This window comes from Gordonia alkanivorans NBRC 16433 (assembly GCF_000225505.1).
Taxonomy (GTDB): domain Bacteria; phylum Actinomycetota; class Actinomycetes; order Mycobacteriales; family Mycobacteriaceae; genus Gordonia; species Gordonia alkanivorans.
The window spans coordinates 56,802-111,839 of sequence record NZ_BACI01000067.1 but is presented as its reverse complement, the minus strand read 5'-3'; the positions used below and the strand labels follow the sequence as shown (position 1 = coordinate 111,839).

Genomic DNA, 55,038 nt, shown 5'->3' with positions numbered 1-55,038 from the left:
GACCGCCTCGCGAAGCCGCCCGGACTGCGAGGTGAGTGCCTGCGGCGCCCCGTCGACCTCGACGGTCAGCTGACGGCCCTGTGCCTCGAAGGCGTGGCGGAAATCCTCGACCAGCGTGGTGAGCATCTCCCCGACGTCGATGAAGTGCGGAGCCGGTTCGTCGGCGCGCGAGGCCTCCACCAGTTCGTCGAGTTCGGTGGCGAGTCGTTCGACCTGATCGAGCGCGGCCTCCGCCTCGGTGACCACTGCCGGGTCGTCGTGCAGCGTCAGCTCCTCGAGTCGCAGCTGGATGGCGGTCAGCCGGCTGCGCAGCTGATGCGATGCGTCGCCGGCGATCTCGCGTTCCCGCTCGAGTCGCAGTGCTTGCGCGGTGTTGGCGTCGGCGAGCGCCCGAGACACCCGGTCGAGTTCGGCGATGCCGTACATCTTCCATTCGGTGCGGAAGTCGGCGCGCCCGAGTGTCGCCGCCCGGTCGGCGAGATCGGTCAGGGGGTCGACGATCCGGCCGGCGGTCACCGCGGCCACCACCGATCCGCCGATCACCGAGGTGAGGACGACCAGCAGGACGATCCCCGTCGCGGTCAGCTGGTCGTCGCGGACCTTGTCGCGCGGGATGGACAGGGTCAGCGTGCCGGCAGCGCCCAGGCCGATGGATTCCGACAGCCGGGGACCCCCGATGTCAGCACCCACGACCATCCGCTGACTCGTGCCCTCCAGATCGGGATAGGTGATCGTCAGGCGGCCGTTCGGCGGCAGGAGCAATTCGAACGACTCCCGGTTGACGGAGTCGCGCGGGATACGACCGTCGGCGCCCTCCTCGCGGATGAGCTGATCGGCGATGATCTTGAGCCGGTTGTCCAGATCCTGGTGGGCGTTCTCGGCGACCCACCACCAGGCCACCACGCTCAAGGGAATGCCGAGCAGACAGCCGACCGCGATCAGGACGGCGATCATCGTGGTGAGCAGGCGTCGGCGCATGGAAGCCGGGTGGCGCATCGAAGGCGGTCGGATGGGCATCGGCTCAGGGGTCGAAACGGAAACCGACACCGCGCACCGTCACGATGTGCCGCGGGCGACTGTGACGGTCGTCGCCGATCTTCCGGCGCAGCCACGAGATGTGCATGTCGAGGGTCTTCGACGACCGCAGATCCGCCGACCCCCAGACCTCAGTGAGGATCTCCTCGCGCGTCACGACCTCACCGGCACGCTCCATCAGGAATCGCAGAAGGTCGAATTCGCGGTTCGCCAGGGTGAGGTCCTGTCCGTCGGCGAGAACGCGGCGTGCCCGGGCATCCAGCCGGATCTCACCGCCCTCGAGCACCTCGTCACCGTCGCCGGGCTGGCGGCGCCGCAGTAGGGCGCGTACGCGGGCGAGGAGTTCGGCAAGCCGGAAGGGTTTGCCCACGTAGTCGTCCGCGCCGGCGTCGAGGCCGACGACGAAGTCCACCTCGTCGGTGCGCGCGGTGAGCATGAGGACCGCGAGTGCGGGCCGCTGGGCGCGTACCCGCCGGCAGACCTCGAGTCCGTCGAGGACCGGTAGCCCGAGGTCGAGGATGAGGAGTTCGTAACGGCTGTCGAGCGCCTTCTCGAGCGCGTCGGCGCCGGTGCTCACGACCTCGCACCCGTATCCCTCACGGGTCAGCGCGCGCGCGAGCGGTTCGGCGATCGCGGCGTCGTCCTCGGCGAGCAGCACGTTGGTCAACGCTCCCGCGCCCCTCTGTTCTCGGGACGGTCGGCGGGTCCGTCCGGGTCGCCGTAGCCGTCGTCGGGGTGATCGTCGTCGGCGTACATCTCGAGCACCTCGTGGTAGAGCAGCGAGTGGACCTTCTCCACCTGTGGGATGTCGTCGAAGGACAGCGGTTCGTCGGAGGCCGACTCGATGACCAGCGTGCCGGTCCGCAGCATCCGGTCGATGACGCCGTGGCGGAATTCGACGGTGTTGATGCGCCGGATCGGGATGTCGATCCCGGAGCGCGTGAGGATTCCGTTGCGGAACATCACCCGGCGGTCGGTCAGCACGAAGTGCGTTGTCTTCCAGGACAGCAGCGGCCGGACGAAGTACCAGGCGAGGCCGAGCGCCCACGCCACGCCGACGACGATCAGCAGCACCGTCCGCGGGGTCGGGCCCAGCGACGATCCGGTGATCACGCCGGCCAGGACACCCGCGGCCGCGGTGATGATCGCGAACAGCAGGAACGGGCCGAGCAGACACTTCCAGTGTGGGTGCCGGTGGAGAACCACACGTTCACCGGGCGCCAGGTTCTCCCGCGGGTAAGCCATGCGGCTCAGCATAATCGGGACGGGCGTGCCCGGGGGCACGCTGAGTAGACTGCGAGGCACCAGTACCGATCGACTGCCGGGCACGTTGGGGCGGTCGGCGAGGAGAATGTGATGACCTACCAGGACCCGCGGGGCCCGCACCGCGATCCCGATCCCCGGACCGCCCGCTACGAGTCCGGCTACAACCCCGATTCGCGTGCCTACAGCCAGCAGGGCGCGCCCTACGAGGAACCGTATCGCGACCAGTACCCCGCCGAGCCGTACGGCGGCGGGTACGCCGAGCAGCCGCGGCCGGACCGGGCGCCGCGACGCGGACCCGACGTCAACCCGGTGACCTTCGCCGGCGGGGTGGTGATGACCGGTGTGGTCACCGGCCTGGCGGCCTGGCTGGTCGCGTGGATCATCTCGGCCTTCGTCGAGAAGGTGAACGAGTCCGGCAAGCTCGGGGTGTGGAATCCGGTGGCGGCCAGCGAGATCTGGTTCGGCGTCGTGGGATTCCTGTGCGCACTCGCCGCGGGCGCCCTCTGGTACGTGCTGCAGCTGATCACGCCGGCGCCCAACCAGTTCTACCGGTGGATCGTCGGCCTGCTGCTGGTCGCCGCGGTGCTGATCCCGATCCTCACCTATCAGCAGACCTCGGTCGGCATCGAGACCGCGATCCTGCACTTCGTCATCGGCCTGCCACCGCTGACGATCATCCCCGCGATGGGCATCAAGAGCCTGCAACGCTAGGTCCCGCCTGTCGCCGGCTGAGCCCCGTCGAAGTCAGACCGGCCGCAGGTGCGTGACGTCGCCGGCGGCCGCGATCACCTGCCGCCCGTCGGCGTCGACGACGATCCGCCCGGATGCGTCGACGCCGGTCGCGGTGCCGACGACCTCCTCGTCGCCGGGCAGCACCAGACGTACTCGGCGCCCGATGGTGTCGCTGTCCTCCCGATACCGCGCCGCGAGTCCGTCGACGTCGTGCGGCCAGAGGTCGAGGAGCTCCGACAACGCCCGCAGGTACGACGCCGCGAGCTCGGTGAGCGGTATGTCCTTGCCGGTCACCAGCTGCAACGACGTCGCGGTCGGGACCGGCAGTTGGTCCTGCGTCATCGTCGTGTTGAGGCCGGTGCCGATGACCGCCACTCCCCCGTCCCCGCCGCGGGTGTGGGGCGAACGCGTGTACTCCGACAGGATTCCGGCGGTCTTGCGCCCGTCGATCAGGACGTCGTTGGGCCACTTGAGGGTCGGCCGCACGTCCACCGCCTCGCCGATGCCCTGAACGGCGGCGAGCCCGGCCAGGAGCGACAGCCAGCCGAGGTGTTCGGTGTGCTCACCGACCTCGACCGCCGCCGACATCGCCAGCTGGGTCCCGCGCGGTGCGGTCCACGTCCGAGCGTGACGTCCGCGGCCCGCGGTCTGGTCGGTGGTCAGGCGCACCGTTCCGTCGATGGATTCGGTGGCCGCGCGTGTCACGAGATCGGCGTTGGTCGACCCCGTCGCGTCGACCACCTCGATCCGGTGCCAGCGCGTGTCGGCGAGTCGAGTCCGGAGCAGCTCGGCGTCGAGGGTCATGCCTGAAGAACCTACTGGGTGTTCGGCGTGGTGATGACCGCCGATGTGCGCCCCTCCGTGCCGCAGCCGGGTGAGACGAATCGCGCTGGACACGCGGGCCGATGGTCACGTGCAACCGTGCAGGCCGATCCCCACCGACCGATCGCTCGGGAACCTGAGGGATATCTCACGTTGATCCGGTTGACGTGGCTCACACCCGGGTAGTTAGCATCGACAGTCATGACCACAGCTTCACGCGACGATTCCGCCGCTCCCGACATCCACACGACAGCGGGGAAGCTCGCCGATCTGCGCAATCGCCTCGAAGAGGCGAAGCACCCCGTGGGCGAGGCCGCCGTCGAGAAGACCCATGCGAAGGGCAAGCTCACCGCCCGCGAGCGGATCACCCACCTGCTCGACGAGGGATCGTTCGTCGAACTCGACGCGCTCGCCAAGCACCGCAGCACCAACTTCGGTCTCGCCGAGCGTCGACCTGTCGGAGACGGTGTGGTCACCGGTTACGGCACGATCGACGGCCGCGAGGTCTGCATCTTCTCGCAGGACGCCACCGTCTTCGGCGGCAGCCTCGGTGAGGTCTACGGCGAGAAGATCGTCAAGGTCATGGATCTGGCCATCAAGACCGGCCGCCCGCTGATCGGCATCAACGACGGCGCCGGCGCCCGTATCCAGGAGGGCGTGGTCTCCCTCGGCCTGTACGGCGAGATCTTCCACCGCAACGTCCGCGCCTCGGGTGTCATCCCCCAGATCTCGCTGATCATGGGTGCCGCCGCCGGCGGCCATGTGTACTCGCCCGCACTGACCGACTTCGTGGTCATGGTCGACAAGACCAGCCAGATGTTCATCACCGGCCCGGACGTCATCAAGACCGTCACCGGTGAAGAGGTCACGCAGGAAGAACTCGGCGGCGCGACCACCCACATGGCAAAGTCGGGCACCGCGCACTACGTCGCCTCCGACGAGGAGGACGCGCTCGAGTACGTCAAGGAGCTCCTGAGCTACCTGCCGAGCAACAACCGCGCCGACGCACCTCGCCTGCCGGTCGCGCAGCCGGCCGCCGGGTCCATCGAGGACACCCTGAACGACGAGGACCTCGAGCTCGACACGCTCATCCCGGACTCGCCGAACCAGCCGTACGACATGCACGAGGTCATCCGTCGCATCCTCGACGACGACGAATTCCTCGAGATCCAGGCCGATTACGCGAAGAACATCATCGTCGGTTACGGCCGCGTCGACGGACGCAGCGTCGGCATCGTCGCCAACCAGCCGACCCAGTTCGCCGGCTGCCTCGACATCGACGCCTCGGAGAAGGCCGCCCGCTTCGTGCGCACCTGCGACGCCTTCAACATCCCGATCGTCACCCTGGTGGACGTGCCCGGCTTCCTGCCCGGTACCGACCAGGAGTACCGCGGCATCATCCGACGCGGCGCCAAGCTGCTCTACGCCTACGGCGAGGCAACGGTCGGCAAGATCACCGTCATCACCCGCAAGGCCTACGGCGGCGCATACGACGTCATGGGCTCCAAGCACATGGGCGCCGACGTGAACCTCGCGTGGCCGACCGCGCAGATCGCCGTCATGGGCGCCTCCGGCGCCGTCGGCTTCGTCTACCGCAACCAGCTCAAGGAAGCCGCCGCGAAGGGCGAGGACGTCGACGCACTGCGCCTCGAGCTGCAGCAGGAGTACGAGGACACCCTCGTCAACCCGTACGTCGCCGCGGCCCGCGGATACGTCGACGCGGTCATCCCGCCGAGCCACACCCGCGGCCAGATCGCGACCGCGCTCAAGCTGCTCGAGCGCAAGATGGTCAACCTGCCGCCGAAGAAGCACGGGAACATCCCCCTGTGAGTGAGAGCGCCGTGAACGAGAGCACCGAGAAGCCGTTCCTGACCGTCGTCAACGGCAATCCGACCGACGAGGACCTCGCCGTGCTGGTGAGCGTCCTGGCCGGCGCGGGTGCCGGCGGTGGCGAGCCGGAACCGGAGATCCGCAACGACTGGGGTCGCCCCGTCGATCGTCTGCGTCCGCAGTGGGGCGCACCGTCGAGCTTCACCAACCTGCGCTACTGACACGTGCCTGATTCCCTGATCGGGTCGAGTACACACGAGACCGGGCCGGCCACCGCCGGCCCGGTCTTCGTGCTCGGGTCGGCGTCCCCGGCCCGCCTCCGGGTGCTGCGCGCCGCGGGCGTCGAACCGGTGGTCCGTGTCTCGGACGTCGACGAGGACGCGGTGCTTGCCCAGTTGCCGCCCGGCACCCCCGCCGACGCCGTGGTCGCCGCCTTGGCGCAGGCGAAGGCCGAGGCCGTCGCCTCCCTACCGGAGATCGCCGGTGCGGCGGGGAACGGCGAGACGGTCGTGGTGATCGGCTGCGACTCGATGCTGCTCCTCGGCGACCGCCTCCTCGGCAAACCGCACACCCCCGAACGTGCGCTGGTCCAGTGGGCCGAGATGCGCGGACGCAGCGCCGACCTACTCACCGGCCATCACCTCATCCGGCTGAACCCCACCACCGGGTCCGCCACCGCGACCGGGACCTCCTCCACCACAATCCATTTCACCGACGCCCACGACGACGTGATCGCGCGCTACGTGGACAGCGGCGAACCGTTGCAGGTCGCGGGTGCGTTCACCCTCGACGGCCTCGGCGGCTGGCTCGTCGAGCGCATCGACGGCGACCCGTCGTCGGTGATCGGGATCGGCCTACCGCTGGTGCAACGCCTGCTGACCGAGGTCGGGCTGTCGGTCACCGACTTCTGGCTGCACTGAGCTGATCGACCTCGAAGAACCCCGGCCGGTACCGCCCGGCGTGCTCGCGAAATTCGTCCCCATGAGCACCCTCGGAGGGCACATTGCCCCCGTAAGCCCCTGAGGAGGACGAGATTTACGCCCCGCCGTGTGCAATCCCCCGAGGCCCGCTGCACGGCGGCCCAGGTTGACGTCGCGCGCGACCTCAACCTGTGGGAACGACGTCGGCCGAGGTCGAACAGCCGGGCCGATGTCGCATGCGATCTCATTCCGCCCGAGCCTCGAAGGGTCAGCTCACCTCGAAGAACTCCGGCCAGTACCGCTGGAGGCAGTCCACCGGCTGCCCCTGCCGATTGAACTGCGGGCCGGTGAGTCCGATGGTCAGCGCCCGCGCCCGTTCGACCGCCGATCCGTGGCCCATCGCGCCGCCGGTGTCACCGATGATCGGAAGAAGCGTCGCGACCTGCAGGATCTCCTTGGGTCCCAACCCGTCACGCTGGTAGGCGGTGGCAGCCCAGTTCGCGGCCAGGCAGTCGGCGAACAGCTCGCTGTTCTTGCCCTGCGGCAGGCGTCGTTCCGGGATGTCGAAGGCCTCGGCCATCCGGAAGACGACGTTGTGCCCGTACTCGTGGGCGACGACGATGGCCGCGGTGAAGTCGCCGACGATCGGCGACGGCACCCCGAAGACGTTCCCGTCCCAGATGGCGGCGAAGGTGTCGACCGGCAGCACGATGCTGCCCTCGGTCTCCTGCCCCTGCCCGTTGGGTTCCTCGTCCACACCGCAGAAGAAGGCGTTGGCCTCGTCGGACGGGATCCGGTTCGACGCCCCGTCCTCGTCGATGCACTCGGTGGCGAACGAGGTGCCCGACTCGATCAGCACGCGTCCCGGTGCGGGGTCACCCCAGCCGAGTTCGCCGAACCATCCGCCCCAGGTCGCATCGAGGTCGTCGAGCAGCGTGGTGAGGTACTTCGGTACCGCGGTGTCGACGTTGGACGAGTTCACCCCGCTGGTCATGAGTTCCGCCGACGGCGTCGCCAGCTCAGGGCAGTCGTCCGGACTGCAGCGAGTGGGGTCGGCGTTGCTCGGCGTCGACGACGGGATCCTCGACCGCGACGGCGAACTCGGGGTCGGCGACCCGGATGAGGAGGTCGATGCCGACGACGAGGGCGCCGGGCTCGACGAGTCGTCAGAGGAGATGAGCGAACACCCGCTCGTCGCGGCGAGCACCGCCACCGCCAGCGGGACGCCCCACCGCACCAGTCGCGAGACACTCCGGCACTCCACGCGAGCCCCACGTCGATCGATCATTGGGCGAACTTAGCAGGCAACCACCCCACTGACCTGCGGTTTGTCATCCAACCGAAGCACGCCGACACCGGGCGCGACAAACCGCAGCCGATCTGCCACCGGGCAGTCCCACACGGCCATGCCCTACCCTTTGTATCCGGGACCGGTCACGGTCCGCGCGATGAATGTCGAGACGCCCGAACGCACCAAGCTGGAGAACAGACCGTGAGTGTTGAAACCGACCCGAATCCGGCCTTCGCCGAGTACGCCCACCCCGAGCGGTTGGTGACCACTCAGTGGCTGTCGGCTCATCTCGGCTCCAAGGGCCTCAAGATCATCGAATCCGATGAGGACGTGTTGCTCTACGACATCGGCCACATCCCCACCGCGCAGAAGATCGACTGGCACCTGCACCTCAACGACCCGGTCACCCGCGACTACATCAACGGCGAGCAGTTCGCAGAATTGATGCGCAGCAAGGGAATCGAGCGCGACGACACCATCGTCATCTACGGCGACAAGTCCAACTGGTGGGCGGCTTACGCTCTCTGGGTGTTCACGCTGTTCGGTCACGAGGACGTGCGTCTGCTCGACGGCGGCCGCGACGCGTGGATGGCCGAGGACCGCGACACCTCCTTCGACGTCCCCGAGTACCCGCGGTCGGACTACCCCGTCGTCGAGCGTGACGACACCAAGATCCGCGCCTTCGCCCCGCAGGTTCTCGGGGTGCTCGGCACCGAGCCGCTCGTCGACGTCCGCTCGCCGCAGGAGTACACCGGCGAACGCACCCACATGCCCGACTACCCCGAAGAGGGCGCGCTGCGTGGCGGTCACATCCCCACCGCGGTGTCGATCCCGTGGGCCAAGGCGGCGGCTCCGGACGGCCGGTTCCGTTCCCGCGCCGAGCTCGACGAGATCTACGGCGACCTCGACAAGGACACCCCGACCATCGCCTACTGCCGCATCGGCGAGCGGTCCAGCCACACCTGGTTCGTCCTCACGCATCTGTTGGGGTACACCAAGGTTCGCAACTACGACGGATCGTGGACCGAGTGGGGCAACGCGGTTCGCGTACCCATCGCGGTCGGCGACACCCCGGGTGCCGCACCCGGCTCCAAGTGAGCCCTGATCGACGATGAGTTTGCCCCCAGCCCTGGCAGAGATCGTCGACGACTTTGCCGCGCTTGGTGATTCGGACAAGATCACCTTGCTCCTGGAGTTCGCCGACGAACTCCCCGACCTCCCTGAGCATCTACAGCAGGAGGCGATGGAACCGGTACCCGAGTGCCAGTCGCCGGTGTTCCTGTCCGTCGACGCCGACGATCCGGGATCGGTGCGCCTGTACTTCACCGCACCGCGCGAGGCACCGACCACACGCGGCTTCGCGGCGATCCTGCACCAAGGACTCGACACCGCCTCGGCACAGGAGATCCTCGACGTCCCGTCGGACTTCTACTACGACCTCGGTCTGGGCAGCGTGGTCAGCATGCTCCGCCTCCGGGGTATGGCGGGCATGCTCGGCCGGATCAAGGCGCAGGTTCGCAATCAGACTTCCGATTCCGGGTCCGACACACCCGGGGCATGAAGTTCATCCAGATCCGCGATGAGCCCATCGCCCCGGGAGGGCTCGTCGAGTGGACTCCCTATGTCCCCGGCGGATTGGGCGCGTGGAACCACGACTCCCGCCTGACCTCGCACAACCACGAGCAGCACCTGCGTGCTGCCTTCGAGTACCGCGTGCAGACGCAGCGGGAGGGCGGGCGGGAGGCGTGGCTGGGACTGTCGATCGAGTTCGACGAGCCGTTGTCGATCCCGGCGATCCGCTCGGTGCTGACCCAGTGGATAGACCGCCATGAGGTGCTGCGCAGCCACGTGGTCATCAAGGGCACCGGTCTGCAGCGGCTCACCACCGACCCGGGCACCGTGAAACTCAAGATGGGCCGGATCGGCTGGTTCCGTGAGTCGGGGCCGCTCGTCGAGCAGCTCGGCGGCTCCTTCGACCGCGCCACCGCGCCGCTGCACTGGCCCGCCTACCTGTTCGCGACGGTGGGACGGGCCGATTCGTTCACCCTGCTGTTCGCCGCGGACCATTCGCTCGTCGACGGTTATTCGCTGATCATGGCCCAGCAGGAGCTCGTCTCGCTGTACCGCGCCGCGAGGGAGCACCGGAGTGCCAACCTGCCCGAGGTCGGCAGCTACGTCGACTTCAGCGCCGAGGAACGCCGACTGTCCGACCAGACCGGCGGCGACCATCCGGCGGTCGCCCTGTGGTCGGAGTTCCTGCGCACGGGCGCCGGCGACATGCCCGCGCTGCTGCGGTCGCACGGCGGTGACGCCGAGGACGCCGATCGGCAGTACGTCGAAGAGACGACGATCCCGCAGGAATCGCTGTGGGGTGTCATCGCCGACGACGAGACGGCCAACCGCTTCACCGCGATCTGCTCGGAGGCCGGCGGCACCCTGACCGCGGGCATCCTCGCCGCGTTCGCGATGGTCCACCACGAGATGACCGGCGACGCGGACTTCCGTTGCGTGCTGCCCCGGCACACCCGCAACGACACCCAGTGGCTCACCGCCCTGGGGTGGTTCGTCGGCGTCGCGCCGTTCTGGGTGGACATGTCCGACTCCCCGACCTTCGACCAGGCGGTCAGCCGATCCACCGCCGTCCTGAAGCGGGGCCGTCAGGGCGCCGCGCTGCCGTTCCTGAGGGTGGCCGAGCTCATCGGCCATCGGGGGGAGCCGCGGTTCGTGATCTCGTTCATCGACACCCGGTACGCACCCGGCGCCGGAGCGGCCGATGCCGGCCGCGCGAAAGTGATCCGCAGTCACAGCTACTCACCGCACGAGGTCTACATCTGGATCAACCGGACGCCGTCCGGTTTGCGCTATTCGGCCAGGTTTCCGCGAGAATCCCCGCTCCGCGACTTCGGCGTCGACGAGTCGTCGACCGACATGCCCGCAACCGGAGCGCCGCTGCCTGGTGCGTCACCTTTCCCTCGTGATTCCCAGGCGACCGACATCGATCCGACAGTCGGTCCCGTCCACGCCTACCTGCGCAGTTTCGCCTTACTGGTGCGTCACCTCGGTGACGCGAGCACGTTCTCTCCGGCGTTGTGACCCACGGCTCCACCGAACGATTGCTCGGTGCGTTACTGTATTGGCCGGAAGGTCGCGATGCCGGACTCCCGGTGTCGTCCAACGCCCGAGCCGTCCGCATCCCGGTCGCCGAGCGTGTGCCCCCGTCTTGACCGTTGTCCGACAACCGTGTCGCGCGCTCACCCCGCGCTGCGAACACCTGAGTACGAGTAAGGCCCAGGAGAACAAGTGCCCAGTACCTCTTCCGCAATCAGCAAGGTCCTCATCGCCAATCGTGGCGAGATCGCTGTCCGCGTGATCCGCGCGGCCCGGGATGCGGGCCTCGCGAGCGTCGCCGTATACGCCGAGCCCGACGCGGACGCACTGTTCGTCAAGCTCGCCGACGAGGCCTTCGCGCTGGGCGGCCAGACCTCGGCCGAGTCATACCTGGTGTTCGACAAGATCCTCGACGCCGCCGCCAAGTCCGGCGCCGACGCGATCCACCCCGGCTACGGCTTCCTGTCGGAGAACGCCGACTTCGCCCAGGCCGTCATCGACGCCGGGCTGATCTGGATCGGACCGTCGCCCCAGTCGATCCGCGACCTCGGCGACAAGGTGACCGCCCGCCACATCGCCCTCAAGGCCGACGCCCCGATGGCCCCCGGCACCAAGGACCCGGTCAAGGACGCCGACGAGGTCGTCGCCTTCGCCAAGGAGCACGGTGTGCCGGTCGCCATCAAGGCCGCCTTCGGCGGCGGTGGCCGCGGCATGAAGGTCGCCTACACCATCGAGGAGATCCCCGAGCTGTTCGAGTCGGCGACCCGCGAGGCCGTCGCCGCGTTCGGTCGTGGTGAGTGCTTCGTGGAGCGCTACCTGGACAAGGCCCGCCACGTCGAGGCCCAGGTCATCGCCGACCAGCACGGCAACGTCATCGTCGCCGGCACCCGCGACTGCTCGCTGCAGCGTCGTTTCCAGAAGCTCGTCGAGGAGGCCCCGGCGCCGTTCCTGACCGCCGAGCAGCGCACCAAGATCCACGAGTCCGCCAAGGCCATCTGCCGCGAGGCCGGCTACTACGGCGCGGGCACCGTCGAGTTCCTGGTGGGCAACGACGGCCTGGTCTCGTTCCTCGAGGTCAACACCCGCCTGCAGGTGGAGCACCCGGTCACCGAGGAGACCGCCGGCATCGACCTCGTGCGTCAGCAGTTCCGCATCGCCAACGGCGAGAAGCTCGAGTTCACCGAGGACCCGGCCCCGCGCGGCCACGCCTTCGAGTTCCGCATCAACGGTGAGGACGCCGGCCGCAACTTCCTGCCGGCCCCCGGCCCCGTCACCGTCTACAAGGAGCCGACCGGCCCCGGCGTGCGCGTCGACTCCGGCGTCGTCGAGGGCGACGTCATCGGCGGCCAGTTCGACTCGATGCTGGCCAAGCTGATCGTCACCGGCGAGACCCGCGAGCAGGCGCTCGAGCGTTCGCGTCGCGCACTGGCCGAGTTCCAGGTCGAGGGCCTGGCCACGGTCATCCCGTTCCACCGCCACATCGTCTCCAATCCGGCGTTCATCGGCGACGGCGAGAAGTTCGATGTCTACACCAAGTGGATCGAAACCGATTGGGAGAACCCGATCGAGCCGTACACCGGTGGACAGCCGATCGAGGAAGACGATGCCGCACCGCGCCAGAAGGTCGTGGTCGAGGTCGGCGGACGCCGCGTGGAGGTCTCGCTGCCGGGCGATCTCGCCCTCGGTGGCGGCGGCTCGTCCAACGGTGTCGTCCGCAAGAAGCCGAAGGCCCGCTCGCGCAAGAAGGGCGGTGGCGCTGCCGCCTCCGGTGACGCCGTGGCCGCACCGATGCAGGGCACCGTCGTCAAGGTCGCCGTGGAAGAGGGCCAGGAGGTCGCAGCCGGCGATCTGATCGTGGTCCTCGAGGCCATGAAGATGGAGAACCCGGTCACCGCCCACAAGGACGGCGTGGTCACCGGCCTGTCCGTCGAGGCCGGCGCCGCGGTCACCCAGGGCACCGTGCTGCTCGAGCTGAAGTAACCCCCCGCCGCCTTCAGGAGCGAGGAACCACCCCCGCCGCCTGAGGTGCGAGGAGCGATAGCGACGAGCCACGAAGGCCCGGTGAGATGACCTCCCCGCCTTCGTGGCTCGCTCCTTGATCGAAGGAACGTCGTGCAACCAGTCGAGATCAACGCCGGGACTTGGTATCTGCGTTCGCTTCGTGCGGACGACCGGATCACCGACGTCCCGACGTTGTCTCTTCTCGGGGTCGACGACCCCGGCGAGTACGTGGCGAAAGCCAACGACGACTGGGAATCCGAGACCCGATTCGTATGGGCCATCTGCATCCCCACCACCGGTGAACTCATCGCGCTGATCGGCGTGACGCCGGACGGCTCCTCCGGTCAACTGTGGGGTCAGGCTCGCGAGGGTTACGACGAGGCGCTCGACGCGGCGACCGGGCCGGTGACTTGGTTTGCCGAGGGTGCGCTGGATCTCACCGTGGAGCAAGACATCTCCCGCACCATCGGCTGAGGCCCTCCCACCGCCACGAGCGCGGGGAACGGCGACTGCTCGCCGTTCCCCGCGCTCGTGAATTGCGCTGTGACGCTTACGCGGTCGCGTTTGCGAATGCGTCCAGGTTGCCGGTCGCCTCGATGTACTCGGTCACCCAGCGTTCGATAACCGCCGAGGTCTTCTCGACCTTCTTGAATTGCCCGACGACCTGGCCGACGGGGTTGAAGGCGACGTCGATGCTCTCGTCGGGATGCTTGTGCGTCGCGGCGACAGCCATACCGGAGACCATGTACTGCAACGGCATTCCCAGCGGATCGGGGTTCTCGGGGTTTTCCCATGCCTCGGTCCAGTCGTTGCGCAGCATGCGGCACGGCTTACCGGTGAACGAGCGGCTGCGAACGGTGTCGCGGCTCGATGCGTCGATGTAGGTCTGCTGCTGGACGGGGGTGTTCTCCGCCTCCTCGACCATCAGCCACTGCGAACCACTCCACGCACCCTGCGCGCCGAGCGCGAGTGCGGCCGCGATCTGCTCGCCGCTGCCGATACCGCCGGCGGCCAGAACAGGCACGGGGGCAACCTCTTTGACGACCTGGGGCCACAGCACGATCGAGCCGACCTCACCGCAGTGGCCGCCACCCTCGCCGCCCTGGGCAATGATGATGTCGACACCGGCGTCGGCATGCTTGCGCGCCTGCTTCGGCGATCCGCACAGCGCCGCGACCTTGCGTCCCGCGGCCTGGATCTTCTCGATCATGTCCTTCGGCGGCGTGCCGAGCGCGTTGGCGATCAGCGTGACCTTCGGATGCTGCAGCGCGATCTCGACCTGCGGCGTCGCGGTCGCCTCGGTCCAGCCGAGCAGCTGCAGCGAGTTGTCGTCGCCGTCGGCGAGCGGCACGCCGTGGTCGAGGAGCAGTTTGCGGCCGAACTCGAGGGTCTCGTTCGGCACCATCGACTGGAGCATCTTGGTGAGCTCCTCGGCCGACATGTTCGCGTCCATGCCCTCGTATTTGTTGGGGATCACGATGTCGACGCCGTACGGGTGATCGCCGATGTGCTCGTCGATCCAGTTCAGCTCGATCTCGAGCTGCTCCGGCGTGAAGCCCACCGCGCCGAGCACTCCGTAGCCGCCCGCCTTGCTGACCGCGACCACGACGTCACGACAGTGGGTGAACGCGAAGATCGGGAACTCGATACCGAGCTCATCGCAGATCGGGGTGTGCATACAGACTCCTCGCCAGGTCAGAATTAGAACGTGTTCTAATCTGGATACCAGGCCGCGCGTCGTCGGACAAGCGTTCCGCGGAACACTCGTCCCAGGCCGTCGGACCACTGACCGGCGAACCTCGACTCGACTCCCAGACTTCGATCGAGGTCTGGGAGTCGAGTTGAGGTTCGCCGGACGCGCCGTCGCCGACTCTCAGAGCTGGTGAAGATGCATCTGGGCCGTGACAAGAAGTCCCCCGCCTACAAGCGGGTCATCCTGTCGCACCACAAGAACCTGAACAAGGGAGACTTCATCATCGACGACCGGACCATGCGGGGCGTCGATGCCTTCGAGGGCGAACACATCCACTTCAAGCAGGCCGGCTTCGAGAACTGGGAGAAGGTCGTCGCGTACATGCGCATGAAGGTCTGAGCACGGCCGGCGAGGCCGCCGCCGAGCCCTGTTGACCTACTTCGCTTCCCGACGCGCGTACGGCGTCCGCGCGGTCTCGGTGTCGCCGTAGATGATCGCCCGCTCCCGGCGTGAGTCGGTCAGCAGCGTTGCACCCCAGGTCATCACGGTACCCAGCCGGTTGCGGATTCCGGCCAGGAAGGCGATGTGGATGACGCCCCAGGCGACCCAGCCCGGGAACCCCGACATCTGGAACCGACCGGACTGCACGATGGCCCGACGCCGCGCGATGTAGGCGGCGGTGCCGAGGTCGCGGTACTTGAACGGCGACCGTTCCTGCTGTCCTCCTGCACTTTCGGCGATCACGCGGCCGACGTGGTGTCCACCCTGCATGGCGACCTCGGCGACGCCGGCAAGGTCCTTGTACGCCATCATGTCGCCGGCGACGAACACCTCGGGATGTCCGGGGACCGACAGATCCGCCTCCACCGAGATTCGGCCCGCCCGATCCTGTTCGACGCCGAGCGCGGTCGCCAGGGTGGCGGCGAACGGGACCGCCTCGACGCCGGTGGTCCACAGCGTCGTTCGCGCCGGATACCGATCTTTGTGTTTGTCGGCCTTGCGGGTGGTCTCCACGTAGTCGTCGCCGACATCGGTCACGTGCACGCCGAGGTGCGTCTCCACGCCGAGGTCGTCGAGGGTTCGCTGGGCACTGGCCGACAGTCGGACGTTGAACGACGGCAACACCCGATCCCCACCGTGCAGCAGCAGGACCCGGGCGTGTGCCGGATCGATGGCGTCGTATTCGCGTTCCAGAGCACGAGTCGCGAGTTCACGAATCTGGCCCGCGAGCTCCACTCCCGTCGGTCCACCACCCGCGACCGCGAAGGTCAGCCAGGAGCGCTGCTCCTCGGGGTCGGTGACCGTCTCCGCCATCTCGAAGGCGGCCATGATCTTGCGGCGGATCGTCAGCGCGTCGTCGAGGGTCTTCATTCCCGGTGCATATTTCGCGAACTGGTCGTTGCCCCGGTACGCGGTCCGCATCCCGGTCCCCACCACGAGATAGTCGTAGGGCAGTCGGAATGACGACCGATCGAGACGGTCGACGACGACCTCGCGCGTCTCGACGTCGATGTCGGCGGCCTCCCCGAGGACGACGTCGAGATTGCGCTGGCGCCGGGTCAGGTGCCTGATCGGACTCGAGATCGCACCTTCGGACAGCAACCCGGTGGCGCATTGGTAGAGCAGCGGCTGGAAGACGTGGCTGGTGCTGCGATCGACCAGCGTCACGTCGACCGCGGCGTTCCGCAACCGCCGAACGCAATGCATGCCCGCGAATCCTGCTCCGATGACGACGACTCTGGGTCTCGAGGGGGCCATTCCGCCGATTGTTCCAGACGAATACGGAGCCATGGGATTGGTTTGGGCTTCACACCGCCGGGTATCCGCGCCATGTGGAAGCCAGGGTCTCTCTCTCGGTCAACGGTGTGGCACACGAGGTCGTGGTCGACACCCGCACCACCCTCCTCGACGGTCTGCGCGATCGCCTGGGCATCTTTTCGCCCAAGAAGGGTTGCGACCACGGCCAGTGCGGCTCGTGCACGGTCCTCGTCGACGGCCGGCGCGTCATCAGTTGCCTGTCGTTCGCCGTCAGCTACGAGGGCTCCGAGATCGTCACTGCGGAAGGACTCGCCGAACCCGGCGACCTCCATCCCCTCCAGCAGGCGTTCATCGACCAGGACGCCTTCCAATGCGGATACTGCACACCGGGCCAGGTGTGCTCGGCGGTCGGCATGCTCGACGAGGCGAAGAACGGGCACCCCAGTCACGCCACCGATGACCTCGACCCCGACGCGGCGGACGAGGCTCTCGGCGACGACGAGATCCGGGAACGGATGAGCGGCAATCTGTGTCGCTGCGCGGCCTACCCCAACATCGTCGCGGCGATCCGGCAGGCGGCGGAACGATGATCCCCTTCGCCTACGAACGCGCCGACGACGTGGCCGGAGCCGTCGACTTCCTCCGCGACCATCCCGGCGCGAAACTGCTCGCCGGCGGCACCAACCTCGTCGACCACATGAAACTCGGTGTCGCCAACCCGCCTGCGCTCGTGGACATCTCACGACTCCCCCTGGACCAGATCAGTGAGAACGCCGACGGTTCCCTGCGTCTCGGCGCGACCGCCCGCAACGCCGACACAGCTGCCCATCCCCTGGTCCGACGCCGCTACCCGATCCTCGCCCGCGCGCTGCTGGCGGGCGCATCACCGCAGTTGCGCAACCTGGCGACCAACGCCGGAAACCTGCTGCAGCGGACGCGATGCGTCTACTTCCAGGACGTCACGACGCCGTGCAACAAGCGCTCACCCGGTAGCGGCTGCTCGGCGATCGGCGGCTACACGCGCTATCACGCCATCCTCGGCACTCCCGACGCCGACGACCCGAACACCTGCGTGGCCACCCACCCGTCGGACATGGCCGTCGCGCTCACCGCCCTGGATGCGCGGATCGTCGTGCAGGGTCCGGACGGCGAACGCGAACTCGATGTCCGCGCGCTGTACCGCCACCCCGGTGAACATCCCGACCTGGACACGGTCCTCGACCCGCACGACGTCATCGTCGCGATCGACATCCCCGCGCCGCCGGCCGGGTCCGTCTCGACGTACCGCAAGGTCCGCGACCGGGCGTCGTATGCCTTCGCACTGGTCTCGGTCGGCGCGGAGGTCACCATGGACGGGGACACGACCGACGGGGCCACCATCGGCGAGGCGCGGATCGCCCTGGGCGGCGTCGCGCACAAACCCTGGCGCGCCGAACGCGCCGAAGCCGTCCTCCGCGGGCGGCAACCGTCGCGCGAGTTGTTCACCGAGGCAGCCGATGCCGAACTCGCCGACGCCCGGCCCCTGGACGGGAACGAGTTCAAGATCCCACTCGTCCGTCGCACCCTCAGCGCCGTCCTCGAGGAGCTGACCCGATGAGCGTCGTCGGATCGTCGCCCGCCCCCATCGGCCATGCGCGGATCGACGGCGTCGAAAAGGTCCGCGGTACAGCGCCGTACGCATACGAACACCTCACCGACGCAACCTACCTGTGGCCGATCACCGCGACCGTCGCCCGCGGCCGGGTGACCTCGATGGACACCGCCGCAGCGGAATCGACCGAAGGTGTCGTCGCGGTCCTCACCATCGACAATGCACCCCGGCTGGCCGACACCTCCGACGGCGATCTCACCATCCTGCAGACGCCGGAGGTCGCCTACCGCGGTCAACTCATCGGCGCTGTGGTCGCCGAATCTCCCGAAATCGCCCGGGAGGCAGCAGCTTCGGTGACCGTGTCCTACGACGAGGCACCCCATGACACCGAGTTCCGCGCCGACCATCCCAATCGGTACCGGCCGGAGAAGGTGAACGGCGGCTTCGAACCCACCTCCGAGAGCGGCGAACCCGACCGGATCCTCGACGACCCTCCGTCCGGTTCGGTGGTGGTCGACGAGTGGTACTCCACGCCGGAAGAGCACAACAACCCGATGGAACCACACACCGTGGTCGCGACGTGGGCGCCCGACGAGAAGCTCCTCACCCTGTACGACTCGACGCAGTCGACGCAGGGCGTGGTCTCCGCGTTGGCGCCCGTCCTTGGACTCGAACCCGCACAGATGCGGGTGATCGCGCCGCATGTCGGGGGCGGGTTCGGGTCCAAGGGTTCCCCTCATTCGCACGACGTGCTGGCCGCCATGGCCGCGATGCGGGTGCCCGGCCGGGCCGTGAAGTTCGCGGTGACGCGCCAGCACATGTTCGCCTACGTCGGCCATCGTGCGCCGACGCGTGCCCGGCTGCGCATCGCCGCGGACGGCGACGGCAACATCACCGCATTGATCCACGAGGCACACGCGCACTCCGCTCATGCGAAGGAGTTCGCCGAGCAGGCGGCCGTCTCGTCGCGGATGATGTACACCGCCCCCAACCGGCGCACCGACCACCACGTCGTCCCCCTCGACGTCCCCCCGCCGTTCTGGTTCCGCGCCCCCGGCGAAGCGCCCGGGATGTTCGCGGGTGAGGTCGCGATCGACGAACTCGCCCACGCCGTCGGACTCGACCCGATCGAACAGCGCGTCCGCAACGAACCCGCCGACGACCCGGAGAGCGGGAAACCGTGGTCGTCGCGGCAGCTCGTCCGATGTCTCCGCGAGGGCGCCGAACGGTTCGGCTGGGACCGTCGCCGCGCCGAGCCCGGCACGACCCGCGACGGACGACAGCTCATCGGCTACGGCGTCGCGGCGTCGACGTATCCGCACATGGTGAACCCGGGCAACGAGGCCTCCATCTCCTATCGGGACGGCCGGTACGCGGTGCGGATCGCGGCCACCGACATCGGCACGGGAGCGTGGACGGCACTGACGCTCATCGCCGCCGACGCGCTCGGGATCGAGCCGGAACAAGTCGACCTGCAGATCGGTGACAGCGCCCTGCCGAGCGGCTCTGTCGCGGGCGGGTCGTCGGGCACATCGTCGTGGGGATCGGCAATCGTCACCGCGGCACAACGATTTCGCACCCGGTTCGGCGACGCTCCGGCCGACGGCGCCGAGGTCAGCGCCAAGACCGACGAGAACCCCGATCTGAAGAAATTCCGGATCGCCTCGTTCGGTGCCCACTTCGTCGAGGTCCGCGTCGACGTCGACACCGGCGAGATCCGCATCCCCCGCATGCTCGGGGTGTTCTCGATCGGGCGCGCCATCAATCCGCGCACGGTGCGGTCCCAGCTCATCGGGGGGATGACGTTCGGCATCTCGATGGCACTGCTCGAGGAGAGCGTCCGCGATCCGCGCTTCGGGCACGTCGTCACCCAGGATCTCGCCGAATACCACGTGCCCGTGCACGCCGACATCGCCGACGTCGACGCCGTCTGGCTCGACGATCCCGACGAACACGCGACGCCGATGGGATCGCGCGGCGCCGGCGAGATCGGCATCGTCGGCAGTGCGGCGGCCGTCGTCAACGCGGTGTACAACGCAACCGGCGTGCGCGTCCGGGACCTGCCCGTGCACCTCGACGACCTGCTCGAGGGTTTACCGGACCAGTGAGTCAGCCGACTCCGGGATAGGTCGACCAGCCCGGTACCGCGGGCGACACCGGCCACGGCTCGTCGGCCTGGGCGGGAAGCCAGTGCGGCATCCCCACCTGTCGCGTTGCCGCGCAAGCCTTCTGGTCGGCGGTCGGGGTGGGATACAGGGCGGAGAAGTCGTACCGCGAGGTGTACCAGCCGCCGAAGACGTCGGTCTCCGGCGTCCGCTGACCACCCCGCGGAGCCGCCGGCGGCTGGTCCCCGGTGCGTCGGATGTCGATTTCGACGGGACGCGACGTGTCATACCCGACCGCCCACGTCCCATCGCTCTCCACCGAACGATATCCCTGACGGCACAGCACGATTCGCGTCCAGTCGACGTCGTCTACGCGTCGTAGCCCGGTGTAGAACGCGGTGCCGACCTGACGTCGGGCCTCGGAGACCTCGGACGGGTAGGCGGTCACCATCTGATCGATGTTCGACGGCGAGGCCTCGGCGAACCCCGGGTATCCCCATTCGACCGACGCCCCGGCGTTGGCGATCTCGAACGACTCGACGTAGGCGCGGACAAAGGTCCCCTCATCGGACTGCGGGTCCAGCACCGGTGTGGACGACCAGCGGAAAGTGGTGTCGAAGCCGGGCGGAAGGTGGGCATCCTGGGCGGCGGGCCGCTCGGACGCGGCCTGGTCCGGCGATCCCGCGCACGCGGCCAGTCCGAGGCCCGCGGCCAGCGCGGCGACCAGCGCGACGATTCGACGGCGGTGTCCTCGCGCCACGTGATCACCTTCTTCGCCGGTGATGGTCTTCGACGGGCCCGGTTTTGCGTCGGCTCTGGCTGTACCGACGCGGGCTCTTCTCTGCACCCTATGCACGGACGATCAGCAGAAGCCGGATCCCCGTGCACCGGAACGGCGACGAGAAGGTCTCGAAATGGGCACGCCGGAGGCGGCGGCTCATTCCCTGGTGTCGATGTCCCGGCCCGTGGCCAGGTCGCCACATTCGACGCAGGTCACCTCGTGATCTCGCAGATACCGCTGCGCACCGACATCCCCGTGGATGACCTCGACTGCCGGACCGAGATGATCGGCGCCGATGTACACCGGATGCCCCCGCCGGCCGTCGAAGACCGCACGGACCAGATCCCCGCGCCGCCCTCCGGACGCGTCGACGATGCGACGCACCACCTCGGGTCCGACATCGGGCGTGTCGACCACGGTGAGCACCACGCCACCCACCCCGGGCCGGCGAGAAGCCCAGCCGAGCGCCGCCGATACCGACGCGCCGAGGCCGTCAGCCCAGTCGTCGACAACGAGCGCGGTGACGCCGACGGGTGGCGCGACGATTGCGGCCCCCATCGCGACCGCGATGTCCGCGCACCCACCGGCGCGCAGCGCGTTCGTCGACGCCTTCAGCCAGACGCCGTCGTGGGCAAGGATCTTGGGCATCCCGTACCGGCTACCCGCACCGGCGGCGAGCACCACACCGAGAACCTCACCGATCTCGCTGTCCTCACCTGACGCAGTCACTGTTCCATCTTCCACAATTCCCGGGGCCGCTGGTGACCGCCGGTCCGGACGCCGACCTCCTAGGCTGTACGCGTGCGCCCAGACGAAGACCTCGACCCCGGCGACCGAGGACAGCTCGACCGCTTCAACGTGCTGCCCGCCGACGCATGTGTCGAGCGGCTCCTCGCCTGCTGCAGCTCGCCCACCTGGGCACGACGCGTCGCAGAGGAGCGGCCGTTCGCCGATCCACAAGAACTGCTGGATCGCGCCGACGAACTCCTGGTCGAGCTGACCGAGACCGATATCGACCAGGCTCTCGCCGGGCATCCCCGGATCGGCGACCGGCCCGACAACGCCTCGTCGGCCCGTGAACAGTCCGGGGTGTCCGGCGCGGACACGGCGGTCATCGACGAACTGAAGAAGTACAACGCGGCCTACGAGGACAAGTTCGGCCACGTCTACCTGGTGTTCGCCAACGGCCGCCCTGCCGACGAGCTGCTCGGAATCCTCAAGGAACGCATGGACAACGACCCCGCGACCGAACGCCGCGTGCTGCGCACCGAGCTGGCGAAGATCAACCGCAGCCGCCTGATCCGTATGCTGATGACACCAGACACCGACGAGGGAGCCTCCGTATGACCGGTCTGTCCACCCATGTCCTCGACGCCACGTCGGGCTCCCCTGCCGTCGGCGTCGAGGTGTCCCTACAGGACGCATCGGGCACCGAATTGGCTTCGGGCACCACCGATTCGGACGGACGCATCGGCAAGGTCAACACCGAGGCCCTCGTCCCCGGCATCTACCATCTGGTCTTCGACACCGGGAACTGGTTCGCCGACAACGGCATCAAGGCGTTCTACCCGGAGATCGACATCTGCTTCGAGGTCGATGACGCCGACCGCCACTATCACGTCCCGGTACTGCTGAGCCCGTTCGCGTATTCGACATACCGCGGTAGCTGAACACGGATGACCGCCCCCGACGTCGCCGCGCTCCTCGAGACCGCCGACCGCGTGATGGTCGGCATCACCGGCCCGCCGGGAGCAGGAAAGACAACGCTGGCCCGGACCCTCGTCCATGAGTTCTCCACCACGCTGTGCGCCGACGCGGTCGGGTACGTCCCGATGGACGGCTTCCACCTGTCGAACGCGGTACTCGAGCGACTCGGCCGCCGCGACCGCAAGGGCGCGCACGACACCTTCGACGCCGCGGGATTCGTTGCCACACTCGCACGCATCGCCCACGGCGGCGAAACCGTGTACGTCCCCGACTTCGACCACACCACCGGCGAACCGATCGCAGCGTCGCTCATCGTGCCCGCCACCGCGCGGCTCGTGGTCGTCGAGGGCAACTACCTCGGCCTCGACCAACCCGGGTGGCGCCACGTACGCCCCCTCCTCGACCGCCTGGTCTACGTCGACGCCGACGCGGAGGTCCGCCGCGAGCGGCTCCGGAAACGGCACATCGCCGCCGGTAAAACCGACGCCGAGGCGCGCGCCTGGATCGAGGCCGTCGACGAACCCAATGCGGAACTCATCGCCACGACCCGCGCGCGGGCGGACACGATCGTCGACTGACGCTCACGAATTCCGTTCCTGCGTAACCGTTTCCTTACCGCTCGCCTCTTCCTCTCGCGCTGGTGGGACATCACGAGCGAGAAGGAAATGGTGCCGCGTCAACAAATCCGCCGACTGTTCGCCATACGAAATATCTTGCAAATCATGATGATTCGCACCGTTGGTGCACACGAAAAGTGACAGCGATCGAACGTATGTTCCCGTAAAGTGGAGTCATGGCACCGCTGGACCAGATTCTCCACCAACTCATCGAGGTCACCCCACCCGCCGACGACCCGACCGGGGCAAAGACTTTCGCCCAACTCGAGACGATTCGACTGATCCGCAACGCGGCGGACCATCTACTCACCTCGCACACAGCCAATCTCGACGATCTCACAGTGGCGGAGCGACATGGTTCCACCACCGGGAGACTGTTGATCGAGATGGGTTTCCCGCCCGCCGTCGCCACACGCGCTGCCCGTATCGCCGAGAACATCGGCAACCTGGGCAAGGTCGAGGCCTACGCCGCCGACGGGCGCCTCTCAGGTGAAGTCGTCGACGCCATCGTGCGCGGACTCAGCACAATCCAGAAACGCTCACCCACAGCACTTTCCGACCACGATCGAACGATCTACGAAACCGAACCCTCACCCAGGCTCTGTCCGGTGCCACACCCGCCGAGATGCAGAAGCACGCTCGGACGATCGGCAATGCCATCGCCGACGACGATGACGGCATCCCCGCGTCCGACGACAAGTCTCTGGACACGTTGTCGCACCACACCACCGACGACAGCCGCGTCGAGATTCATGCCAACGTGACACAGGCCGTGGGCGAGAAGTTCATCGCCATGATCGACGAACGTGCTACACCACGCCCCGAACCCGACGGCGCCGACGACCGCCGCTCCGTCGATCAACGACGCGTCGACGCCCTCGAGTTCCTCCTCGACCAAGCAGCACAAGGCGCATCCCTGGACAGCATCGGTGCACCACGTACCCAGACCCTGTTGACCATCCCCGCCGACGGTGGTGATCCCGCCTTCCTACCTTGGACCGGGTCGGTTACCCAGGCCACCGCGCAGAAACTCTCCTGCGACGGCACGATCACCGAGATCATCATCGACGGCGAAACCGTGCCCCTGGAGATGGGTCGTGAACGACGCCTGTTCCCGGCACACATCCGCAAAGCCATCATCATCCGGGACAGATGTTGCATCAGTTGCGGTGCGCCGCACTCACATACCCAGGTTCATCACATCGTGCACTGGAGCGATGACGGTGAGACCGAGCTCGACAACGGCTGCCTGCTGTGCCAGCGCTGCCACACCCAGGTCCACCACAACGGGTGGGACATAATGATCGGCTTCGACCGCCACCCCTGGCTCATCCCGCCCGCCGACATCGACCCGCAACGGCGGCCACTACCTGCCTACAACCGACGCACCATGCGACTCGACGACGCCGCCTGACACACCATCAGCCGCGAAACCGCCTCGTTCTTTGACAACTCCACAGTGTGAAAGCGCTGCCGCTCACGAGTTCCGTTCCCGCTCACCCGAATCGGGTGAGCGGGAACGGAGCCGGTGAGCGAAACCCGGATGGGGTGCAGGTCAGCTGATCTCGATGAGCAGATCACCCGGCGACACCTGGGTGACCGGGCCGATCGCGACGCGCGTGACCTTGCCGCCGACGGGTGCGGTGATGGCGGCCTCCATCTTCATCGCCTCGATGGTGCCGATGGTCGCGCCGACGGCGACCTCGTCACCCACGTCGACCGACAGGGACACGACACCGGCGAACGGCGCCCCGACGTGCTTCGGGTTGGCACGGTCGGCCTTCTCTGCGCTGGCGACCGCGGAGTCGATGCTGTGGTCGCGGACCGCGATCGGACGGAGCTGACCGTTGAGCACGCACATCACGGTGCGCATGCCCTTCTCGTCGGGCTCGCTGATGGCCTCGAGACCGATCATCAGCTCAACCCCGGGCTCGAGGTTGACCCGATGCTCCTCGCCATAGCGCAGACCGTAGAAGAACTGGTTCGCCGACAACCGCGAGGTGTCACCGTAGGTCTCGTAGTGCTCCTCGAACTCCTTGGCGGGGCCGGGGAACAGCAGGTGATTGAGACGCACCTGGCGATCGCGGCCGGGCTTGTCCAGGAGCGCCTCGTCATCGGCGGTCAGCTGCTTGACCTCCGGTGCCGGCGCCCGACCCTCGAGCGCGAGGCTGCGCAGCGGCTCCGGCCAGCCACCGGGCGGGTCGCCGAGTTCGCCACGCAGGAACCCGATCACCGAATCGGGAATATCGTAGGAGCCCGGGTCGGCGGCGAAGTCCGACGCGGTGATCCCGCGACCCACCAGCGCCAGCGCCAGGTCACCGACGACCTTCGACGACGGTGTCACCTTGACCAGACGACCCAGCATCGAGTCGGCGGCGGCGTAGGCCTGCTCGACGGCCTCGAAGCGGTTGCCCAATCCCAGCGAGATGGCCTGCTGACGCAGGTTCGACAGCTGACCGCCGGGGATCTCGTGCGAGTACACCCGACCGGTCGGGGCCGGGAGCCCGGACTCGAACGGCGCGTACACCTTTCGCAGCGCCTCCCAGTACGGCTCGAGGTCGCAGACACGGGCCAGGTCGATTCCGCTGTCGCGGTCGGTGTTCGCGGTCGCCGCGACGATCGCCGACAGCGGCGGCTGACTGGTCGTACCGGCCAGCGCGGCACTCGCACCGTCCACCGCGTCCGCACCGGCCTGCCAGGCAGCCATGTAAGTGGCCAGCTGACCACCCGGGGTGTCATGGGTGTGCACATGGATCGGCAGGTCGAAATTCTTGCGCAGCGCCGAGACCAGCTTGGTCGCCGCCGGCGCACGCAACAGACCGGCCATGTCCTTGATGGCCAGCACATGCGCACCGGCAGAGACGATCTGCTCGGCCAGACGCAGATAGTAGTCGAGGGTGTACAGATCCTCCGACGGCGACGACAGGTCACCTGTGTAGCTCATCGCCACCTCGGCCACCGCGGTCCCCGTCTCACGCACCGCGTCGATCGCCGGGCGCATCGCGTCGATGTTGTTGAGCGCGTCGAAGATCCGGAAGATGTCGATACCGACGTCGGTGGCCTCCTCGACGAAGGCCGTGGTGACCTTGGTCGGGTACGGCGTGTACCCCACGGTGTTGGCGCCGCGCAGCAGCATCTGCAGACAGATGTTCGGCATCGCTTCACGCAACTGCGCCAACCGATCCCACGGATCTTCCTTCAAAAAGCGCAGCGCCACATCGTAGGTCGCGCCACCCCAGCACTCCACCGACAGCAGTTCCGGGGTCAGCGCCGCGACATACGGTGCGACGTTGACCAGACCGGTGGTACGCACGCGGGTCGCCAGCAGCGACTGGTGCGCGTCACGGAACGTGGTGTCGGTGATGCCCAGACGCGGGTTCTCCCGCAGATCACGGGCGAATCCCTCCGGCCCCAACTGCAGCAGACGCTGCCGCGAACCGTCTTTCGGCGACGCGAGCACCGCGCGCTCGACGGTGGGCAGCTTGTCCCGCGGATACACCGTGGTCGGCCGCTCCCCGTGCGGCTTGTTGACCGTCACATCGGCCAGATACGACAGGATCTTGGTACCGCGGTCAGCCGACGACCGCTGGGTCAGCAGACCCGGACGCTCGTCGATGAACGACGTGGTGACCCGACCGGCACGGAAGTCCGGATCATCGAGCACGGCCTGCAGGAACGGGATGTTGGTCGCCACACCGCGGATGCGGAACTCGGCGACCGCGCGCCGGGCACGACGCACCGCGGTCGGGAAATCCCGTCCGCGACAGGTCAGTTTGACCAGCATCGAGTCGAAGTGACCGCTCACCTCGGCACCGAGGTTGGCGCCGCCGTCGAGGCGGACACCCGCGCCGCCCGGGCTGCGGTAGGCGGTGATCCGACCCACGTCGGGGCGGAAGCCGTTCGACGGGTCCTCGGTGGTGATGCGGCACTGCAGCGCGGCACCGCGGATACGGATGGACTCCTGCGACAGACCGAGATCGTCGAGGGACTCCCCCGCCGCGATGCGCAGCTGCGAGCTCACCAGGTCGACGTCGGTGATCTCCTCGGTGACGGTGTGCTCGACCTGGATGCGCGGGTTCATCTCGATGAACACGTGGCGTCCCTGCTCGTCGAGGAGGAACTCGACGGTGCCCGCGCAGGTGTAACCGATGTGGCGGGCGAAGGCCACCGCGTCGGCACAGATCTTCTCCCGCAGCTCGTCCGAGAGGTTGGGGGCCGGCGCGAGCTCGATGACCTTCTGGTGACGACGCTGCAGGCTGCAGTCGCGCTCGTACAGGTGGATGACGTTGCCGTGGGTGTCGGCGAGGATCTGTACCTCGATGTGGCGCGGGTTGACCACGGCCTGCTCGAGGAACACCGTCGCGTCGCCGAACGCCGACTCCGCCTCACGCGATGCGGCGGCGATCGACTCGGCGAGGTCGGCACGGTCGTCGACGCGACGCATACCGCGTCCGCCACCGCCGGCGACGGCCTTCACGAACACCGGGAAGTGCATGTCCTCGGCGGCGGCGAGCAGTTCGTCGAGATCCGACGACGGCTCCGAACTCGCCAGCACGGGAATTCCCGCGGCCTTGGCCGCGGCCACCGCGGTGGCCTTGTTGCCGGTCATCTCCAGGATGTCCGCGCTTGGCCCGACGAAGGTGATCCCGACCTCGGCACAGGCGGCGGCGAGGCCCTGGTTCTCCGACAGGAAACCGTAGCCGGGGTAGATCGCGTCGGCGCCGCAACGCACCGCTGCGGACACCACTTCCTCGACCGACAGGTATGCGCGCACGGGGTGGCCCGGCAGACCGATCTGATACGACTCGTCGGCCTTCAGGCGATGCACCGAGTTGCGATCCTCGTACGGGTACACCGCGACCGTGCGCGCCCCCAACTCGTAGGCGGCGCGGAACGCACGGATCGCGATCTCACCTCGGTTGGCAACCAGAACCTTGTCGAACATCGGGTGTTCCCTTTTCTCCCGCAGCGGCATTTTCGTCGAATTGTCGCCGGCCCGTTCACTTGGCGGACCAATGAAGTACATCACGTGATCCTACTCACGCCGCAACCCACCCCGAGCACCCCCCACGACCTCCCCGAATCGAACCGAAACAGGCTGCCGGACAAGGTAACCGGAACAGATTGCGCGGGCGTTGTGAAACACTCTCACCGCAGGTGGGCAAAGTGAGAGATCACCAGCGCGAAATACGGTCGAATACCGACCGATCGCTCTGTCGAAATTCGCTCGCACCGGAATCCGGATTGCGAATTAATCGGTCCGATTTCCGCAATCCGAGCCGAGCTGCCCGTCCGGCGCGGCAGTGACCCACGCCGCAGGCTTTGGCCCGGCGGGCCCGCCACAACTAGCGTCGACCCCGGATTCGTCATGACAGACCGGGAGGTCAACACCGTGGGCTTCACACGCTTCGTCGCGCTCGGGGATTCGTTCACCGAGGGCGTCGGTGACACGGACCCGACCCGGCCCAACGGTCTGCGCGGCTGGGCCGATCGGGTCGCCGAACAGCTCGCCGCACAGAACGCGGACTTCGCCTACGCGAATCTCGCGATCCGCGGCCGCCTGCTCGACGCCGTGATCGCCGAGCAGCTCGACAAGGCGGTCGCGATGAACCCCGACCTCGTCACCCTCTACGCCGGCGGCAACGACATCATGCGCCCGTCGATCGACCTCGACGCGCTGCTCGACCGCTACGACGCCGCACTCGGCAAACTGGTCGCCACCGGCGCCACGGTCGTGGTCTTCACCGCCTACGACACCGGCTGGGCACCGGTGTTCCGCAAGCTGCGCGGCCGCATCGCCATCTACAACGAATTGCTCCGTGAGGTCGCCGAACGGCACGGCGTCGTCGTCTTCGATTACTGGCGACTCAAGGGTTACGACGATTTCCGCATGTGGGACACCGACCGCCTGCACATGTCTCCTCTGGGCCACACCCGCATGGCCGCCGAGGTCCTCGATCTGCTCGGTGTGGAGCACGACATCACCCCCGTCGAACTCGAGGCCGCCGCCGAGCTGACCCGTCGCGAACAGCGTCGACAGAACGCCGAGTGGGCGCGCACCTTCCTCGGGCCGTGGATCATGCGGAGGGTGCGCGGCATCTCCTCCGGTGACGGCGTGACGCCCCGCTGGCCCGAATTGGTGTCCGGCGCGGATCTGCTCGCCCGCTGAAACCGCTACGCCCCGAAGGTCCCGGGAAGGGACGCAAACGTTCTCTCCCGAGGACGCCGGGATACTCTGGCCGTTCGGAGGTGTGAACCACACATGAGTACGACGGGCCGGATGAACGAGTGACGAGCAGGACCGAGACGAACGGATCGCAGGGCGAGGAGAAGCCGCACCCCGACACCTCCGCGGTGGCGGCCGACGAGCACACCCATCCCCGTGCGGCGGTCGCGGTGCTCTGCCTGGCCGGCATCGTCGTCGCCCTGATGCAGACGATCATCGTCCCGCTCATCCCCCAGCTGCCGACCCTGCTGAAGGCCGACGCGTCCAACACCACCTGGGCCATCACCATCACCCTGCTGGTGGGGGCCGTCGCCACCCCGATCGGCGGCCGGATCGGCGACATGTACGGCAAACGGCTCGCCATCCTGGGCAGCCTCGGGTTCGTCGCGCTCGGCTCCATCGCCTGTGCGCTCGCCACCTCGCTCCCGGTCTTCATCCTCGGCCGCGGACTCCAGGGCCTCGGGTTCGGCATCGTGGCCCTGGGGATCAGCGTCATGCGCGACATCGTCCCGGCGCGCTACCTCGGCTCGGCCGTCGGCACGATGAGCGCCTCCCTCGGCATCGGCGGCGCCCTCGGTCTGCCGTTCGCCGCGGCGATCGCCCAGCACGTCAGCTGGCACGCCCTGTTCTGGTCCTGTGCGGCGGCGTCGACCCTCGCGGCGGTGGGCGTCGCTCTCACCGTCCCGTCGACGACGCCCTCGTCGGGCGGGCGCTTCGACTTCCTCGGCGCGATCGGGCTGACCGGCGTATTGATCTGCCTCCTGCTGCCGCTGTCGAAGGGCGCGGTGTGGGGCTGGGGCGATCCGCTGACCCTCGGTTGCTTCGCCGGTTTCGTCGTACTGCTCGGCGTCTGGGGATTCGTCGAACTCCGGCGAGCCAACCCGCTGATCGATCTCCGAATCCTCGGCGAGCGCCCTCTACTCCTCACCAACCTGGCCTCGATCGCCACCGGCTTCGCCTTCTACGCGATGCAGCTCATCCCGATCCAGTTGCTCATGGCGCCGACCAACAGCCCCAACGGTTTCGGCTACGACATGGTCCACGCGAGCCTGATCCTCGCGCCGAGCGGTCTGGTGATGTTCGTGTTCTCGCACATCAGCGGGCGGATCAACGCCATCTTCGGCGCGCGGATCTCCCTCGCGCTCGGCGGCGTCATCATCGGCGTCGGCTACATCGTCTTCATCGTGGGCCTGACCGGCCCCTGGTCGCTCACCTGGATCCACATGCTGGTCATCGCCTGCTGCATCGGCGCCGGCCTGGGCATCGCCTACTCCGCGATGCCCGCACTCATCATGCAGTCGGTGAGCGTCGAGCAGACCGGCGAGTCGAACGGTGTCAACGCCCTGATGCGGATCATCGGCACCTCCACCGCATCCGCGGTCGTCGGCATGCTCCTGACGTGGTCGATGATCGCCGTCGCCGGCCCCGGTGGTTCGACGATCGCGGTTCCGGCGAGCGACGGCTACCTGTGGGCCGCCGGTATCGCGCTGGCCACCTGCGTGGTCGCCACGGTGGTCGCACTGGCCATCCCGGCGCGGCGCGGACTCACCGAAACCCAGGTGTGACACCGGACCTCGCCGATCGCGGTCGCGGCTCTGCGACGCCGTGCACATCGAGATGCGCGGGTCGTCCGAGCCACGTAGCGTGACGCCGTGCCCTCAGCGACGCTCATCGAGAACGCCTCCGTCCTCACCGTCGACGCGCAGCGTCGGGAGCTGCCCCGCGCGTCGGTGCTCATCGAGGGTTCGACGATCGTCGCGGTGTCCACCGAGCCGATCGACGCCGGCGATGCCATCCGTGTCGACGGCCGCGGATGCGTCCTCACGCCGGGGCTGGTGAACACGCATCATCACCTCTACCAGTGGATCACGCGGGGGCTGGCGGCCGATCACACGCTGTTCCAGTGGCTCACCACGCTCTACCCGATCTGGGCCGGGATCGACGAAGAGGCCCTGCATGCCGCCGCCCTGGGCGGGCTGACCCAACTCGCGCTGTCGGGATGTACGACCACCACCGACCACCACTATGTGTTCCCGCCCGAGGGTGGCGATCTACTCGGGGCCGAGATCGCCGCCGCCGGCGAGATCGGGCTGCGTTTCCATCCCACCCGCGGATCGATGGACCTGTCGGAGAAGGACGGCGGACTGCCACCGGACACCGTGGTCCAGACGATCGACGAGATCCTGTCCGCCAGTGCCGATGCCGTTGCGCGGTGGCACGATCCGTCCCGCGACTCGATGCTGCGGATCGCGCTCGCGCCGTGTTCGCCTTTCTCCGTCACCACCGACCTACTTCGCGAATCAGCGATCCTCGCCCGCGAACTCGGCGTCCGCATGCACACGCACCTCGCCGAGTCCGTCGACGAGAACACCTACTGCGCAGAACATTTCGGTTCGACGCCGCTGGAGTACATGGAGTCGGTCGGGTGGGTCGGCCCGGACGTCTGGTTCGCGCACGGGGTGGAGTTCGACGACGCGGCGATCGCTCGCCTGGCCGCCACCTCGACCGGCGTCGCCCACTGCCCCACCTCGAATGCCCGTCTGGGCAACGGGATCTGTCGCACCCGGGATCTCGTCGACGCCGGGGTGCCGGTCGGACTCGGGGTCGACGGGGCGGCGTCGAACGAGTCCGCACGACTGCTCGAGGAGGCGCATCAGGCCGTCCTCATGGCCCGCGCGCGCGGCGGCCCGACTGCGCTGACCACCCGCACCGCTCTCGAACTCGCGACCCGCGGGGGTGCGCGGGTGCTGGGCCGGGAGGACGAGATCGGATCGATCGAACCCGGGAAGCTCGCCGACCTCGTACTGTGGGATCTGTCCACCGTCGCTCACTGCGACATCGACGATCCGGTGGCCGCCCTGGTCCTGGGAGCGATCCCACCGATCAAGGCGTCGTGGGTACAGGGCCGACAGGTGGTCGCCGACGGTGACGTGCTCACCATCGACACCGAACAGATGACCACCGCCGTAGCGACGCAGCACCGCCGCCTGCTCGACAAGGCACGCTGATGGATCTCACCGCCGTCACCCAGTACCGATTCGCGCGTTCTCGCGACGAGGTGTTCCCGGCACCCGGCGAACAACTGGTCGCCGGCGGCACATGGGTCTTCTCCGAACCCCAGCCGGCCACCACCGGTCTCGTCGACCTCAGCGAAATGGGTTGGCAATCGGTCGAAGACCTGCCCGACGGCGGCCTCCGCATCGGCGCCACCTGCACCATCGCCGAACTGGTCGCACTGCCACCGCGCCCGGGTTTCCGCGCCCATCCACTGTTCGCCCAGTGCGCGAACGCCCTTCTCGCGTCGTTCAAGATCTGGAACATGGCCACGGTCGGCGGCAACATCTGTCGGTCCTTCGCGGCGGCGTCGATGGTCTCCCTCGGCGTCGCGCTCGACGCGACGGCAGACATCTGGCATCCCGAGGGCGCCGATCGCGACATCCCGGTCGCCGATCTCGTGATCGGCAACGGCATCAACGTCCTCGGCCCGGGTGAGGTCCTGCGCGCGGTCGACTTCCCCGCGCACGCGCTCGCCGCCGTCACCGGGTTCCGCAAGATCGCTCTCGTCGATCTCGGCCGCTCCGGCTCGGTCGTGACCGGCCGCATCGATCCTGACGGCACCACGGTGTACGGGATCACGGCCGCCACCGAGTGGCCCACGGTACTGCGGTACCCCCATCCGCCGGCTGCGGACCGGTTGCGTCACGACATCGTCACCGCCCCCGGCTACTACACCGATCCGCTCGGGTCGGCAGACTGGCGTCGCGGGGTGTCGGCGGTTCTCGCCGAGGAGATCCGCGTCGAGCTCGACGAGACGGGATAGAACGATGGAGTTCGAGGTCAACGGCGAGAAGATCGACGCCGAACCGGCTGCGGGACAATGCCTTCGGATGCTCCTGCGCCGGCACGCCCACTTCGAGGTGAAGAAGGGTTGCGACGCAGGCGATTGCGGTGCGTGTTCGGTCCTCGTCGACGGGCAACCCGTGCACTCCTGCATCTTCCCCGCACAGCGCATCGCCGGGAAGTCGGTGACCACGGTCGCCGGCCTGGGCACCCCAGACGATCTGCACCCGGTACAGCAGTCCTTCGTCGACAACTTCGGCTTCCAGTGCGGGTTCTGCACCGCAGGCATGATCGTCACCGCCTCGACCCTCACCCCGGACGACCTCCCCGATCTGCCGCGGCGGATGAAGGGGAACATCTGCCGCTGCACCGGGTACCGCTCGATCAGGGACGCGATCGGCAACGCCGTGGCACCCGCTCCGCCCCACCCGGACGGAGTCGGGGCCGAGGACAGCGGCACGGGCGTCGGCACTTCGGTGTGCCCGCCCGCGGCCCGACGCGTCGTGACCGGCACCGAGGCGTACACCTTCGACGTCCCCGTCGACGGCGCACTGCACATCCACGTACTCGGTTCGCCGCACGCGCATGCACGAATCCTGTCGATCGACACGAGCGACGCGTCCGCCCTCCCCGGCGTGGAGGCGATCCTCACCCACGAGAATGTCTCGACGCCAAGGTTTTCCACGGGGCGCCACCAGAACCGGCTCGAAGACCCGGACGACACCCTCGTCTTCGATCGCATCGTGCGTTTCGTCGGGCAGCGCGTCGCGGCCGTCGTCGCGGCGACACCGGGAATCGCGGAACAGGCCGCCGCGCTGATCCGCGTCGACTACGAGGAACTGCCCGCGGTCTTCGACCCCGAGGAGGCACGCGCTCCCGGGGCTCCGGTCATCCACCCCGACCGCACCGCCGAAGACCGGGTGATGGATACCGAACGCAACCTCGTCGCCGCCTTCCACGAGGGCTTCGGCGGCGACGTCGACGAGGCGCTCGCCGCGGCGCCGACGACCGTGCACGGAACGTGGCGCACCGGACGGGTCACCCACGCACAGTTGGAAACCCACGGTTCGATCGCCTGGACCGATGCCACCGGACGTCTGGTCGTCCGCACGAGCACGCAGGTCCCCTTCCTGGTGCGCGACGAACTCGCCCGGCTTCTCGAGCTGCCGCCTGAGAAGGTCCGGGTGTTCAGCGGCCGCGTCGGCGGCGGTTTCGGCGGCAAACAGGAGATGCTGACCGAGGATCTCGCCGCCGTCGCCACCCTGCGTACCGGTCGCCCCTGCGTCTACGAGATGACCCGCACCGACGAGATGACGCGGACAACCTACCGCCACCCGATGCGGGTGACCGTGGATCTCGGCGCCGACGACGACGGTCTGCTCACCGCCCTCCGGGTCGACGTTCTCTCGGATACCGGCGCGTACGGCAACCACGCGATCGGCGTGATGTTCCATGCCTGCGCCGAGTCTGTCTCGGTGTACAACTGCCCGGTGAAGAGGATCGACGCCGAGGTCGTCTACACCAACAACCCGCCGTCGGGCGCCTTCCGAGGTTATGGCCTCGGACAGGTGATCTTCGCGGTCGAATCCGCGATGGACGAGCTCGCGGTCCGTCTCGGTATCGACCCCTTCGAACTCCGGCGACGCAATGCCGTCGCCGACGGCGATCCGCTCCTCATCGCACGCCCCGACCCCGAGATCGACCTGGTGTACGGCAGTTATGGTCTCGACCAGTGCCTCGACCTCGCCGAGTCCGCGATGCGCCGGGGCAACGGCGCCGTCCTCCCGCCCGCCCCGCGATGGCGGGTCGGTGAGGGAATGGCGATCTCCGCGATCGCCACGATGGCCCCGCGCGGCCATTTCGCCGACGTCACGGTGGCCGTCGACTCCGCCGGCACCTATCACGTCGGCGTGGGCACCTGCGAGTTCGGCAACGGCACCACGACGGTCCACACGCAGATCGTCGCGAGCGCACTGTCTACCGAGCCGGAGCGGGTCACGTTGTGGCACGGGGACACCGACGCCGTGCCACATGACACCGGCGCATTCGCCTCCGCGGGCACCACCGTCGCCGGAAAGGCCGTGTACAGCGCGGGTCTCGCGCTCCGCAGCATTCTCGTCGAGGCCGCGAGCCGCCTTACCGGCGCTGATCCCGACCAGGTCGAATTGGGCCCGGACGGAGCCGTCGCCGGCGACCGGCTGGTCGGTTTTCGCCACCTGATCGACGCGGTCGACGACAGTCACCGCGCGCTGTTCCCGGACGGCCCGCGGGCCGTGGCGACCGGCGAGGAACGGGGCGAGATGCGTTCCATCGCCTTCGACGTGCAGGCCTTCCGGGTCGCCGTCGACACCGAGACCGGCGCCGTCGCGATCCTGCAGTCCGTCCACGCGTCCGACGCCGGCACCGTGATGAATCCCGAGCAGTGCCGGGGACAGGTGGAAGGCGGTGTGGCGCAAGGCATCGGCGCGGCCCTCTTCGAGGAGATCATGCTCGACAACGGATCACCGGTGACCAAGGTGTTCCGCACCTATCGTGTCCCCCAGATGGCGGACATCCCGTTCACCGAGGTCTACTTCGCCGAAACCGCCGATCAACTCGGCCCTTTCGGCGCGAAGTCGATGTCGGAGTCACCCTTCAATCCTGTTGCTCCCGCGCTCGCCAATGCCATCCGGCGCGCCGTCGACGTCCGCCCCTATGAGACGCCGATGTCACGAGACCGGATCTGGCGGCTCACGCACCCTGAAGTCGTCGAGAAGGAAAGCGACGTAAAGGCGTGCCAAACATTCGACAAACAGTCGGTAAACAATTGTTTTCATCCCTAACAATCTGGCGCCCAACCTATTTCGTTTCAGCGCGCAATTCGGGACCAGATATCGAACAGTTCGCCGGAAATCCTGCGAATTCACCTGTCAGAGTCGCACACTCCTCACTATCCACTGTCCAGAGGAGGGCGTCATGACACATACTGCACCCGGAGAAGAGCGCGGAACCCTGTCTGCCAAGCAGGGAATCGCCGCCGGGACGTCCATCGGCGCGGCGATCATCCTGATCGTCGTCGGAGTCGTCCAACTCGCCCAGGGAATCGCCGCGGTAGCCGAAGACGAGGTCTTCGTCCGCGGGGTCGAATACGTCTACAAGTTCGACTTCACGACGTGGGGCTGGATTCACATCGTGCTCGGAGCCATCGCGATCATCGTCGGTGCCGGACTCGTCAGCGGGGCGGGTTGGGCCCGGTTCACCGCCATCGTCATCGCCGGCCTGTCCATCATCGCCAACTTCCTGTGGCTGCCGTACTACCCGTGGTGGTCGATCCTGATCATCGCGCTCGACGTGGTCGTCATCTGGGCCGTATCGACCTGGAACCCCCGGGCCGAGTACTGACGCCGACCGGCGCCGGCCCATGAACACGGAGAACCCTGGGCCCGATCAAGATCCCCCCGGGAGTACCGGCTCGATCAGCGCGTCGGAACGTGCCGAACTCGAGCAGTTGCGCGCCGAGGTCGCGACACTGCGCGCGAGTGCCGACACCGGTGGGACCGCACCGCCGGAGACCACCAAACGGCGCACGACCTGGCGCTGGGTCGCGGTGGGAATCTTGTGTGTCCTGGTCGCCCTGCTGGCCATCCTCTCGGTGACGTCCCGATTCGTCCGCGGCGAGATCCTCGACACCGACCGATACGTGACGACAGTCGCACCGCTGGCCTCGGATCCGGCGCTGCAGCAGGAGATCACCAACACCGTCACCGACGAAATCTTCACCCGCATCGACGTCGAGGCGCTGACCGCGTCCGCGCTCAACGCACTGACCGATGCGGTACCGGCCACGGAGACCGCCCCCCGCGTGGACCGTGCCATCGACGGATTGGCGCCCGTTCTCGCCGCTCAGGCCCGCACCTTCGTGCAGCAGACGGTGGCGTCCCTGGTCGAGAGCGACCAGTTCGAGACCCTGTGGGTGGAGGCGAACCGCCGGGGCCACACCGCCCTGGTCTCCGTGGTGACCGGTGAGGTGGGGCCGTCCTCGGTCTCCGTCGACGAGTCGGGAACGGTGAGCATCTCTCTGGGCACCGTGATCGACAACGTCAAGCAGCGTCTTCTGGACCGCGGATTCACCTTTGCCGAGAAGATCCCGGCGGTCGACAAGGAATTCGTCCTGTTCCGGTCACCCGAACTGGTTCGGGCGCAACGCGCGGTGTCCGCGCTCGACACCGCCGCCGACGTCCTGCCGTGGCTCGCGATCGCGTGCGCCCTCGGTGCCGTCGCGGCGGCACCGAGGGGTCGACGCCTACGTGCGCTGTCCGTGGTCGGCCTGACCCTGGTCCTGGCCATGCTGACCCTGGCGATCGCGCTGATCGTCGCGCGCGCACTGTATCTCGACGACATCCCGCCCGACGTCCTGTCCCCCGACGCCGCGACCGCCATCGCCGACGCCGTCACCGAACCACTCCGGCTCGCACTGCGTGCCGTGGCCGTCCTCGGGCTCGTGGTGGCGATCGGCGCCTTCCTGATCGGTGGCTCCGCATCGGCGGTCGCGGTCCGGCACGGATTCTCCGGCGGACTCGACAAACTCCAGAACCTTCGGAAATCACGACCTCCGAATGCCTTCGAGACGACCGCCTATCGTGCTCGAATCGCGTTACGGGCCGCGATCATCGGCGTCGGCGTACTGCTGCTGATGTTCTGGAACTATCCCACCGGACTGGTGGTGTTGCTCATCGTCATGTGTGGGCTGATCGCACTGCTCGTCGTGGAGATCGTGATCCGCCCGGCCCGGGCGGGCCCGGACGACGCGGCGACATGACCGAGGCTGCGGCGTCATGAACGTGGAAACGGCGGCGGCCGTCGACGAGCGTCCCGTGTCCCGACGATGGTGGGCCCGCGCCGCACTCGCGGCCGTGATCGTCGCGATCCTCCTGCCGATCGCGGTATCGGGACTGCGGGCACTCCTCACGCTTCTGCTGGTCTGCGTGATCTGCACGGTCGTCATCGTCGTAGCGGCCTACTGGTTCCTGATCAGCCGCGGCGCGGTCCGTGCACTGGCCGCTGTCGTCGTCGTCCTGCCACTCCCGTTCGTGGCGATCTACCTGATCCGCGAAGGTCAGCTCTGGGTCGTGATCGTGTCCGCGGCGCTCGTCGTCGTCGCGATCGCCTGCGCGCGGCGAGCGTTGCGACCGACTCCGGCCCAGTCGCTCATGCCGGAGCATCCGGCCCCGCCGGTGCTCCATCCCTTCCTGGTGATGAATCCGCGCTCGGGTGGCGGTAAGGTCGTCCGCTTCGACCTGCCACGCCGTGCCGAGGCACTCGGCGCCGAGGTCGCACTGCTGAGCGGGCCCGAGCATCTCGACGTCACGGAGTTGGCGGGGGACGCGGTCCGCCGGGGAGCCGACCTGTTGGGCGTGGCGGGCGGCGACGGCACGCAGGCGCTGGTCGCGGCTGTCGCAGCGGAGTACCACGTGCCGTTCCTCGTGATCAGCGCCGGCACACGTAACCACTTCGCCCTCGACCTCGGGCTGGACCGGAAGGACCCCGCACGCTGCCTGGACGCCCTCCACGACGGGGTCGAGGTGCATGTCGACCTCGGCTGGATCAACGGGCATCCATTCGTCAACAACGCGTCGTTCGGCGTCTACGCAGAGGTCGTGCAGAGTCCGCAGTACCGGGACGACAAGACCCGGACGGTCCTGCGGATGCTGCCGGACCTCCTCGGCGGCGTCACCGGCACCGGCCTGCGCGCCCGCATCGGCGACGACACCGTGACCGGGCCGCAGGCGATCCTGGTGAGCAACGGCCCCTACGCCACGAATGACGTGGCCGGCCTGGGGCGGCGCACGCGGATCGATTCCGGCCTGCTCGGTGTGGTGACGGTGTCGGTCGCCGACACCCGGCAGGCGGTGGGGCTGCTCCGACGCGGCCACGGACAGGGACTCGTACAGCGGACGGCGACCGAGGTCGTCGTCGAGGCCGACGCCGCGGAGATCCCGGTCGGCATCGACGGCGAGTCGGTGCGACTCCGGACACCGGTGCGCTGCACCATCTCCCCCGCGGCACTGCGGGTCCGTGTTCCACGCGAGCGCCCGGAGATCCGCGTCGCACCACCGCAACTGGACTGGGTCCGACTGTGGAATCTACTCCGGCCCGGAGCGGTCAGGGGTTGAGTCGGGGGCCGACCCGGGCGGCGATTGGACGCTCCGATATGCCTCGACAGCCGACTCGACCGTCGGGAAGAACCGGTCCTCGTCGAACCGGCCGTCGACGACGAAGCGGATGAGTTTGTCCTTCACCGGTCCCTTCAGCTCCGCGAACACCAGACGGATCGAGGACGATTCGAGTGCACGGTCGAGATCGATGAGCTCGTCGACGGCGGTGGTGTCGAGACCGGTGATCGGTTCGGCTGCGACGACGACCCACTTGACCGGTGGCTCGCTGTGCGCCACCACATCCCGGACGTGCGCGGCGAAGATCTTGCCGTTGGCGAAGAACAGCGGTGCGTCGAAGCGGACCAGCACGAGCCCGGGAATCCGGCGTCCCTCCGGATGCCGGGTGACATCGAGAAAGCCCGTTCCCTCCAGCTCCACCAGCTCCGTACGATAGGGCTGCCAGGCCCTCGCCACCACGGCCACGAAGGACAACCCGATCGCGACCAGGATGCCCTCGAGCACACCCACGAGCGCGACGCCGACGAAAGCGGCTGCCGCCAAACCGAATTCGAGCTTGCTCAACCGCCAGATCCGGACCATTCCGAATATGTCGATGAGCGCGGTCGCCGCGACGATCACGACCGCCGCCAGCGTGGCGTCGGGTAGATAGGCGGTGACGCCGGGAGCCACGAGGACGAAGACCAGCACCGCGGCCGCCCCGACCACTCCCGCGAGTTGCGTGCGTGCGCCGGCCTGTTCGGCGACCGGCGTACGTGAACCGCTGGCGGAGATGGGGAATCCGCCGAACAGGCCGGAGGCGATGTTGGCCGTTCCGATCGCCTTCATCTCCGTACTCCCGTCGACATCCTCACCGCGCCGGGCGGCGAATGTCCGTGAGAGCACGCCGGAGTCGGCGAAGGCGATGAGCGCGATTCCCGCGGCCGGCCCGAGAAGCGAGAGCACGTCGTTCCAGTCGGTCCCGCCGTACTGAGGAAGGGGCAGACCTGCCGGCAGGGCGCCGACCATCCCGATGTCGTCGTCGAGCCCGAGCACGGCCGTCACCACGATCGAACCGACCACGGCGACGAGGACACCCGGTACCCGTGCGAGCCACCGCCGGAACGCGACAATCACGACGAGACCGGCGAATCCCATCGCGGCGGCAACCGTGTCGGTCTTCCCGTCCAGCACCGAGGTGACGATCGCGCCGACCTCCTCGAACAGACCCGAGGCGTCGACCGAGAAGCCCAACAGCTTCGGCAGCTGTCCGATGACGACGATGAGCGCGATCGCGTTGAGGTACCCGAGTCTCAGCGGCTTGGAGAGGAGTTCGGTGACGAAGCCGAGCCGGAGGAATCCGCCCAGGACGAGAATCGCCCCGACCAGTACGGCGAGGATCCCGGCGAGCGCCAGAGCGTCCTCCGGGTCACCGACGGCGGCCAGCGGCAGCACCGCTGCGGCGATCAGCGGCGCGAGCGACGAATCCGGGCCGAGCACAAGGATCTTCGACGGTCCGACCACGGCGTAAGCCGTCAGCGGCACGATCGTCGCCCACAGCCCGGCATACGCGGGCAGCCCGGCGGCTTCGGCGTAACCCATCCCGGCAGGGATCAGGAGCGCGGTCAGCACCAGCCCGGCGGTGACGTCTGTACGAAGCCACTCGCGTTTGTAGCTCCGGGCCGTCGCGAGCCCTGGAAGGCGCCACAGCGTGGCGACGCCGCTCATGCGCGTGCCCGCCGCGGTGCGACGGCGACGCACTGATCACCGGTCATGTCACCGCGCCTAGTAGGGAGTGGGAATCCAGTGCAGCGCCTGGTCCGGCTGTCGGTAGCCGTGCGCCTTCTGCCGCTTCGGCAATGTGACCTCGGGACGTTCCAACGGGTCGTAGGGCACCTGACCGAGGAGATGGCTGATCACGTTGAGCCGACCGCGTTTTTTGTCGTCATTGGAGGTGACATACCAAGGTGCCCAACCGGTGTCGGTGTAGCGGAACATCTCGTCGCGAGCCCGGGAGAAGTCGTACCAACGGCTGTAGGATTCGAGATCGGTCTTCGACAGCTTCCAGGTCTTGCGCGGATCGTCGATGCGACTCTGCAGGCGCTGGGTCTGCTGCTCCTGGCTGACCTCGAGCCAGTACTTCAGGAGGATGATCCCCGACTCGACCATCGCCCGCTCGACACTCGGGGTGTATTCCAGGAACTGGTGGACCTGTTCCTCCGTGCAGAATCCGAGCACACGCTCGATCCCGGCACGGTTGTACCAACTCCGGTCGAAGATGACGACCTCACCCGCTGCCGGAAGGTGCGGTACATACCGCTGGAGATACAGCTGCGACTTCTCACGTTCGGACGGGACGGGCAGCGCGACGGTGCGGAACACTCGCGGGCTCACCCGCGCCGTGATCGCCTTGATGACACCCCCCTTGCCTGCCGTGTCCCGACCCTTGAAGACCACGCACACCTTGGCCCCCGACGACCTGACCCATTCCTGCATCGCCACCAGTTCGGCATGCAGGGGTTTGAGCGCCTTCCGGTATGCCTTGTCCGACATCGGACCGGCGGACCCGTCCGGTCGACCACCGACCAGCTCTCCGGTCGCTGACAGTTCGGGAGACATCTCCCGGTGCTTCTTCCCACCCATCGTTCACCTCACCATCGCGGAACGGCATGGGCAGCACAGCGAGGTCCCGAACTCCAGACACGAAGAGAAATACCGGAAACCTACGATTTGCCCGATTTGACGAATGCGACCGGAAACGAGCTTCGTCGCCACCGGATACGCGCGGTACCCACCTGCTGACATCGCCACCTCTTTCCTCGACGGACTGGGCGAGTCACGTCGAATTGTCGACCGCCGGGCGCACGTTCACATCCGAATGCGCCGAACCGGGCCCAGAATTGCGCCGGTCCGCAATCAGGCCGTGAAAAAACGGCCCCGGCAGAGCTGCCGGGGCCGTCACCTCTCCCGGTGCATCAACCGCGCAGCAGCCCCTTGGCGACGTGGGTCACCTGGATCTCGTTGCTGCCGGCGTAGATCATGAGCGACTTGGCATCTCGCGCGAGCTGCTCGACGCGGTACTCGGCCATGTAGCCGTTGCCGCCGAAGAGCTGGACGGCCTCCATCGCGACATCGGTGGCGGCCTTCGACGAGTAGAGCTTCATCGCCGACGCCTCCGACAGGCTCAGCGGCTTACCCGCCTTGCCGCGCTCGATCGCGCTGAAGAGCATGTTCTGCACGTTGATCCGGGCGATCTCCATCTCGGCGAGCTTGAGCTGGATGAGCTGGAACTGGGCGATCTCCTGACCCCACAGCTTGCGCGTCTTGGCGTAGTCGATCGACAGTCGTTGTGCCTCGTTGATGATGCCCAGCGAGAGCGCGGCGATGCCGACTCGTTCGGCGGTGAACCCGGCCTTCGCGCCTTCGGAGCCGCGCGAATCCTCACCGGTGTCCTCGGTCTCGCCGAGCAGACGGTCCTTGCCGACCCGGACGTTGTCGAAGAACAGCTCGCCGGTCGGCGAGCTCATCATGCCCATCTTCTTGAACGGCTTGCCCTGCGTCAGGCCCGGCATCCCCTTGTCGAGGACGAAGGACAGCACCTTGCGGTCACGCATGGGGGTACCGCTGCCGTCGTCGAGCTTCGCGAACACGACGATGGTGTCGGCGTACGGGCCGTTGGTGATGAACGTCTTCTGGCCGTTCAGGATGTAGTCGTCACCGTCGCGGCGGACCGTGGTCTTCATGCCGCCGAGAGCGTCGGAGCCCGAATCGGGTTCGGTGATCGCCCAGGCGCCGACCTTCTCCATGGTGACCAGCTCGGGCAGCCAGCGCTTCTTCTGGGCGAGCGTGCCCTTGCCCCGGATCGTCGAGGCGGTCAGGCCCATGCTCACACCGAGCGAGGCGACGAGGCCCAGGCACACACCGGCAAGCTCGATGTTGACCATCATGAACATCGAACCGCCCATGCCACCACCCTCGCCGGACGATTTCTTCTTCTCCCCGTTGGCCTCTGTCTCGAGTTCCTTTTCCAGCGCGTCCTTGGCCATCGCGTCGACCCCGAAGGTCGACAGCAGCTTGCGGGTGATGTCGTACGGAGGCAGCACGCCGGACTCGAGCTCGTCGAGATGTGGCCGGATCTCCTTGTCGATGAACGCGCGCAGCGCATCCCGCACCATCAGATCTTCATCGGACCACTCGAACATCGTCACTCTCCCCAGACAGTGCCCGCCGGGGGCGAACACGTTTCAGTTTTGCCGACTCAACTGTGTCAGGAGTCACTCACGATGTCTAGGTACGTCCGCCCGATTCTGTTTCTTCAGGGCGAATTCTCAGGGGCGGCCAGTGGTAGCAGGCCGCCGGCCGGACCTCGCACCGGAAGTATCCCGTGGCGTCGTCGCACAGAAGTGCCTGCGCGACGGGCATGGCCACGACGATCGACGCCCCGACGGTGATCGTGCGGTCGCGCCAGTCGTGCACCCGTCGCACGAACGCCTCGACACTCTCGCCGCCATGGGGCCGGGCCGCCGGATCGGTGAAGAAGGCCGCGAGCTCGCGTGGATCGATGTCCTCGGGCGCCGATCCCGCCCAGTTCCCGACATCGAGCGTGCGAAGCGCGTCGTCGACCTCGACCCGACCACCCAGGAGCCGGGCGCTCTCGAGTGTCGCGGGCTCGGGCCCGCAGAAGGACACCGGCCCGACGAGGGACGCGGCGAGCGCTTCGACGTCACGGCGGCCGCGGTCGTCCAGCGACGCGTCACCGCCGAAGCGCACCGATCGATTGGGACCGGTGCGCCCGGCGGTGATGATCTGCACAGGAATGGCAGTGCGCGGTCAGCTCTGCACGGCGTCGACCGTCGGCGACGTGCTGGAGCTCTTCGACCGCGCCATCGCGCCGAGGATCAGCGCGAAGGTCACCGTCAGCACCGTCCAGAGGATCACCTGGTTGGTGATCGTGTACACGCGGAAGTCGGCGACGACGTCCGCCGGGAAGCCGGGGAACACGATCTGGCCGGCGTCGGTGCGCACCGGCTCGGGCACCTCGTCGAACGACGGCAGCAGCGCGATGGTGACGCCGACCGCGATCACGTACGCGGCACCGCCCACGACGGCCGACACCAGTCCGCCGATCCTCGGCCGCAACCACAGCGCGAGTGCGACGGCCACGATCATCAGCACGACCGACGCGATCGTGACGGTCAGGAATGCACCCGTCCGTTCCCCGATCGTGTCGTCGTCCCCGACCGCAGGCGGGTTGGCCGGGTAGGCGAAGAACGGAACACCGAAGACGGCGACGAAACCGATCGCGCCGAGCGCCCCGGCGACCGCGCGGGCATCGGTGGCCGGATACCGGTTGCCGAGGTAACTCCACAGCACGGTGAAGGCGACCCCGAAGAACGCGCCCATGCACAGGGCGAACACCAGGTTTCCGACGCCGGCGCCCAGATTCTCCTGCATGGCGCGGGTGAAGACCTCGCCGCCGTCGCCGTGCGAATGGCCGCCGACCGTATGTGCCAGCGCCTCTTCGGCTTCCGAGCGTTCACCCTCGTAGTCGACGGCCTTCGACACCACGGGTTCGAGGTAGAACCGTGCGAAGACGAACGAGATGATGCCGGCGATCAGGCCCGAGAGCAGACCTGCGCCGATGAGTTTCTTCTCCATGTGAACTTGTCCCTACGTTGTGAGAGTCAGGCCGACGCAGTGCGGTGAACGCTCAGTGGCAGGGAAAGCCGAGGAAGTGGCGGGAGTCGTGCACGAACTCGTGCACATAGGTGTTCTCCCCGAAGACCGACACGACACCTTGGTCGTAGCCGAGGAAGTAGTAGGCGAGCCCGGCCAGGAGGACCGTGAGGCTCAGCCAGAGCGCTGCGCTCGCGACCGACAGGTTCGGTACCGAAATCGCACGGGTGGGTGACTTGACTGCTTCGGCCGTACGGGGAGACGTCATGGGATTGTCCTTTCGCCGATCTCGCGTCGGTGAGTGTGTCGGATCTTTTGGCGCCGGCACGGCATCCTGACTCACGTCTTCCCCAGGCGCCGTCGAAATCCTCGACCGCGTCCGGCGTTGTCGTTCACAGTGGCGCGACCGCTCCGGATTCTCACCGGATTCCCCGTACAGGCGTGTATCGACTGTATACCCAGACCTGTCGCACATGTGAGACATAGTGGAGAGATGCCCCGCCCCTCGGTTCTCGATCGCTTCACCGCCCCCACCCGGCGATGGTTCACCGGAGCGTTCACCAAGCCGACCGCGGCCCAGAAAGGCGCCTGGACCTCGATCGCCGACGGCGCGAACACCCTGGTCATCGCCCCGACCGGGTCCGGCAAGACGCTCGCGGCATTCCTCTGGGCGCTCGACCGGCTGGCCGCCGACGCCGCCACCCGCCGTCCGGGCACGAAGGTCGTCTACATCTCGCCGCTGAAGGCGCTCGCCGTCGACGTGGAGCGCAATCTACGCGCGCCCCTCACCGGGATCACCCGTGCGGCGCAGGAATTGGACCTGCCCGAACCGAACATAACGGTCGGTGTCCGGTCCGGCGACACCTCGGCCGCTGACCGCCGCGCTCTGGTGAAGACCCCGCCCGACATCCTGATCACCACGCCCGAGTCGCTCTACCTGATGCTGACCTCCGCGGCCCGGGAGAGCCTCACGAATGTCGAGGCGATCATCGTCGACGAGGTCCATGCGGTCGCCGCCACCAAACGCGGCACACATCTGGCCCTGACCCTCGAGCGCCTCGACGAGCTGCTCGAGAAGCCCGCCCAACGGATAGGCCTGTCGGCGACCGTGCGGCCTCCCGAGGTCGTCGCCGGGTACCTGTCCGGCTCGGCGCCCTGCCAGGTCGTCAAGCCCAAGGCCGACAAGACCTTCGATCTCCGCGTCGACGTGCCGGTCGAGGACATGGCGAACATCCCGCCGGCACCCGGCCCGGACGGCGCCGACCCGGCCGAGCTCGACGACGCATTCTCCCCCACGGCCGGTTCGCTGTGGCCGTACGTGGAGGCGTCGATCGTCGACCAGATCGAGGCCAACCGGGCGACGATCGTGTTCGCGAACTCCCGTCGGCTCGCCGAGAAGCTGACCGCGCGGCTCAACGAGATCCACGCCGAGCGGCAGGGTGTCACGCCCGAGCCCACCGCCAACCCGACGGTCGCGGGCGGGGCTCCCGCGTTCGTGATGGGCAGCGGGGCGAGTTCCGGCGCCGAGGCGGTCCTCGCGCGGGCACACCACGGTTCGGTGAGCAAGGAGCAGCGCGCGCAGATCGAGGACGACCTCAAGGCCGGTCGCCTGTCCTGCGTCGTGGCGACCAGCTCGCTCGAACTCGGTATCGACATGGGTGCGGTGGATCTCGTGATCCAGGTGGAGGCCCCGCCGTCGGTGGCCAGCGGCCTGCAGCGCATCGGCCGCGCCGGCCATCAGGTGGGCGAGATCAGCCAGGGCATCCTCTATCCCAAACACCGCACCGATCTGCTGCACTGCACGGTCACCGTCGGGCGCATGCTCGACGGTGCGATCGAGGAGATCAAGGTTCCCCAGAATCCCCTCGACATCCTCGCGCAGCAGACCATCGCGGCCGCCGCCGTCGACGATCTCGAGGTCGACCACTGGTACGAGGTCGTTCGCCGGGCGGCTCCCTACCGCGACCTCGGACGCGGGGTCTTCGACGCCACCCTCGATCTCATCGCCGGGCGGTTCCCCTCAGACGAGTTCGCCGAACTCCGGCCGCGGGTCAACTGGGACCGCGACGCGGGCGTGATCACCGGCCGCCGTGGCGCCCAACGACTCGCCGTCACCTCCGGCGGGTCGATCCCCGATCGCGGACTGTTCGGCGTCTTCATGGTCGGCGAGAAGTCCACGCGCGTGGGCGAACTCGACGAGGAGATGGTGTACGAGTCGCGGGTCGGCGATGTCTTCGCCCTCGGCGCGACGAGCTGGCGCATCGAGGACATCACCCACGACCGCGTCCTGGTGTCGCCGGCCTTCGGGCAGCCCGGCAGGCTGCCGTTCTGGATCGGCGACGCGATCGGACGTCCCGCCGAACTCGGTGCGGCGATCGGCGCGTTCACCGGGGCCATCGCCGATCCCGGGAAACTCGACGCCCATGCCGAGAGGCTCGGACTCACCGAGAACGCCCGCACCAACCTGGCCACGCTCATCGCCGAACAGCGCGAGGCGACCGGTCACCTCCCCACCGACCGGACGCTCGTCGTCGAACGGTTCCGCGACGAACTCGGCGACTGGCGCGTCATCCTGCACTCCCCCTATGGCTTGCGTGTCCACGCGCCGTGGGCGAGCGCCATCTCCCAACGACTCCTCGCGACACTGGGTATCGAGGGCGCCACCACCGCCTCCGACGACGGCATCATCCTGCGTCTGCCCGACACCGACGACGCACCCCCGGGTGCCGACGTCTTCCTCCTCGATCCCGACGAGGTCGAACAGCTCGTGACCGACGGTCTCGCCGACTCGTCGATGTTCGCCTCGCGGTTCCGCGAATGTGCCGCGCGCGCACTGCTCCTGCCGCGGCGCGATCCCGGCCGGCGCGCGCCGCTGTGGCAGCAGCGGCAGCGCAGCGCCCAATTGCTCTCCGTCGCATCCAAGTTCCCGGACTTCCCGATCGTCCTCGAAGCGGTTCGCGAGTGCCTGCAGGACGTGTACGACCTCCCGGCACTGCTCGACCTGCTCGGCCGCATCCGGTCGCGCCGGATCCGCGTCGTGGAGACCGAGACCCCGAGTCCGTCGCCGTTCGCGGCGTCGCTGCTGTTCGGCTACGTCGGCGCCTTCATGTACGCCGACGACGCGCCGCTCGCCGAACGTCGAGCCGCCGCCCTGTCCCTCGACACCAGCCTCCTCGCGCAGCTGCTCGGCCGCGTCGACCTGCGTGAGCTCCTCGATCCCGGCGTCATCGCCGAGGTCATCGCCCGCCTGCAACGCCTGTCACCCGACCGCCAGGCACGCGACGCCGAGGACGTCGTCGACCTCCTCCGCTGGCTCGGACCGCTGACCACCGAGGAGGTCGAGCCGAGATATCGGGGAGAAGCGGCGGTGGCCGAGGTGCTGGCCGAGCTGCACCGCAGCGGGCAGATCATCTCGGTCAACCACAACCGGCGCGCGCTGTGGGCGTCGATCGACGACACCGCACGACTCCGCGACGCACTCGGAGTCCCTGCACCGATGGGCATCCCGGCGGCCTACCTCGAACCGGTACCCGACCCGGTCGGCGACCTCATCGGGCGCTACGCCCGCACCCACGGGCCCTTCACCGTCACCGACGCGGCGGCGTCCCTGGGCATCGCGACCGCCGTCGTCCGCGACACCCTGGCCCGCCTCGCCGCGGAACGACGCGTCGTCGAAGGTGATTTCCTGCCCGAGACCGGCACCGCCGATCCGGCCCAGGGAGCGGCACCGACCACCCAGTGGTGCCACACCGACGTCCTCGGTCAGATCCGGCGCGGGTCGCTCGCCGCGAGCCGGGCCGAGGTCGCACCGGTCGGCACCGAGGTTCTCACCCGCTTCCTCGTGGAATGGCAGCACGGTTCGCCCGGAACGCAGCTCAGCGGGGTCGACGGCCTCGCCACCGTCATCGACCAGCTGGCCGGTTACCCGCTGCCGGCGTCGGCCTGGGAGTCGCTGATATTGCCCGCGCGCGTCTCGGACTATGCCCCGTCCATGCTCGACGAGCTGCTGAGCAGCGGCGAGGTCGTGTGGTCGGGGCACGGCCGCATCGGCAACGCCGACGGCTGGGTGGCCCTGCACCCCGCCGACGTGGCCGCGTTCTCCATCTCCGAGGCCGACACCATCGACACCACGGCCCTGCACGATGCGATCACCACCGCACTCCACCCCGGTGGTGCACTGCGGTTCCCGCAGATCGCCGCGGACATCAGCACCGGCACCACGACGCCGGCCGCGGACATCGAATCCGCACTCTGGGACCTGGTCTGGGCGGGACAGGTCAGCAATGACACGTTCGCACCCGTCCGCGCACTGCTGCATCCCCGGCGCAGCCCGACGACGCCACGGTCGGCGCCCGCCCACCGCGCCCGCGGCAGGGCCCCACGACTCCGCGCCGGTCGCCTCTCCGCGCGCTACCTGACCGAGCACGCCTCCGGGCCGCCGGTGTCGCCGACCGCGAGCGGCCGGTGGTTCGCCCTGGACCGACCCGAGATCGACCCGACCATCGCCACGCAGGCACTGTGCGACCAACTGCTCACGCGCTACGGCGTGATCACGCGGGGCAGCGTCACCGCCGAGGAGGTGACCGGCGGATTCGCCCGGGTGTACAAGGCGCTCACCATTTTCGAGGACAACGGCCAGGTCCGCCGCGGCTACTACGTCGACGGCCTCGGCGGCGCGCAGTTCGCCTCCCCGGCCACGGTCGACGAGTTGCGGCGTCACGCTCTCCCCGACCGCAAGCCGCCGCGCGAGGCGACCATCCTCGCCGCCACCGACCCCGGCAACCCATACGGCGCGGCGCTGGAGTGGCCACGATCCCGCGACGCCGACGCGGGACACCGCCCGGGCCGCAAGCCCGGCGCCCTGGTGGTGCTCGTCGACGGCGAACTCGTGTGCTTCGTCGAGCGTGGCGGCAAGACGCTGCTGACGTTCACCGATTCGATCCCGGCGCTGGAATCCGCCGCCGGCGCGCTGGTGGCCCTGGTCCGCGCCGGCCGGATCTCCCGGCTGACCATCGACGCGATCGACTCCGAACCGGTGCGCGGCACCGATTTCGGGAAGGTGCTTGTCGAGGCCGGTTTCTCCACGACCCCGCGCGGCATCCGACTCCGGTACGGAACCCATGCCTGAGGGCGACACCGTCTTCGCCGCGGCCGCGCGGCTGCGTCAGGGGCTGGAGGGACGAACCCTCACGTCGACGCAGTTCCGCATCCCGTCGCTCGCGACGTCGGACCTGTCGGGACGGACCGTCGTCTCCGTCCGATCGAGGGGCAAGCATCTGCTCATCGACGTCGGCGAGAGCGAGCCCGGCGCGGGCGACGCGCTCAGCATCCACTCGCATCTGAAGATGGAGGGCGTTTGGCACGTGCATCGCCGGGGCCAGAAGTGGCGTCGCCCCGCCTATCAGGCGCGCGTCGTGCTGCGCACCGACGACCACGAGGCCGTCGGCTTCGACCTCGGCACGCTCGAACTGCTCGCCGACCCGGACGCCGCCCTCGCGTATCTGGGACCGGACCTGCTGGCCGACGACTTCGACCGCGAGGAGGCGATCCGACGCCTCGCCGCCGACCCCGACCAGACGATCGGCGCGGCACTCCTCGACCAGCGCCTCATGGCCGGCGTCGGCAACGTCTTCCGCAGCGAGATCTGTTATCTGCGTGGCGTTCTCCCGACCCGACCGGTCGGCGAGGTGGATCTCGGTCCGATGGTCGATCTCAGCCGACGTCTGTTGTGGGCCAACCGGATGCGCTCGGCTCGCACCACCACCGGCCAGACCTCACCGAACGGGCGGATGTGGGTCTACGGCCGCAAGGGACAGCTGTGCCGCCGCTGCGCGACGATCATCAAGCGCGGCGAGATCCCGTCGACCGGCGGCGATCGATCCATCTACTGGTGCCCGCGCTGCCAGACCTGATGCGTAAACCCAGCCCTGTTCCGTAGAGCCACCCCCGGCAAGTGGGCTGGGTTCACGGATAAGGGCTGGGTTTGCGATGGCGGCTGGGTTTGCGGAGCTCAGACGGGATAGCGCTCGGGTTCGGGCCCGAACTCGAAGCGGCGCGCGGTGATCTCCTCGACGGCGATCTCCACGTAGTTGTATTTCACCGTCGCGATCCACGGGCGCAGGGGCAGCTTGTCGGCCGCCTCGATGTCGCCGAACGACGTCAAAACGCGTGCCGTTCCCTTGGCGACGACGCTCCAGCCGCCGGTGTCGGTGTGGGCGTCGGTCTCGAACGCCACGCGGTTGTTCACGACGACTTCGGAGAGTTTCGTCCCCTCACCGGTGCGCAGCGTGATCTTGCCGTCCGCGGCGTGGTAGTTGACGGGGAAGATGTCGGGTGAACCGTTGACGCTCAACGCGATACGACCCAGCTCGGCGGAGCCGAGTAGTTCCCATGCCTCTTGCGGGCCGAGGACCTGAACCGGAGTCTCTGTCATGACCAGTCCCTTCTCTCCCCCACCCTCGATCCTGCCTCGGGGACGTCGGACCGAACAGAGGCCAACGGCCCACTCATCCGGAACACAATGTCACCGAACCGGCGAAACCGGCGATCTCACTCCGGGACGGGTACCGGCTCGAGAATCTCCGAACGCGCCTCGGGCGCGGCCGCCCGCAGTGCGTCGGCGGAATCGTCGTCGGGTTGCTGTTGCGACGCCACCTCGGCCTCGACGCGCGCGATGTAGTTGGCCACCTCGAAGTCGCGCTTCTCGGTGGTCCACCCGAGAAGGGGTGCGAGCAGATCGGCGACCTCGCCGGCGCAGTCGACGCCGCGGTGCGAGTACTCGATCGCGATCCGGGTGCGCCGGGCCAGCACGTCCTCGAGATGGAGCGCGGCCTCGGCGACCGCTGCGTACACCACTTCGACGCGCAGATACTGCGGCGCGGCGGCCAGCGGTGCGAGCAGCGACCTGTCCTCCTGCGCGTAGTAGAGCACGTCGTCGATCAGCGAGCCGTAGCGGTTGAGCAGTCGCCGAACCCGGTACGGGTGCAGGCCGTATCGCTCCCCGAGATGTTCGCACTGGTTGATCAGCGCGAAGTATCCGTCCGCACCGAGCAGCGGCACCCGCTCGGTGATCGACGGCGCCACCCGGGTGGGAATGAAGTCGTTGCACGCGTCGACGGCGTCGGCGGCCATGACCCGGTAGGTGGTGTACTTGCCACCCGCGATCGACACCAGACCCGGTGCCACGGTGGCGACGGCATGCTCACGCGAGAGCTTCGACGTCTCGTCGTCCTCGCCCGCCAGCAGCGGTCGCAAACCGGCGTAGACGCCCTCGATGTCGTCGTGGTTCAGCTTGGTGACCAGCACCTCGTTGACGCGTTCCAGGATGTAGTCGATGTCCGCCCGGGTGGCGGCCGGATGCGCGAGGTCGAGGTTCCAGTCGGTGTCGGTGGTGCCGATGATCCAGTGCGTCTCCCACGGGATGACGAACAGCACCGAGTTGGCGGTGCGCAGGATGATCGCGGTCTCGCTGACGATCCGGTCGCGCGGCACCACGATGTGCACACCCTTCGACGCGCGCACCTTGAAGTGCCCGCGCTGCTTGGACAACGCCTGCACCTCGTCGGTCCACACCCCGGCGGCGTTGATGACGCAGTGGGCGCGCACCTCGGTGACGTCGCCGTTCTCGGTGTCGCGCACGCGAACGCCGAGGACACGGTCGGATTCGCGGAGGAAACCGATCACCTGCGTCGAGGTGCGGATGACCGCGCCATAGTTGGCCGCGGTACGGGCCACCGTGAGACTGTGCCGCGCGTCGTCGACAACCGTGTCGTAGTACCGGATTCCACCGATGAGCGAGCTGCGCTTGAGCGCGGGCGCCACGCGGAGGGCACCCGAACGGGTCACATGCTTCTGCCCGGGCACCGATTTGGCGCCGCCCATGCGGTCGTAGAGAAAGATCCCCGCCGCGACATACGGCCGTTCCCAGACCCGCTGCGTCAGCGGATAGAGGAACGGCAGGGGTTTCACGAGGTGCGGGGCCAGCAGCCGTAGTGAGAGCTCGCGCTCCTTGAGTGCCTCACGCACCAGCCCGAATTCGAGTTGTTCCAGGTAGCGCAGGCCACCGTGGAACATCTTCGACGACCGGCTCGACGTGCCCGAGGCGATGTCGCGGGCCTCGACCAGCGCCACCCGCAGACCGCGCGTGGCGGCGTCGAGTGCGGCACCTACGCCGACCACCCCGCCGCCGATCACGACCACGTCGAACTGTTCTTCTCCGAGCCGCCGCCACGCTTCGGCTCGGTAGAGCGGGCCCATGTCCGCCGGCCGGTCCGGGTTGAACTCGGTGTTCATGTTCGCCGAGCCTAATTGATCTCGGGCCGCACCACAGCGTGCGACACTGACGGCGTGGGCAGTTCAGGCAAATACGTGGCGGCGATCGACCAGGGGACCACCTCCACCCGGGCGATGATCTTCGACCACCAGGGACGCGTCGTCGGCGTCGAACAACTCGAACACGAGCAGATCTTCCCGCGGGCCGGCTGGGTCGAACACGACGCCGCCGAGATCTGGCGCAACACCCGCCGCGTGGGTGCTGCCGCGCTGGCCTCGGCCGAGTTGACCGCCAGGGACATAGTCGCCTGCGGCATCACCAATCAGCGCGAGACCACGGTGATCTGGGACCGCGAGTCCGGGAAGCCGGTCCACAACGCGATCGTCTGGCAGGACACCCGCACCGGCGACGTGTGCAGGGAACTCGCGGGCGACGTGGGCGACGACCGTTTCCGCGAACGCACCGGTCTCCCGCTGTCCACCTACTTCGCCGGGCCCAAGATCCGCTGGCTGCTCGACAACGTCGACGGTCTGCGCGAGCGCGCCGAGGCTGGTGAATTGTGCTTCGGCACAATGGATTCCTGGATCGCGTGGAACATGACCGGCGGTGTCGACGGCGGGCAGCACGTCACCGACGTCACCAACGCCTCACGCACCATGCTCATGGATCTGCGGACGTTGAGTTGGGATGAGGAGATCTGCGCGGAGATGGGCATCCCGATGTCCATGCTGCCCGAGATCCGCAGCTCGTCCGGCGAATTCGGCTCGCTGCGCGGCAACGGCCCACTGCCCGGCGTCCCCCTGACCGGTATCCTCGGCGACCAGCAGGCCGCCACCTTCGGTCAGGCCTGTCTGAACCCCGGCGAGGCCAAGAACACCTACGGGACCGGGAACTTCCTGTTGCTCAACACCGGCACCGAGCCGGTCTTCAGCGAGCACGGCCTGCTGACGACGGTCTGCTACCGCATCGGCGACCAGGAGGCGCGGTATGCGCTCGAAGGGTCGATCGCCGTGACCGGATCGCTCATCCAGTGGCTGCGAGACAATCTCGGTCTCTTCTCGGAGGCGGCGGATGTCGAGAGGCTGGCCGCGGAGGTCGACGACAACGGCGGCGCATACTTCGTCCCGGCGTTCTCCGGTCTGTTCGCGCCGCGCTGGCGTTCGGATGCCCGCGGCGTGATCGTCGGCCTGACCCGCTTCGTCAACAAGGGCCACCTGGCCCGAGCTGCGCTGGAGGCCAGCGCCTTCCAGACCCGCGAGGTCATCGAGGCGATGCAGGCCGACGCCGGGATGGAGCTGTCCACGCTCAAGGTCGACGGCGGGATGGTGGTCAACGAATTGCTCATGCAGTTCCAGGCCGACATCCTCGACGTCCCGGTCGTGCGACCCGTGGTCAACGAGACCACCGCGCTGGGCGCGGCCTACGCCGCCGGTCTGGCCGTGGGGTTCTGGGAGAGCGAGGACGACATCCGCGCCAACTGGGCCGAGGACAAGCGGTGGAAGCCGACCATGGCCGAGGAGGAACGGGACCGCCTGTACGCCGAGTGGAACCGGGCCGTCGAGCACAGCTTCGGTCTGGCGTGATTCACCGGTCCGGCGTGATTCAGACGACGAAATCGGCAAGGACGCCGACGACG

General features: G+C 68.1%; 47 protein-coding genes, 1 pseudogene and 1 riboswitch (1 of these 49 cut by a window edge). Of the genes and pseudogenes, 29 read left to right on the top strand and 19 right to left on the bottom strand.

Annotated features, from left to right (window positions below):
• The 3 genes from GOALK_RS12885 to GOALK_RS12875 form a co-directional block, all read right to left on the bottom strand.
• The coding region (locus tag GOALK_RS12885; protein WP_006359262.1) for a sensor histidine kinase at positions 1–978 on the bottom strand (978 nt) is incomplete at its 3' end.
• 43 nt (positions 979–1,021) lie between these two features.
• Positions 1,022–1,702 (bottom strand): response regulator transcription factor, encoded by a 681-nt coding sequence (locus GOALK_RS12880; protein WP_006359261.1) that lies wholly within the window; start codon positions 1,700–1,702, stop codon positions 1,022–1,024.
• Positions 1,699–2,292, bottom strand: coding sequence for a PH domain-containing protein (locus GOALK_RS12875; protein WP_006359260.1), 594 nt, complete (start codon positions 2,290–2,292; stop codon positions 1,699–1,701). Before GOALK_RS12875 ends, GOALK_RS12880 begins: the two co-directional genes overlap by 4 nt.
• A gap of 99 nt (positions 2,293–2,391) precedes the next feature.
• On the opposite strand from GOALK_RS12875, the gene GOALK_RS12870 reads away from it, so the two are divergent.
• On the top strand, positions 2,392–3,012 hold the full coding sequence (locus tag GOALK_RS12870; RefSeq protein ID WP_006359259.1) for a hypothetical protein: 621 nt from the start codon (positions 2,392–2,394) through the stop codon (positions 3,010–3,012).
• Between the two features lie 33 nt (positions 3,013–3,045).
• Here GOALK_RS12870 and GOALK_RS12865 read toward each other — a convergent pair whose 3' ends face one another.
• Complete coding sequence (locus tag GOALK_RS12865; RefSeq protein WP_006359258.1) at positions 3,046–3,837, bottom strand: biotin--[acetyl-CoA-carboxylase] ligase; 792 nt, start codon at positions 3,835–3,837, stop codon at positions 3,046–3,048.
• Between the two features lie 219 nt (positions 3,838–4,056).
• On the opposite strand from GOALK_RS12865, the gene GOALK_RS12860 reads away from it, so the two are divergent.
• Genes GOALK_RS12860 through GOALK_RS12850 form a run of 3 tightly spaced genes read left to right on the top strand, consistent with a single transcriptional unit; the run spans position 4,057 to position 6,605 of the window.
• Positions 4,057–5,685 (top strand): acyl-CoA carboxylase subunit beta, encoded by a 1,629-nt coding sequence (locus tag GOALK_RS12860; protein WP_006359257.1) that lies wholly within the window; start codon positions 4,057–4,059, stop codon positions 5,683–5,685.
• Entirely contained in the window at positions 5,682–5,906 is a 225-nt protein-coding gene (locus tag GOALK_RS12855; RefSeq protein WP_006359256.1) for an acyl-CoA carboxylase subunit epsilon, read from the top strand. The genes GOALK_RS12860 and GOALK_RS12855 overlap by 4 nt, the downstream gene beginning before the upstream one ends.
• 3 nt (positions 5,907–5,909) lie before the next feature.
• Positions 5,910–6,605 carry a Maf family protein gene (locus GOALK_RS12850; protein WP_006359255.1) on the top strand — a complete coding sequence of 232 codons (696 nt, stop codon included), beginning with the start codon at positions 5,910–5,912 and terminating at the stop codon, positions 6,603–6,605.
• A gap of 268 nt (positions 6,606–6,873) precedes the next feature.
• On the opposite strand, the gene GOALK_RS12845 is transcribed toward GOALK_RS12850, so the two are convergent.
• Positions 6,874–7,599: a neutral zinc metallopeptidase gene (locus GOALK_RS12845; protein ID WP_006359254.1), complete on the bottom strand. Its 726-nt coding sequence runs from the start codon at positions 7,597–7,599 to the stop codon at positions 6,874–6,876.
• Here GOALK_RS12845 and GOALK_RS12840 point away from each other — a divergent pair.
• The 6 genes from GOALK_RS12840 (at position 7,598) to GOALK_RS12815 (ending at position 13,479) form a co-directional block, all read left to right on the top strand.
• Positions 7,598–7,906 (top strand): hypothetical protein, encoded by a 309-nt coding sequence (locus GOALK_RS12840; RefSeq protein WP_050918714.1) that lies wholly within the window; start codon positions 7,598–7,600, stop codon positions 7,904–7,906. The two genes, GOALK_RS12845 and GOALK_RS12840, sit on opposite strands and share 2 nt — an antisense overlap.
• A 191-nt stretch (positions 7,907–8,097) precedes the next feature.
• Entirely contained in the window at positions 8,098–8,994 is an 897-nt protein-coding gene (locus GOALK_RS12835) for a sulfurtransferase (RefSeq protein ID WP_006359252.1), read from the top strand.
• 13 nt (positions 8,995–9,007) lie between these two features.
• A complete protein-coding gene (locus GOALK_RS12830) occupies positions 9,008–9,457 on the top strand; it encodes a SufE family protein (protein ID WP_006359251.1) in 450 nt (149 codons plus the stop codon).
• The gene (locus GOALK_RS12825) at positions 9,454–10,989 is read left to right on the top strand and encodes a condensation domain-containing protein (RefSeq protein ID WP_006359250.1); all 1,536 of its coding nucleotides are present in this window, start codon (positions 9,454–9,456) and stop codon (positions 10,987–10,989) included. The genes GOALK_RS12830 and GOALK_RS12825 overlap by 4 nt, the downstream gene beginning before the upstream one ends.
• Before the next feature lie 207 nt (positions 10,990–11,196).
• Positions 11,197–12,984 carry an acetyl/propionyl/methylcrotonyl-CoA carboxylase subunit alpha gene (locus GOALK_RS12820; RefSeq protein ID WP_006359249.1) on the top strand — a complete coding sequence of 596 codons (1,788 nt, stop codon included), beginning with the start codon at positions 11,197–11,199 and terminating at the stop codon, positions 12,982–12,984.
• Positions 12,985–13,116: 132 nt separating this feature from the next.
• A complete protein-coding gene (locus tag GOALK_RS12815) occupies positions 13,117–13,479 on the top strand; it encodes a GNAT family N-acetyltransferase (protein WP_006359248.1) in 363 nt (120 codons plus the stop codon).
• Between the two features lie 76 nt (positions 13,480–13,555).
• On the opposite strand, the gene GOALK_RS12810 is transcribed toward GOALK_RS12815, so the two are convergent.
• Positions 13,556–14,683, bottom strand: a complete 1,128-nt coding sequence (locus GOALK_RS12810) for a nitronate monooxygenase (protein ID WP_006359247.1) — start codon at positions 14,681–14,683, stop codon at positions 13,556–13,558.
• A gap of 204 nt (positions 14,684–14,887) precedes the next feature.
• Here GOALK_RS12810 and GOALK_RS12805 point away from each other — a divergent pair, with 204 nt between their 5' ends.
• Entirely contained in the window at positions 14,888–15,097 is a 210-nt protein-coding gene (locus GOALK_RS12805; RefSeq protein WP_006359246.1) for a hypothetical protein, read from the top strand.
• Positions 15,098–15,133: 36 nt separating this feature from the next.
• Here GOALK_RS12805 and GOALK_RS12800 read toward each other — a convergent pair whose 3' ends face one another.
• Positions 15,134–16,456: an NAD(P)/FAD-dependent oxidoreductase gene (locus tag GOALK_RS12800; protein ID WP_040004190.1), complete on the bottom strand. Its 1,323-nt coding sequence runs from the start codon at positions 16,454–16,456 to the stop codon at positions 15,134–15,136.
• A gap of 74 nt (positions 16,457–16,530) precedes the next feature.
• Between GOALK_RS12800 and GOALK_RS12795 the strand changes: the two genes are divergently transcribed.
• From GOALK_RS12795 to GOALK_RS12785, 3 genes are read left to right on the top strand one after another with little or no spacing between them, the layout of a single operon-like run.
• Complete coding sequence (locus tag GOALK_RS12795) at positions 16,531–17,046, top strand: (2Fe-2S)-binding protein (RefSeq protein WP_006359244.1); 516 nt, start codon at positions 16,531–16,533, stop codon at positions 17,044–17,046.
• Positions 17,043–18,053 (top strand): FAD binding domain-containing protein, encoded by a 1,011-nt coding sequence (locus GOALK_RS12790; protein WP_006359243.1) that lies wholly within the window; start codon positions 17,043–17,045, stop codon positions 18,051–18,053. The genes GOALK_RS12795 and GOALK_RS12790 overlap by 4 nt, the downstream gene beginning before the upstream one ends.
• Positions 18,050–20,155, top strand: a complete 2,106-nt coding sequence (locus tag GOALK_RS12785) for a xanthine dehydrogenase family protein molybdopterin-binding subunit (RefSeq protein ID WP_006359242.1) — start codon at positions 18,050–18,052, stop codon at positions 20,153–20,155. The genes GOALK_RS12790 and GOALK_RS12785 overlap by 4 nt, the downstream gene beginning before the upstream one ends.
• A 1-nt stretch (position 20,156) precedes the next feature.
• On the opposite strand, the gene GOALK_RS12780 is transcribed toward GOALK_RS12785, so the two are convergent.
• Together GOALK_RS12780 and GOALK_RS12775 are read right to left on the bottom strand one after the other, a co-directional pair.
• Entirely contained in the window at positions 20,157–20,879 is a 723-nt protein-coding gene (locus GOALK_RS12780; RefSeq protein ID WP_040004197.1) for a hypothetical protein, read from the bottom strand.
• A gap of 210 nt (positions 20,880–21,089) precedes the next feature.
• Positions 21,090–21,662, bottom strand: a complete 573-nt coding sequence (locus GOALK_RS12775) for a nucleotidyltransferase family protein (RefSeq protein ID WP_006359240.1) — start codon at positions 21,660–21,662, stop codon at positions 21,090–21,092.
• Positions 21,663–21,734: 72 nt separating this feature from the next.
• On the opposite strand from GOALK_RS12775, the gene uraD reads away from it, so the two are divergent.
• From uraD to GOALK_RS12755, 4 genes and pseudogenes are all read left to right on the top strand, one after another.
• Complete coding sequence (gene uraD / locus GOALK_RS12770; protein ID WP_006359239.1) at positions 21,735–22,280, top strand: 2-oxo-4-hydroxy-4-carboxy-5-ureidoimidazoline decarboxylase; 546 nt, start codon at positions 21,735–21,737, stop codon at positions 22,278–22,280.
• Complete coding sequence (gene uraH, locus GOALK_RS12765) at positions 22,277–22,603, top strand: hydroxyisourate hydrolase (protein ID WP_006359238.1); 327 nt, start codon at positions 22,277–22,279, stop codon at positions 22,601–22,603. Before uraD ends, uraH begins: the two co-directional genes overlap by 4 nt.
• 6 nt (positions 22,604–22,609) lie before the next feature.
• Positions 22,610–23,218: a nucleoside/nucleotide kinase family protein gene (locus GOALK_RS12760; protein WP_006359237.1), complete on the top strand. Its 609-nt coding sequence runs from the start codon at positions 22,610–22,612 to the stop codon at positions 23,216–23,218.
• A gap of 215 nt (positions 23,219–23,433) precedes the next feature.
• A pseudogene (locus GOALK_RS12755) lies at positions 23,434–24,671 on the top strand (HNH endonuclease).
• Positions 24,672–24,812: 141 nt separating this feature from the next.
• On the opposite strand, the gene GOALK_RS12750 reads toward GOALK_RS12755, so the two are convergent.
• Positions 24,813–28,202 (bottom strand): pyruvate carboxylase, encoded by a 3,390-nt coding sequence (locus GOALK_RS12750; RefSeq protein WP_040004189.1) that lies wholly within the window; start codon positions 28,200–28,202, stop codon positions 24,813–24,815.
• Between the two features lie 423 nt (positions 28,203–28,625).
• On the opposite strand from GOALK_RS12750, the gene GOALK_RS12745 reads away from it, so the two are divergent.
• The 8 genes from GOALK_RS12745 (at position 28,626) to GOALK_RS12710 (ending at position 39,475) form a co-directional block, all read left to right on the top strand.
• Entirely contained in the window at positions 28,626–29,426 is an 801-nt protein-coding gene (locus tag GOALK_RS12745; protein ID WP_006359234.1) for an SGNH/GDSL hydrolase family protein, read from the top strand.
• Between the two features lie 119 nt (positions 29,427–29,545).
• A complete protein-coding gene (locus GOALK_RS12740; protein WP_006359233.1) occupies positions 29,546–31,048 on the top strand; it encodes an MFS transporter in 1,503 nt (500 codons plus the stop codon).
• 87 nt (positions 31,049–31,135) lie between these two features.
• Complete coding sequence (locus GOALK_RS12735; RefSeq protein WP_006359232.1) at positions 31,136–32,491, top strand: 8-oxoguanine deaminase; 1,356 nt, start codon at positions 31,136–31,138, stop codon at positions 32,489–32,491.
• Positions 32,491–33,303, top strand: a complete 813-nt coding sequence (locus GOALK_RS12730; RefSeq protein ID WP_006359231.1) for an FAD binding domain-containing protein — start codon at positions 32,491–32,493, stop codon at positions 33,301–33,303. The genes GOALK_RS12735 and GOALK_RS12730 overlap by 1 nt, the downstream gene beginning before the upstream one ends.
• 4 nt (positions 33,304–33,307) lie before the next feature.
• The gene (locus GOALK_RS12725) at positions 33,308–36,145 is read left to right on the top strand and encodes a molybdopterin-dependent oxidoreductase (RefSeq protein WP_006359230.1); all 2,838 of its coding nucleotides are present in this window, start codon (positions 33,308–33,310) and stop codon (positions 36,143–36,145) included.
• A 133-nt stretch (positions 36,146–36,278) separates the two neighbouring features.
• Complete coding sequence (locus tag GOALK_RS12720; RefSeq protein ID WP_006359229.1) at positions 36,279–36,704, top strand: DUF7144 family membrane protein; 426 nt, start codon at positions 36,279–36,281, stop codon at positions 36,702–36,704.
• 19 nt (positions 36,705–36,723) lie between these two features.
• On the top strand, positions 36,724–38,121 hold the full coding sequence (locus GOALK_RS12715; protein ID WP_006359228.1) for a hypothetical protein: 1,398 nt from the start codon (positions 36,724–36,726) through the stop codon (positions 38,119–38,121).
• Positions 38,122–38,137: 16 nt separating this feature from the next.
• Positions 38,138–39,475, top strand: coding sequence for a diacylglycerol/lipid kinase family protein (locus tag GOALK_RS12710; RefSeq protein ID WP_006359227.1), 1,338 nt, complete (start codon positions 38,138–38,140; stop codon positions 39,473–39,475).
• Here the strand turns inward: GOALK_RS12710 and GOALK_RS12705 are convergent.
• The 6 genes from GOALK_RS12705 to GOALK_RS12680 form a co-directional block, all read right to left on the bottom strand.
• The gene (locus tag GOALK_RS12705) at positions 39,446–41,182 is read right to left on the bottom strand and encodes a SulP family inorganic anion transporter (RefSeq protein WP_040004188.1); all 1,737 of its coding nucleotides are present in this window, start codon (positions 41,180–41,182) and stop codon (positions 39,446–39,448) included. The two genes, GOALK_RS12710 and GOALK_RS12705, sit on opposite strands and share 30 nt — an antisense overlap.
• A 57-nt stretch (positions 41,183–41,239) precedes the next feature.
• Complete coding sequence (ppk2, locus tag GOALK_RS12700) at positions 41,240–42,097, bottom strand: polyphosphate kinase 2 (RefSeq protein WP_006359225.1); 858 nt, start codon at positions 42,095–42,097, stop codon at positions 41,240–41,242.
• Positions 42,098–42,429: 332 nt separating this feature from the next.
• Complete coding sequence (locus GOALK_RS12695) at positions 42,430–43,656, bottom strand: acyl-CoA dehydrogenase family protein (protein ID WP_040004195.1); 1,227 nt, start codon at positions 43,654–43,656, stop codon at positions 42,430–42,432.
• A gap of 85 nt (positions 43,657–43,741) precedes the next feature.
• Complete coding sequence (locus GOALK_RS12690; RefSeq protein ID WP_006359223.1) at positions 43,742–44,266, bottom strand: histidine phosphatase family protein; 525 nt, start codon at positions 44,264–44,266, stop codon at positions 43,742–43,744.
• Positions 44,267–44,284: 18 nt separating this feature from the next.
• Entirely contained in the window at positions 44,285–45,112 is an 828-nt protein-coding gene (locus GOALK_RS12685) for a CbtA family protein (protein WP_006359222.1), read from the bottom strand.
• Positions 45,113–45,164: 52 nt separating this feature from the next.
• On the bottom strand, positions 45,165–45,398 hold the full coding sequence (locus tag GOALK_RS12680; protein ID WP_006359221.1) for a CbtB domain-containing protein: 234 nt from the start codon (positions 45,396–45,398) through the stop codon (positions 45,165–45,167).
• 38 nt (positions 45,399–45,436) lie between these two features.
• Positions 45,437–45,614, bottom strand: a riboswitch (cobalamin riboswitch).
• Between the two features lie 9 nt (positions 45,615–45,623).
• Between GOALK_RS12680 and GOALK_RS12675 the strand changes: the two genes are divergently transcribed.
• Together GOALK_RS12675 and GOALK_RS12670 are read left to right on the top strand one after the other, a co-directional pair.
• Positions 45,624–50,258, top strand: a complete 4,635-nt coding sequence (locus tag GOALK_RS12675; protein WP_006359220.1) for an ATP-dependent helicase — start codon at positions 45,624–45,626, stop codon at positions 50,256–50,258.
• Positions 50,251–51,042 carry a DNA-formamidopyrimidine glycosylase family protein gene (locus GOALK_RS12670; protein WP_006359219.1) on the top strand — a complete coding sequence of 264 codons (792 nt, stop codon included), beginning with the start codon at positions 50,251–50,253 and terminating at the stop codon, positions 51,040–51,042. The genes GOALK_RS12675 and GOALK_RS12670 overlap by 8 nt, the downstream gene beginning before the upstream one ends.
• Positions 51,043–51,140: 98 nt before the next feature.
• On the opposite strand, the gene GOALK_RS12665 is transcribed toward GOALK_RS12670, so the two are convergent.
• Positions 51,141–51,563, bottom strand: coding sequence for a pyridoxamine 5'-phosphate oxidase family protein (locus GOALK_RS12665; RefSeq protein WP_006359218.1), 423 nt, complete (start codon positions 51,561–51,563; stop codon positions 51,141–51,143).
• A gap of 116 nt (positions 51,564–51,679) precedes the next feature.
• Complete coding sequence (gene glpD / locus GOALK_RS12660; RefSeq protein ID WP_006359217.1) at positions 51,680–53,422, bottom strand: glycerol-3-phosphate dehydrogenase; 1,743 nt, start codon at positions 53,420–53,422, stop codon at positions 51,680–51,682.
• 75 nt (positions 53,423–53,497) lie between these two features.
• Between glpD and glpK the strand changes: the two genes are divergently transcribed.
• Positions 53,498–54,985, top strand: a complete 1,488-nt coding sequence (gene glpK, locus GOALK_RS12655; protein ID WP_040004187.1) for a glycerol kinase GlpK — start codon at positions 53,498–53,500, stop codon at positions 54,983–54,985.
• A gap of 19 nt (positions 54,986–55,004) precedes the next feature.
• On the opposite strand, the gene GOALK_RS12650 is transcribed toward glpK, so the two are convergent.
• Positions 55,005–55,038 carry the 3' end of a hypothetical protein gene (locus GOALK_RS12650; RefSeq protein ID WP_006359215.1) on the bottom strand. 407 nt of this gene lie beyond the right edge of the window, so only the last 34 of its 441 coding nucleotides appear in the window; the start codon falls outside the window, past its right edge; its stop codon occupies positions 55,005–55,007.

What these genes read in the sequence shown, in the direction of transcription:
- GOALK_RS12875 (WP_006359260.1), bottom strand. Translation starts at nt 2,292, where the DNA reads ATGCTGAGCCGCATGGCTTACCCGCGGGAGAACCTGGCGCCCGGTGAA.
- GOALK_RS12870 (WP_006359259.1), top strand. Translation starts at nt 2,392, where the DNA reads ATGACCTACCAGGACCCGCGGGGCCCGCACCGCGATCCCGATCCCCGG.
- GOALK_RS12865 (WP_006359258.1), bottom strand. Translation starts at nt 3,837, where the DNA reads ATGACCCTCGACGCCGAGCTGCTCCGGACTCGACTCGCCGACACGCGC.
- GOALK_RS12860 (WP_006359257.1), top strand. Translation starts at nt 4,057, where the DNA reads ATGACCACAGCTTCACGCGACGATTCCGCCGCTCCCGACATCCACACG.
- GOALK_RS12840 (WP_050918714.1), top strand. Translation starts at nt 7,598, where the DNA reads ATGAGTTCCGCCGACGGCGTCGCCAGCTCAGGGCAGTCGTCCGGACTG.
- GOALK_RS12845 (WP_006359254.1), bottom strand. Translation starts at nt 7,599, where the DNA reads ATGACCAGCGGGGTGAACTCGTCCAACGTCGACACCGCGGTACCGAAG.
- GOALK_RS12830 (WP_006359251.1), top strand. Translation starts at nt 9,008, where the DNA reads ATGAGTTTGCCCCCAGCCCTGGCAGAGATCGTCGACGACTTTGCCGCG.
- GOALK_RS12825 (WP_006359250.1), top strand. Translation starts at nt 9,454, where the DNA reads ATGAAGTTCATCCAGATCCGCGATGAGCCCATCGCCCCGGGAGGGCTC.
- GOALK_RS12810 (WP_006359247.1), bottom strand. Translation starts at nt 14,683, where the DNA reads ATGCACACCCCGATCTGCGATGAGCTCGGTATCGAGTTCCCGATCTTC.
- GOALK_RS12800 (WP_040004190.1), bottom strand. Translation starts at nt 16,456, where the DNA reads ATGGCCCCCTCGAGACCCAGAGTCGTCGTCATCGGAGCAGGATTCGCG.
- GOALK_RS12790 (WP_006359243.1), top strand. Translation starts at nt 17,043, where the DNA reads ATGATCCCCTTCGCCTACGAACGCGCCGACGACGTGGCCGGAGCCGTC.
- GOALK_RS12785 (WP_006359242.1), top strand. Translation starts at nt 18,050, where the DNA reads ATGAGCGTCGTCGGATCGTCGCCCGCCCCCATCGGCCATGCGCGGATC.
- uraH (WP_006359238.1), top strand. Translation starts at nt 22,277, where the DNA reads ATGACCGGTCTGTCCACCCATGTCCTCGACGCCACGTCGGGCTCCCCT.
- GOALK_RS12760 (WP_006359237.1), top strand. Translation starts at nt 22,610, where the DNA reads ATGACCGCCCCCGACGTCGCCGCGCTCCTCGAGACCGCCGACCGCGTG.
- GOALK_RS12750 (WP_040004189.1), bottom strand. Translation starts at nt 28,202, where the DNA reads ATGTTCGACAAGGTTCTGGTTGCCAACCGAGGTGAGATCGCGATCCGT.
- GOALK_RS12745 (WP_006359234.1), top strand. Translation starts at nt 28,626, where the DNA reads ATGACAGACCGGGAGGTCAACACCGTGGGCTTCACACGCTTCGTCGCG.
- GOALK_RS12730 (WP_006359231.1), top strand. Translation starts at nt 32,491, where the DNA reads ATGGATCTCACCGCCGTCACCCAGTACCGATTCGCGCGTTCTCGCGAC.
- GOALK_RS12725 (WP_006359230.1), top strand. Translation starts at nt 33,308, where the DNA reads ATGGAGTTCGAGGTCAACGGCGAGAAGATCGACGCCGAACCGGCTGCG.
- GOALK_RS12720 (WP_006359229.1), top strand. Translation starts at nt 36,279, where the DNA reads ATGACACATACTGCACCCGGAGAAGAGCGCGGAACCCTGTCTGCCAAG.
- GOALK_RS12715 (WP_006359228.1), top strand. Translation starts at nt 36,724, where the DNA reads ATGAACACGGAGAACCCTGGGCCCGATCAAGATCCCCCCGGGAGTACC.
- GOALK_RS12710 (WP_006359227.1), top strand. Translation starts at nt 38,138, where the DNA reads ATGAACGTGGAAACGGCGGCGGCCGTCGACGAGCGTCCCGTGTCCCGA.
- GOALK_RS12705 (WP_040004188.1), bottom strand. Translation starts at nt 41,182, where the DNA reads ATGAGCGGCGTCGCCACGCTGTGGCGCCTTCCAGGGCTCGCGACGGCC.
- ppk2 (WP_006359225.1), bottom strand. Translation starts at nt 42,097, where the DNA reads ATGGGTGGGAAGAAGCACCGGGAGATGTCTCCCGAACTGTCAGCGACC.
- GOALK_RS12695 (WP_040004195.1), bottom strand. Translation starts at nt 43,656, where the DNA reads ATGTTCGAGTGGTCCGATGAAGATCTGATGGTGCGGGATGCGCTGCGC.
- GOALK_RS12685 (WP_006359222.1), bottom strand. Translation starts at nt 45,112, where the DNA reads ATGGAGAAGAAACTCATCGGCGCAGGTCTGCTCTCGGGCCTGATCGCC.
- GOALK_RS12680 (WP_006359221.1), bottom strand. Translation starts at nt 45,398, where the DNA reads ATGACGTCTCCCCGTACGGCCGAAGCAGTCAAGTCACCCACCCGTGCG.
- GOALK_RS12675 (WP_006359220.1), top strand. Translation starts at nt 45,624, where the DNA reads ATGCCCCGCCCCTCGGTTCTCGATCGCTTCACCGCCCCCACCCGGCGA.
- GOALK_RS12670 (WP_006359219.1), top strand. Translation starts at nt 50,251, where the DNA reads ATGCCTGAGGGCGACACCGTCTTCGCCGCGGCCGCGCGGCTGCGTCAG.
- GOALK_RS12665 (WP_006359218.1), bottom strand. Translation starts at nt 51,563, where the DNA reads ATGACAGAGACTCCGGTTCAGGTCCTCGGCCCGCAAGAGGCATGGGAA.
- glpD (WP_006359217.1), bottom strand. Translation starts at nt 53,422, where the DNA reads ATGAACACCGAGTTCAACCCGGACCGGCCGGCGGACATGGGCCCGCTC.